Below are 57,671 nucleotides of genomic sequence, written 5' to 3' on the forward strand. Positions count from 1 at the left end.
TCTCATGCCTTATTAAAAATTGTTAAATGCAAAATAATATTTTTAAAAAAGCTATGAAACCTTACATCTGGCACAAAAACCTATTGCTTTAAATTTTTGATAAATAATGGCAAACTTCCTTTGCTGCAATATTCAATATACACTTAAAATCCAGGTAAAATGAATAAATACTACTCGCTGCTTCTGCTTCTTATGGCTTTTCTGCCCGGCCACATATTGGCCCAAACCAATTATAATGACGTGGCCGTGATCGTAAACTCCAACAGCACAGTTTCTCTTGCTATCGGAGAATATTTCAGCCAGGAAAGAAATATTCCTGAGAAGAACATTATTAAGATAAATGTTCCTGAAAAAGAGCAAATTTCTTCTGCGGAGTTTGATGATCTTCGTCAGCAGGTGGAGGATTATATCACTGCAAATAACCTCCTGGGCGATCTGAATTATCTTGTAACTACTAAAGGTGTCCCGCTGGGTATTGCCAGGGACTCGTCTGCAAACTGGGGCGGTGTTCCTTTCGGCTACCACAGGGCATCAGTAGAGAGCGAATTAGCTTTGATTCTCGGCCCTTACGCTCCCTATATCGGAGACTCCCTGGCCATCCAAAATCCATATTTTCAGAAGAATGAGCATTTTACACGCAACAAATTTGGTGTATTCCTCGTAACGCGCCTGGATGGGTACACGCAGCAGGACGTTTTTAGGCTTGTAGATAATGGAGGCCCCAGCCAGGCCGTGAACCGCGATTCGGCAACCTTTGTACTTGATCAGGCGCCAAAGTGGAATACGGCAGGCCAATCCTACCAGCAGTTGAACCAGCGACTTGGCCAGGTGGCAACTGTATTGAAAGCGAATAATTGGGAAACCTTGCTGAATGACGATACCGTTTTCGTAACCGGACAGAGAAATGTGCTTGGATATGCAAGCTGGGGAAGCAATGATCAGGATGCCCATGCAGTAACTACCTGGGCCAGGCCCGGGAATATCTGGGCAAAAGGCTCTATAGCAGAAACCTATGTTTCTACCAGCGGGCGCAGCTTTGAGAGCAGCAATACGATCGGCTGGCAATCCCGCATTGCTGATCTGGTGGAAGAGGGCGTGAGTGCCGTGAAAGGTTATGTATATGAACCCTTTTCATTCGCGCTGGCCGATGTTTCTGTGCTCTTCAGCCGGTATACTGATGAAGATGCAGATGAGCCATACAATATGGCAGAATCTTTCGGAATGGCTTCTGCAGTACTCTCCTGGATGGATGTGGTGATAGGCGATCCGAAAACTTCCCTACAGTTGAAAGAACCTTCCGCTGTCGCAAAGAGCGGGGCAGGACCAAGCTTTCGGATTTACCCGAATCCGGCAGTTAACGAGGTAAATATTATTTACCCGGCCTCTCAGCCAATACATGTAATGGTTCAGGATCTTATGGGAAGGCGCGTTCTGCAAAGGTGGATAGACGGAGGTGAAGATTATTTGACTCTTGACGTTTCAGGCCTCAGTGCCGGAACTTATTTAGTAACTTTAAATTTAGAAAATACCTCTCTTCGGCAGAAATTGGTTGTCAGGTAATACAGGTTTCCTGAATCACGTATTGGAAGGAAAAGAAAGTAAGGATTCAAAGGCTCTCAATTAACCAGGAGAGCCTTTGTTATTTTAGAGGTATTAAGATATTGTTCATAAAGGAACCATACCTATCTGCAAAATAAACTCCTGTCATCCGATGGCATCATGCCTGATACCATTATTTTCGCAGCGATTTCCAACAATTTAACAAATCAAAATGAAGTATTTTTTTCTCGCAATGCTAATGGCCTTTAGTAGCTTAAGCACTGCATCTTATGCCCAAAAGAAAAAGAAGGACAAAAAGAAAAAGGGAAAGACCGAGAAGGTTGAGCTACTGCAAATGCGAAACGAGGTTGACAGCCTGAGCTATGCACTGGGGGTGAACATCGGGGCGAATCTTGCGGAGCAGAAAATTGACAGCTTCAATTTCGATCTTTTTGCTGAAGCTTTTAAAGCGGCTTACCTTAAAGATTCATTGCGTTTGCCCAGCGCAGAAGCAGATATGTTTTTGCAGGCATATTTTATGGAAAAATCACCGGATCAAAACCAAACTCAAAATACAGAAAGCATGAATCAGAACACAGCAGAGGGGAAAAAATTTCTTAGTGAAAACAGGAAGAAAGAAGGAGTAACCGAAACATCCAGCGGACTTCAGTATGAGGTGCTCAAGGAAGGAACGGGGGCACAACCGGGTGCTACCGATCAGGTTACCGTGCATTATGAGGGAAGGTTGCTCAGCGGGAAGAAATTCGACAGTTCCTATGACCGCGGCCAGCCCGCTACCTTTGGACTAAACCAGGTAATCCCCGGATGGACTGAAGGTGTGCAATTGATGAAGGAAGGATCGAAATACCGTTTTTATATTCCACCCGGTCTGGCTTATGGCTCAAGGGGGGCCGGAGAATCCATTCCACCCAACAGCACCCTGATCTTTGATGTCGAACTTATTAAAGTGGGTAATTGATTTGTCATCATAAGGATGGCTAACGAGTGCTGTGCAGCAGGCTGTGACAGCTATATTTGCAGCGAATCAAATAAATTGTAAGAGTAATTATGAAAAAAATAGCAGTAATCGGTGCAGGAACAATGGGAAACGGGATTGCGCATGTCTTTGCATCCAATGGCTATGAGGTGATACTGAATGACCTGTACCAGGATTTTTTAAACAGGGCGCTCAGCACTATTACCAAAAATCTTGACCGGCAGGTGAGCAAGGAGCGCATTACGGAAGAAGATAAACAACGAACGCTGGCCAACATCAGCATCTCTACAGATTTGGCGGTTGCGATGAAAGATGCTGACCTTATTATAGAAGCAGCTACCGAAAACGAAAAGCTGAAGCTGGACATATTCAGGAAGCTCAATGAATTTGCGAGCCGCGACTCCATCCTGGCAACCAATACTTCCTCAATTTCCATAACAAAAATTGCAGCAGTGACTGACCGGCCTGAGAAGGTGGTAGGAATGCACTTTATGAATCCCGTACCGGTAATGAAACTGGTGGAGGTGATTAAAGGATATTCAACCAGCGATGAAACTGGCGACCGGGTTATGGAACTGGCGCGTGAACTGGGAAAAGTACCGGTAGAGGTAAATGACTATCCCGGTTTTGTAGCCAATCGCATCCTGATGCCGATGATCAATGAAGCTATTTACACGCTTTTTCAGGGTGTAGCTGGTGTAAAGGAAATTGATACGGTAATGAAGCTTGGAATGGCGCACCCGATGGGACCGCTTCAACTTGCTGACTTTATTGGCCTCGATGTCTGCCTCTCCATTCTCACGGTGCTGCAAAATGAGTTCGGCAACATGAAATTTGCGCCTTGCCCATTGCTGATTAAAATGGTAACAGCAGGACATCATGGCGTAAAATCCGGATCAGGATTTTATGACTATTCCCATGAAGGGAAAGACCTGGTCATCGCCAAGCAATTTCGCAAGCAAGTGCTTTTCCCCACAGGAGCATAAGCAGAATAAATAGTTAATTCGTAAAAAAGCCCTGGCCGGATATATCTGGCCGGGGTTTTTTTGTGAATCCGTTCATCTCCTAAATGAAGAGAAGCAAACCCGGATTCTGATGCCCACAGTGCTCGTATGGTTTTACCGGATATTCATCCGTTTTTCGGCTGATTTCGGCTTTAAAATGCTTATGATCAGAGCAATTAAAAGCTATATACCCTTTGGAAGGTATTCCATGTTATTTGCCCTACTTTTGCAGCCAATTTAGAAACAGTCTAAATAAGCATTATGAGTTCCGACCAGGAATTACTTGAAAAAGTTACAGGCAGTGAGTATAAGTACGGGTTCGTATCGAACATAGATCAGGATTTTGCTCCGAAAGGCTTGAATGAAGATATTGTACGGTTTATTTCTGCAAAAAAGGGAGAGCCGGAGTGGATGACGAATTGGCGGCTGAAAGCCTTTGGCCAATGGAAAAAAATGAAGGACCCGATGTGGGCCAAAGTCACTCATCCACCCATTGATTTTCAGGACCTGCATTATTACGCAGCTCCCAGCAAAAAGAAGAAGCTGAAGAGCCTGGATGAAGTGGACCCGGAGATCCTCGAAACGTTCAAAAAGCTTGGAATCCCGCTGGACGAGCAAAAAGCGCTGGCTGGTGTGGCTGTGGATGCTGTGCTGGACAGTGTGTCCATCGCGACAACATTTAAAGGCAAGCTTAAGGAAATGGGCGTGATATTCTGTTCCATGAGCGAGGCAGTTCGCGATTATCCTGAACTGGTGCGTAAATATCTTGGAACGGTAGTACCGGCCAATGATAATTTTTACGCCAGCCTCAATTCAGCAGTATTCAGCGATGGTTCTTTTGTATACGTTCCCAAAGGCGTTCGCTGCCCTATGGAATTGAGCACCTATTTCCGCATCAACGCCAGTAATACCGGGCAATTCGAACGGACCCTGATCATTGCGGATGAGGGTAGCTACGTCAGCTATCTTGAAGGTTGCACCGCTCCGATGCGCGATGAGAATCAGCTTCATGCAGCAGTGGTTGAGTTGATCGCGCACAAAGACGCGGAGATCAAATACAGTACGGTTCAAAACTGGTATCCGGGTAATAAGGAGGGCAAGGGTGGCATCTATAATTTTGTTACCAAGCGCGGAATCTGCATGGGAGATAACAGTAAGATAAGCTGGACACAAGTGGAAACGGGCAGCGCCATTACCTGGAAATATCCCAGCGTCATCCTGAAAGGCGATTATTCGGTTGGAGAGTTTTATTCTGTGGCATTGACCAATAACCACCAGCAGGCTGATACAGGAACCAAGATGACGCACGTGGGCAAGAATACCAAAAGCATCATCATATCGAAAGGCATATCTGCAGGCAGAAGCAGCAACAGTTATCGTGGATTGGTAAAGGTGCTTCCAAGAGCGGAAAATGCCCGCAATTTCAGCCAGTGCGACAGTATGCTTCTGGGCGATAAATGTGGGGCACATACTTTTCCTTATCTGGAGATTGCCAATAAATCAGCCCACATAGAGCACGAAGCAACCACCTCTAAAATTGGGGAGGACATCCTGTTTTACTGTAACCAGCGAGGAATTGATACCGAAGAGGCAGTAGCATTAATCGTAAATGGGTATTGCAAGGAGGTGATCAACCAGCTCCCGATGGAGTTTGCCGTTGAAGCACAAAAACTATTGGCTATCAGCCTGGAAGGTTCAGTAGGATAAAGATCTGATTTTGGTAGTTCTACAGAGATCAGCGTTTATGATCTGCAGAAGATGTCAAAGGTGCTGACCACGAATGGAAGCTTCTCCGGACTAAATACAACTTTAAAAGTTTGACAAAAAATTATTCAGGTTTTTAAAAAACGGAAAATTTAAGAATGATCAAAATAAAAAATCTACACGCTAAAGTTGAGGATAAAGAAATTCTCAAAGGCCTCGATCTGGAGATCAGGCCGGGCGAAATACATGCGGTAATGGGACCGAATGGTTCCGGCAAAAGCACGTTGGCTGCCGTGCTCGCGGGCAACGAGAATTTTGAAGTCACCCAGGGATCTGTGGAATTTGCAGGCAAAGACCTGCTGGAAATGAGCGCAGAAGAACGGGCACGTGAAGGAGTATTCCTTGCATTCCAATATCCTGTAGAAATTCCCGGTGTCAGCGTTACTAATTTCCTCAAAACGGCTGTAAACGCAGTGCGCAAGCATAAAGGACAAGAGCCGATGGATGCCATGCAATTCCTTAAAAGAATGAAGGAAAAAATGAAGCTGGTAGAAATGGATGAGAAAATGATGAAGCGCTCGCTGAATGAAGGCTTTTCAGGTGGCGAGAAAAAGCGCAATGAAATATTTCAGATGGCCATGCTGGAACCTGTTTTAGGGGTATTAGATGAAACAGATTCAGGACTGGATATAGATGCCCTGCGCGTGGTGGCCAATGGGGTAAACAAACTCAGAACAGAGAAGAATGCATTTTTAATTATCACCCATTATCAGCGATTGCTCAACTATATCACCCCGGATTTTGTGCATGTGCTTTTTGATGGGAAGATCGTGAAATCAGGCGGGAAAGAATTGGCACTGGAGCTTGAAGAGCATGGCTATGACTGGATCAGGAATGAAGTTGCAGCCTAAACGCAGAATGAGGACTTATGATAAATACTGAAGAAAAAACAGGACTGAAGGAGCGGTTGGTGGCCAGGTTTTATGACCTGGAAAAACAACTGAATGGCCAGGCACGCACACATATCCATAGTTTGCGGAGATCTGCACTAAAAAGATTTGAGGCCATTGGATTTCCAAACCCCCGGCAGGAAGAATGGAAATATACCAATCTGCGCACACTTCTGGAGCAGGATTTTCAGCCTGTTACTGCAGTACACGATGAGGATATTACCCTGGAGGATATCCGGGAATTTTTCATCCCTGAAGCGGATGCTGACCGGCTGGTATTCCTAAATGGTTGGTTTTCTCCAAAACTTTCGGTTATAAAAGATACAGCGCACGTTACCGTAAAACCTTTGTCAGATGCGGCAGAAGAGAATCCGGAGCGAATTGAGGAACACTTCAAAGCCGGATCTGAAGGGAATGAAGCTTTTATCCTCCTGAATACGGCCTATGCGATAGAAGGAGCCTACATCCATGTACCGGACGGAAAGAATATTGAAAAGCCGGTACATCTGCTATACATTAACAGCCATGAGGATGGTCCGGCACTTGCCCAGCCACGAACCATTATCAAGGTAGGCGGCAATAGCCAGGTAACCTTGGTAGAGAGCTTTCACTCTATTACACCGCAGCAGGCGTGTACCAATATTTTTACAGAATTTGATATGGCAGAGGGGGCTAACGTAGACTATTACAAGATACAGCACGAGAATGAAAGCTCCTATCATATCGGGACGACAAAAGTTCACCAGGAAAGAAACAGCACTTTTGCTTCTAACACCATCACCCTGGGGGGAAGGCTGACGCGAAACAATATTGATATTAAACTGAATGGCGAAGGATGCAATTCCAGGTTCTTTGGATTATTTATAACCAGAGATAAACAGCACGTAGATAATCACAGCCTAGTAACCCATGCGAGTCCGGGCTGTTTCAGCAATCAGTTGTATAAAGGTGTGTTGTTTGACAGGAGCGTTGGTGTTTTTGATGGGCGAATCATTGTGGAACCCGCTGCACAAAAAACAAATGCATTTCAGAGCAACAAGAATATTTTGATGAGTGATGCAGCCAGCATCAATTCCAAACCCCAGTTGGAGATCTATGCAGATGATGTAAAATGTTCACATGGAGCGACAATGGGCCAGCAGGATGAGGATGCGGTATTCTATCTGCAGACACGGGGAATTGATAGATTGCAGGCAAAGGCATTATTGAATCTGGCATTTGTGAATGATATTGTTGAACAGGTGAAAATTGCATCGTTGAAGGATCGAATTAATGAGTGGGTGCATGAAAGGCTCGATCAACCGAAATCTGAGCTATAAGAACTAACCCTCCAGGGTACTGAACTCCTGGAGGGTTTGGCATCTATAAGAGAAATTGAAAGGTCCTCATTAAGAATTAAAAAGCAAAAATGAAGGCGGTAGCAACTGAAGTCATTAATATCCAGGAGATTCGTAAAAATTTTCCAATACTGAGCCAACAGGTATATGGCAATCCGCTAGTTTATCTGGATAATGCGGCTACCTCTCAGAAGCCACAACAAGTACTGGAAGCCATTCGGAAATATTATTCGGAGTACAACAGTAACATTCATCGCGGTGTACATTATCTGAGTGAAAAAGCCACCAACGAGTATGAGAACGCCCGAAGCTATATCGCTGATTTTATCAATGCTAAGCCGCAGGAAATTAATTTTTTACGAGGAACGACTGAGGCTGTGAATCTGGTGGCCCAGGCCTGGGGTCGTGAAAATATAAAAGCCGGGGATGAGATCATTATCTCCACAATGGAGCATCATTCCAACATTGTTCCCTGGCAAATGCTCTGTGAACAGAAGCAGGCACACCTGAAAATTATTCCGGTAAATGATGCAGGGGAGTTGGATATGGAAGCATTCCATAAGCTGCTGAATGAGAGAACCCGGCTAGTGTCAGTTGTATATATTTCCAATGCCCTGGGAACGATCAATCCGGTAGAGGAAATAATAGAAGCAGCCCATGCTCTGGATGTGCCGGTGATGATTGATGGCGCTCAGGCTATTCCCCACATGGCGGTGGATGTGAAGAAACTGGATTGTGACTTTTTCGCATTTTCAGGCCATAAAGCTTATGGTCCTACAGGGATCGGAGTGCTGTATGGAAAGCAGGCCCTGCTTGAGAAAATGCAGCCGTATCAGGGTGGGGGAGAAATGATCCAATCCGTAACTTTTGAGAAAACCACCTACAACGAGTTACCCTATAAGTTTGAGGCAGGAACACCCAACATTTGTGGGGGAATTGCGATGGCGGAGGCGCTACGTTACATCAGGCAAATTGGATATGATAGCATTGGAACCCATGAGCAGGAATTGCTGGAATATGGACATCAGCGGCTCGGAGAGATCGAAGGAATGCGATTTATCGGAACTGCTGCCAGAAAGGCAGGCGCCATTTCATTTCTTGTGGATAAAATCCATCCTTATGATATTGGTGTTGTACTGGATAAACTGGGAATTGCGATCCGTACCGGCCACCATTGTACACAGCCTCTGATGAAGAGGTTTGACATAGCCGGTACTTGCCGGGCTTCATTCGCTATGTATAATACAAAGGAGGAGATTGATGCCCTGGTGGCAGGAGTGAAAAGGGCGGTTGAGATGTTGCGGTGAGAGAGGATCTCTGACTATTGCCGGAAAAATAAAAAAATTGAGGTAATGGATTTAGTTATTTTAAAATTAAATACTTCAAGATCAATATAATTCAATAAAAAATAAGTTAGGAATAAAAAAACAGAATGGCCGGCATTGCTCAAATACAAGAGGAGATCACAGAAGAGTTCCAGCTTTTTGATGAGCCAATGATGCAATATGAATACATCATTGACCTGGGAAAAAAGCTGCCGGAGTTTCCTGAAGCCTTTAAGAACGAAGCGCACGTGGTGAAAGGATGCCAGAGCACTGTCTGGCTTCGCAGCTATATGAACAATGACGAACGCATTTATTTTGAAGCAGATAGCAATTCGGTAATAACCAAAGGCATTATCGCCTTGCTTATCCGCGTGCTTTCAGGCCATCGGCCAGAGGAGGTTGTAGCGGCAGAACTTAATTTTGTGGATAAGATAAATTTGCGTTCGCATCTCAGCCAGCAGCGGTCAAACGGACTTAACGCCATGATTCGGCAGATGAAACTTGATGCCATGGCTCATTTAACTCAGAAAACACAGAAATGATGAAAGAAGAAAGACTAGAGGACAAGACAGCAGCAGAGGAGGTTTCTGTACGGGACCAGGTGATGGATGTGCTGAGAACCTGCTACGATCCTGAAATTCCGGTAGACGTTTACGAACTTGGGTTGATCTACGATATCCAGGTGAAGGAGAATAATCATGTACATGTACTGATGACGGTGACGGCTCCCAACTGCCCGGCCATTGAAACGCTCCCTGCGGAAATCAAAGACAAAATTGAGCGCATCCATGATGTAAGCGAGTGCGATATTGAAATCACTTTTGATCCTCCCTGGGACAAAGACATGATGAGCGATGTAGCAAGGCTTCAGCTCGGTTTCATGTAATTTTTTTAAGAATTGAGTTCTTGTTTAATTTAAACTTCAAATTTTAAAATTGTAGAAAATATGTATCCTGCAGAATTAGTTGAACCGATGAAATTGGACCTGACTTCTTCAGGTTTTGAGGACCTTACCTCAGCAGAAGAAGTGGATAATGTGCTTGAAGAACAAGAGGGAACCGTGTTGCTGGTGGTAAATTCAGTGTGCGGCTGTGCTGCCGGAAATGCACGTCCCGGTGTTAAAATGTCTCTGTCTCAGAGCGATAAAAAGCCTGAGCGGCTCGTTACCGTTTTTGCGGGAGTGGATACTGAGGCCACCCAGAAGGCGCGCGAATTTCTTTTGCCTTACCCGCCATCCAGTCCCAGCATTGCGCTTTTCAGAAATGGTAAGTTGGTACACATGCTGGAACGCCACCAGATAGAAGGCCGTCCTGCTGCGCTTATCGCACAAAACCTTGCGCATGCCTACGAATCCTATTGCTGACGTGCATTTGCATTAATTTAAAGAGCCGGCTCCGATCCTTCGCTGCCGGCTTTTTTGTGCGGTAATTTTCCGCACAGAAGATGATTTGGCCATTGATGTCTTTTTCTCAGTAACCTTTTTAGCCTAAATGTCGTCTGCTAAGGAATCAGGTCGTTCAACCTCAAATGTTAAATACAGGTACAGAACGCCAATTATGAAAGGTAAAAGATAAATTTGACCTACGATAAAATCAGACAGCCATGAACAATTTTGCAAATTCAGGGAAAAGAACCGGTGCGAACCTGGATTCTTCCGGGACAAACGAAAAGTCAGCTTGCTACAATTCCGAAGGCAATGTTAGGCAAAGCCAGATGCGCATGGTGGCGGTATTCCTACTGGGGGTGGTTGCTGCCACATTCTTCCTATCCGGGACATGGGAGGATGAGAAGCGCAAAGGCATTGTCGCGGCTGTTGCTCAAAGCGATCTCAGACCGGAAACTTCGGCTGACTATCATATTTACAGGATGAGCTATATTGCGAATAACGCTGGTGATCAGCAATATGCATGGGATCAGCATCCTGAATCGAAGGAGTATAAGAATCATTATAAGCGCGTTGACTCATTATATAAAGATCTGATGGCAGAGATAACTGCGAATGGTGCAGACGAGCAGATTATTGACGAGTTAATTTTAAATTACAAGATAAAAATTAAGATTCTGGAAGCTCTGAAGAAACAGCTTGAAATACAGGGGGGGTCGCAGGAGCAAAAGCCTGAAGCTTCCAAAGGAGTTTGAATCTAAAGTCAAAAGTTGATCACTGCATTACATAATTTTATATTTAAAGCTTAGAAATTGATACGTGGAAATCGGTAGCAGATGAGAAGAAACGAGCTGCCTTGAAGATTATTCGATCACATCATATTAAGTTTTTATACAGGCGCGACAGGTTCAGGCATCAACCTGAATAGAAAGTTGTGAACAAGAGGCAGATTTTTTATCGGATAGCCGTTATTAAAATAGAATTTTGCAAAGAATTATTTGTCTGTTTTAATTGCATCGAATGAGAACCTGCCTGATCTTACTGTTCAACCTGACCGTTTTTTTAAATGTACATAGCTCACCTCCGGATTCGTTGGGCCTGAAGGTGGTCAATGGCAAAGAGTATATTATACATGAGGTGCAGGCTGCGGAGGGTTATTTTGCCATAAGCAGAATCTATAATGTGCCTGTTGCTGCTATTCGCGATGCGAATCCTGATCTGGGTGAAGTCATTCCTTTGGGCGCAATAGTTTTTGTGCCGGTTATGAAGAATCAGGAAAAAAGCGAAGCGAAAGAATTGCTGCCAATAGGCGCGATAGAGCATGTCGTTGCAGAAGAGGAAACGCTGTACAGCATTTCCCGTAATTATAAGGTAGCAGTGGAGCAACTGAAAAGCTGGAATGCACTTTCTTCAGATACGATTCACCTTGGCCAGCGCCTGTACCTCTTTCCTGAAGAAGGACGAATTTTGGTACCAATAGCAATGGATTCAGCCGATACAGCTATACCTTCCATTCCCAGAGCACCTCTGATAGTGAAAGGAGATAATGATTACGAAGAGGTTCACGGTGCTATTCAATCGGCTGCTAGAGAAGAGAAGGAATTTCAGGGTCATTATTGGACCCGTGTGGAGGAAAATGCAATAGCCGGATGGATAGATGATGGCAGCCTGATCAGCAATAAATTCCTTGCACTGCATGCCTCAGCTCCGGCAGGTACGGTACTGCAGGTTACGAATCTCATGAATGGCCGTTCTGCGTTTGTGAAGGTAGTTGGCGGCTTGCCCAATTCGGAAGTAAATACCCGCGTAAAGCTCACTAAGTCCCTTATAAAAAAGCTTGGAGTTATTGATGAATATTTCCGCGTGGAAATAGAATATGGAATTGAAAAATAGAAATTTAGAGTTTAATGGATGATGCCCAGATGATCATGCAACCATAGCTATAGATGTTGGACTCACAACTATTCATCTTTTTAAATTCAATCAGACAGATTGGTGAAGCCACAGTAAGAAATGCTTCACAACCACTTGATGGTCTTTTGTTTCTGTTATTTTTGGTATTGGCAGCACTTTTCGCAATTGTCCGGGTCACAAGCCCCGACCTCATTTCGGGACTGCTGCGCGGAGTAAGCAGCGCACGACATTCGATGATGCTGCTTAATGATGGACGGCTGGGTTTGAGGTTCAGCACCGTTGCGCTGGATATTATTTACGTATCCTGCGTAGCGCTCCTGCTTTTCCGGTTGGTAGGTAACCAGTCTTTTGAAAGGTTGATCTGGCTTTTTCTCCTGGTGGTGGTATTCTACCTGTCAAGGATTATCCTGATTATATTTTTCCGGATTATATTTTTTCCCTCTGAAACCACGAACATTCATCTTCATGAAATTTTGTTGTTTAACAAGAGCCTTGGTTTGGCTTTGCTGCCGTTGTTGGCCGCTTCATATTTTACCCTTTTCGGGGAGGCGGAACTACTGGCTATTGCCTCAGTTCTTGTTGTAATTGTATTCATTTACAGGTTGATAAGGATTTTCTCCCTGATGCGGACACACTATACTTATGGGAACTTGTACTTCTTTTTCTATCTTTGCACCGTAGAAATCACCCCGTATTTAGTTGTATTTAAAGGATTTCTGCAACCTAACTTGATAAGTGCTGAAATTATATGAGGGTAAAGAGCATTTTAATTTCTCAACCTGAACCAAACGGTTCTCAATCACCATATTTCGATCTCGCAGACAAGTACAAAGTGAAAATCGATTTTCGACCATTCATCTATGTAGAGTCAGTACCTGCCAGAGAGTTCAGAAAGGAGAAAGTGTCCGTTGTAGGCCATACCGGGGTTGTTATGACCAGTAAAACTGCGATCGAAAATTTTTTCAGGATCTGCGAAGAAACCAGGCATGAAGTATCTGCGGATCTAAAATATTTTTGCATATCAGAGGCGATTGCCCTTTACCTTCAGAAGTTTATTACGTACCGCAAGAGAAAGGTTTTCTTTCCAAAATCCAAGGATAAAGATCTTCTGGATATTTTGTTGAAACACAAAGCAGAAAGATTTCTTTTTCCCCGGTCAAATATCTGTTCCAATGAGATTCCCGAATTTCTGAGAAAAAACAAGTTCAAATTCTCGGAAGCGGTGCTCTATAAAACCATATCAAGCGATCTTTCTGATTTAACCGATGTGAATTATGATGTGATCGCTTTTTTCAGTCCCTCAGGAATCAAGTCGTTGTTTGAAAATTTTCCTGATTTTAAACAGAACTCTACCCGCATAGCGGCATTTGGACCCTCAACTTGTCAAGCAGTGAAGAATGCAGGGCTCAGTCTCAACATAGAAGCACCCACGCTTGAAGCACCCTCGATGAAAATGGCGCTGGAGCAGTACATACGAAATGTTAATAAGTAGCGTTTCTGATCTTAAAGAGACACCTGATGTATGAGAAATCATACTTTTTAATTGGCATCTCTTGTTTTATTAGTGGGTTTTTCATTTATTTGACCCTTCCAAAACTCAAGCACAACATAGAATGAAGAAGACCTACCCCTTTCTTCTGATCTTGCTTTTCTTTAGTATTGAAACCGCAGCTCAGCAAGATCCATATTTTACTCACTACATGTTCAACAAGCTCGTCTATAACCCTGCGTATGCCGGGGCAAAAGACGCAATATGTGCCAATCTGGTCTATCACAACCAATGGACGTCTTTGACAGGGCCGGATGATGAAACTGCCCCCGTTACGCAATCCTTTAATATTCACAGTCCCCTAACTATTCTTAAAGATCACAAGATCGGATTAGGCCTTGATATTTATAATGATGGTCATGTTTTTGAGCGATCATTGAGCCTGATGTTCGCAGCTAATTATCAATATGATTTGGATATCGGAACCATAAGTGGAGGATTCAATGCAGGACTTTTCCAGAAATCCCTGGATGGTGAGTTCAGACCAATTACAGCTAATGATCCTCTAGTTCCGGCATCAGGAATAAGTGATCTTGTACCGGATGTGGGACTGGGCGTTTATTTGCGGAATGAGGATTATTATGTAGGCTTATCGGCACTACATTTGTTGCAAAGCAAATTTCAATGGACAACCATTGCAGGTGCGGATTACAGATTAATCAGGAGTTTTTATCTTTCCGGAGGTTATAATTTTCGCACCGGAGGACGTTTGGATATTCAGCCAAATATCTTGTTAAAACGTCAGGGTAGTTTACAGGCTGATATTAATGTCAACCTTCTTTTGGATCAGAGGTACTGGGGCGGATTAAACTACAGGTCTTCTGATGCAATTTCATTGCTATTAGGAATGTACATTAATGATAATTTACGGGCAGGATATTCTTACGACATCACAACATCTGAACTTATTCAGTTTGCCGGGACCCATGAAATATTCGTCAATTATTGCTTCAAGCTCAAGTTTGTTGAGGTTACTGAAAAGCGGTTTGACTCCCGACATTTGTAAGAAAGTATAGATATTGGCAATAATGACATTTGGTAAAGCGTTTCCTTTGCTATGTCAAAACTACTCAGGGTAAAACTTAAGATTGATATTATTTTTACGTGAAGAAGGAAGAAAATTTGGAGCTTATGATGAATAGGTGGATCACAACTTTATTACTTGGAATCGGTGTGGCATTCTTTACAGGATGCGGACTGAATGGCGGAAGTGGAGATTTAACAGGTGTTCAGGGCAGAAGTCCCTGGTTCCATCCACAACCTTATGGTACCGTCTATATTCCTACCGGATCTTTTCATATGGGGCTGAGCGATCAGGACATCATGTCAACGATCACTGCACGTCAAAAGCAGGTTACGGTTCAGGCCTTTTATATGGACGATACCGAAATCAGCAATAATGAATACCGTCAATTTGTGTATTATGTACGGGATTCAATCGCAGCTAAAACGATGGGTGGCGAATACCTTATCAATGAAGGCGAGGAAAATGAAAGGATTGACTGGAGAGAAACCAATAGAATTGATTATTCCGATCCTGACATTGCCGATATGTTGTATGACATGTTTTATCAGGGAAATGACCGTGTTATCAAAACGAATCTTTTTGATACCAGAAAACTCATTTTCTCATGGACCTGGTTTGATATTCAGGAGGCGGCAAAAAGGAAGTATTTGGAAAACCCAAGACCGCGTAATGAATTTCAGATCGAGGAAGAAATTCCAGTCTATCCTGATACTTTAGCATTCGTAAGGGATTTTACTTATTCTTTTAATGAACCAATGGCGCAGGCGTATTTTTGGCATCCTGCCTATGACAATTATCCTGTTGTCGGGGTTTCCTGGAAACAAGCCAATGCATTCAATGCCTGGCGGACCGCATATCTTAACTCCTACTATGAAGGCGGTGGTGAACCGATTGTAAACCCTTTCCGTCTTCCCACAGAAGCCGAATGGGAATATGCTGCAAGAGGCAATCGCGAACTGAGCCAGTATCCATGGGGTGGGCCGTATGTAAGAAATAGTAAAGGATGTTTCCTTGCGAACTTCAAACCCTTGAGGGGCAATTATATTGAGGATGGAGGGCTTTATCCGGTCAAGGTGCTGTCCTATTTTCCGAATGACTATGGCCTTTACTGCATGGCAGGAAATGTATCAGAATGGACATCAAGTGCATACGATGAATCCATCTATTCTACAATAGACGATTTGAATCCTGATTTTCGCTATGATGCTGAAGATACTGATCCTGATGCATTGAAACGCAAGGTGATTCGTGGCGGTTCATGGAAAGATATAGCATTTTATATTCAGGTAGGATCGCGTTCCCACGAATTTCAGGATACTGCGAAGTCCTACGTAGGCTTTAGAAGCGTAATGACCTATATGGGGCGCTCTAATAAAGACAAATAGTTTCACCTGATTCTCCAGGGGGACAACAATTTTTTACTTTACCTAATCGTTTTCTAATTCATTAACAACTAAAACTAGCTAACAAATGGCAAAAGCAGGTAATTTTTTTAACAGTAAGGCCTTCAAAATTGCAATGGCCCGAATTTATGGTATTGGTGCAGGTGTGGTAATCCTTGGCGCGATGTTCAAGATTCTTCACCTTCCATTTGCCGGTTTGATGTTGGGAGTTGGTCTTACTACCGAAGCCCTTATATTTTTCATTTCTGCGTTTGAACCCGTTCGTGAAGATCCGGACTGGACTTTGGTTTACCCGGAACTTGCTGGAATGGACGCGAGAAAAGAAGCTAAGGACGCCAAAGGAAAGTCACTCACTTCTGAACTGGATAAAATGCTTGATGAAGCGAGAATTGAGCAGGATACAATTAACAAGTTGGGAGATGGGCTAAAATCACTCTCGGAAAATGTATCCAGGATGTCTAATGTGAGTGATGCGGCATTAGCAACAGATACGTATACTCAGCGAGTAAATGAAGCTGCGGATAGTATCCAGAAAGTAAATTCATCTTATAGTCGTGCGATTGAGGCGATTAATAGTTTAGGTGATACAGGTGATGCCTCTAAAGAGTACAACAGTCAGGTTACTGCAGTAACTCAAAAGCTAGCACAACTGAATCAAGTGTATGAAATGGAGCTTCAGGAGTCAAATAAACATATCCAGGCAATGGGTAATTTCTATGGCAGCCTTGGTAAAACAATTGAAAATCTTTCTGATTCAGAAGATACTGCATCACACCTGAAGACGGAGATCCATAAGTTGAATAAGAATCTTTCGAGCCTGAATGCGGTATATGGCAATATGTTATCAGCCATGGCGCCTCCCAGGTCGGAATAATCTTTTCTTACCCACAATTATTCTTTAATTTTTTACAACCAATAATAGAGGAAAACTATGGCAGTAGGAAAAGTGCCGCCATTACGGCAGCAAATGATTAATATGATGTACCTTGTACTCACGGCTCTTTTGGCCATGAATGTTTCGGCCGAGGTATTAAGAGCTTTCAATCTTGTAAATAATGGTCTGGAAAGAACCACCAGCACTTATGAAAGCAAGAATGCTGATATTTATCAGGCCTTTGAGCAACAACTTAAGGATGACCCGGAAAGGGTGCAGCCTATAAAGGAAAAGGCTGAAAAGGTCAGAGAATATAGCAATGAGCTATACACATACATTGAAAAGATTAAGCAAGACATGATCAAAGAAGGTGGTGGTCGGGATCCGGAAAATGAAAACCGGATTGAAGATGAAAAGAACCTGGATATAGCAACGCGTGAACTTGCTGAAGGATCGCTTGGAAAGGAACTGAAACAGAAGGTTCTGGAGACACGGCAAAAATATTTTTCTGTGGTACCTCAGACGGAAGTTACCATTCCTTTGGATGCTGTAGATCCTAAGATTCCAGGAGAAAAGGAAACCTGGCAAGGTGAAATGTTTAGAGATGTTCCTCTGACTGCAGCAATCACAATGCTTGCAAAGCTTCAAAATGACGTGAGAAATGCCGAAGGAGAATTGATCAATTATTTGTTCAAAAGCATAAAAGGTGATATTATCAATTTTGATGTGGTTCAGCCTATGGTAAGAACCTCTTCAAATTTTGTAATGCTTGGTGAGGAATTTACTGCAGATATACAAATGGGTGCGTATAGCAGTACCCAGGAATTCAAAGTCGAGGTGAATGGAGAGCCGGTAGAAGTATCAGGCGGAAGCGCTAAATATATAGCGAAGCCCAGTTCAGAGGGTATTAAGACCATCCAAGGTACGATCACTTATAAAGGAGCGAAAGGTGAGGAGAAAGTAGATACTTTTGAAACTACTATTCAGGTATTTAAAGGTAGTGCTACAATTTCAGCTGATGCCATGAATGTGCTGTATATCGGATTGGAGAACCCTATCTCTATTTCTGTTCCTGGTTTCCCCCCTGACAAGATCAGGGCGAGTATGTCCAGAGGTACACTAAGTGGATCGAATGGTAGATACATCGCTAAGGTAACGGGCGGAAGAAGTAAGGAAGATCGGACGACAACAATTTCTGCATCTGTTCAAACCGGGGACGGGAGGAGCATGACCATGGGTTCTGCAACATACAGAATTCGTCCGGTTCCTGCACCTACTGCATACTTTGGAAATAAAGCCAGTGGAGCCATTACCAAAGCAGAACTTGGTGCTCAGCAAGGTATTATTTCCCATTTGGGAGAAGGCTTCGCGTTTGAAGGATTAAACTTTAGAGTTCAGCGGTTTACTTTGATTTATCAGCCGCGTAATGGAGACATGTTAATGGATAAGTCTAACGACTGGCGCATTACTTCACGCATGAAAACCTTTTTTGGACAAGCACGGCCGGGTGATCAGATCATCGTTACAGATATCTATGCCGCAGCAGCCGGAGTTGGTGAAAAAAGGCTGGATAACGGAATCGTTTTACAGGTTAGATAAGAAGAACATATTATGAGGAACTACATTTTAAAGGTATTCTGCATTTTGATGCTAACTGGGTTGGTATCAACAGATGGCTATGCGCAAATTGACTACTTTGACTTTACCTATAAAAAGAAAGCGGTAAAGGAAAGAAGAGCTATTCCATTCCGATATGTTCGGGAGGCAGATGCTGTATGGTCCAAGCGTATTGAGCGTATTATTGATACGCGGGAAAAGAAGAATTTGCCTTTAAAGTGGCCGAAGAATCCCTTGAACAAGATTGTTTATTCTGCTGCAACGGATGGAAGTCTGACAGCATATCGCAATGACTCATTGTCTTCTATTTTTACTCCTGAAGAAGTTCTGGAAAGAGGAGGCTCCGAGTCGGTAGTGCAGATATATCCAGACCCCGATGATCCATACTATTACATAGATTCGATTGTATATAATCCTTACCAGCCTGAAAAAATTATAAAGTTCAGGATGATGGAAGATTGGATCTTTGACAAACAAAGTGGATTGTTTTTCTCTCGCATTATTGGTATAGCGCCAATATTTAAACCTGAGATCGAAGGTGCAGAACTGCCTGAGCAGCCTTTATTCTGGTTGAAATGGGATGAGCTTCGGGACTATCTTGTGAATTATGAGATATTCAATCGTCATAATGATGCTGCCCGTTTAACTTATTATGATTTTTTTGAGATGAGGCTTTTCAGCAGCTATATAGTACGTGAGCCGAATGAATTCGATTATTCTATTAAGGATTTTGAAGAGTTCAAGAACGACCCGTTTGCGGCCTTACTTGAATCTGAAAAAATTAAAAGTGAGTTGTTCCAGTGGGAACACGACCTCTGGCAGTATTAATATAGCGTAAGCTTAGAGAGTATAGGTTTAAAGGCTCCACGAAGTATATTCGTGGAGCCTTTAATATTTTATGCGGACTTCATACTTTATATTATTTACCGGGCTCAGCTTGTGCATCGCATCAAGTCTCTACTCTTGGGGCTTTTGGGCTCATAAAAAGGCAAATCAGGTAGCTGTGTTTACCTTGCCTTACGAAATGTTGCCATTCTATAAAAGTTGGGTGAACTATGTTTCAGAGCACGCAGTAGATGCTGATAAGAGACGTTTCGTTAGTGAATCAGAAGCTCCCCGGCATTACATTGATCTTGATCATTACGGCACATTTCCTTTCGATTCATTTCCGCATAAATATGATAGTGCGGTGGCTAAATATTCAGCCGATACACTGAATGCCTATGGCATTGTGCCATGGATCATTCATTGGAGTTATTACAGCCTCGTAAAAGCTTTCAAGGAAAATGATCAGAAGCGCATCTTACGAATCTCTGCTGACCTTGGGCATTATGTTGCAGATGCTCATGTGCCTTTGCACACCACGGAAAACTATAATGGCCAATTGACCGGACAGGTTGGAATACATGGCTTGTGGGAATCAAGACTACCAGAATTATTTGGAGATAACTATGATTATTTTGCAGGCAAAGCCAGATATATAGAAGATCCACTTGAAGCAGCGTGGGGGGCAGTGCTGGAAAGCCATCGGGCTTTAGATTCTGTACTGGGATTTGAAAGGCAGTTAAATGAGGAATTCCCACCGGATCAGAAATATTCTTTTGAGCAAAGAGGTGCGCGGATAATCAAAGTGTATTCGAGAGAATATAGTGAAGCGTACCACAAGAGGTTGGATGGAATGGTAGAGCGAAGGCTGAGAAAGGCAATCGTGGCTATTGGCAGCTATTGGTACACGGCCTGGGTAGATGCAGGACAACCGGATCTCAATGAACTTAGTAATCCGGATTATGAGCCAGAAGTGGATCCGAAATTTGAGGAGGATTCCTTACATGATCATGATGGCCGTTGGCTTGGCCGCCCGGAATAGCCACGCTATTGTTGAATAAGAAGGTCATTCTTTTTTCTCATTTTGAATTTTTACACATATACGCAAGCCTTTTCAAAACTCTGTTTATCAATTTCGGCATAGAATTTTGACTTCCATTTTTAATTCAGAATTAGCCTGTTTATGTATATATTGAAAATATCCGCCCTTTTTATTTTTTTTAGTCTCATTTTGATCGGATGCGATGGCAACAAAGTGTACAGAGATCTGGACAGTGAAGAACTTCCTGCATCAGCAGTTGTTAACAAGGAAACTCAGGAGAATACTTACTCAATCAAAAATTATGACATGAAGGATACCGTTGTAAAATCGGAAGATGAATGGAAGAAAGTGCTGACACCTGAGCAATACAAGATTACACGACAGGGCGGAACCGAGCCTCCTTTTAAAAATGAATATTGGGATAATCACGAAAAAGGTCTCTATAAATGTGTAGCCTGTGGTTTGCCCCTTTTTGATTCTGAGGCCAAATTTGAATCTGGAACGGGCTGGCCAAGCTTCTTTAAACCTGTTGAACAGGAAAACGTGCAGGTTAAAAAGGACTATAACTTGGGCATGGTGAGAGAAGAAGTGAGATGTAACCGTTGTGGCTCTCATCTGGGACATGTATTTGAGGACGGACCAAAGCCTACTGGCTTGCGCTATTGTCTGAACTCTGCTGCACTGGATTTCGAGAAAAAATAGCTGGAGTAATTCAATGAAATGATAAAGGGAGGCTGATCGCAGTGTCCCTTTTTTAATGCCTTTTTAGTTCTCAGATTGGTGCTGGATATGGCTTAGCACGCGCAGGTGGATTTTATGAATAATATAATCGCTCCAAAGGTGCCAATAGAATTGAGGGCGGATGCGATATGTATACCAGGTTGTTCCAGTCAACAGCGTACGGTTGGCCGAGACTTTAGTCAGCGTAAATTGGCCACGGCTGGATTGAAAATGTCCGTTCAGGTGTGGCGGATGTATTGCCAGGAAACTTAGTTCCTGCATTGGAGCGGGTTGTTCTGTCACATCAAAGGCCAGTACTTCATTGACTTTCCAGGTGGTTATGGGCTCGACAAAACTGCCGGTGGTAAAGTTGCAATAGCGGATCGCTCCATCACCTTCTCCTTCTATTCTGGCATTCAGGGGATATGCAATTCCTGCCCTGAATAGCCATTCATCAGGTTTTCCTATCTCAGGAAATTCAATGACGTTTTCCCAAACCTCCTCTGTTGTCGCATCAATCAATACATGCGAAGTCACGGCATATTCCGGATAGGGAAGTGGGTGTGTATTCTCCACTACCATTGTAGCTGGTATTATTAGCCAAATAGGCAAGATCATAAGTAACTTCCGGCTATGTCTCCATTGCTGCAACCAAAAGCCACTGATGCTGCCAAGCCAGCACAGAAAAATAAGAAGAGGGGAAGCCATAACCAGGCATATCAACCCTTCAATGGCAAAGATGAATAGAACAAAACCCGCCATACCAATCGTGAGAAACCCAATGCTCACACATTCCTTCATGGATCTTTGCTGTGGCCAACTGTACACCACAACGGAAATAAAGCCGGAAACAAAGGGAAGAACTATAAAAAGTGCAAAACCATAGTCACCAAAGCCATAAATAGCGATAAGTGAAAATAGGATAGTAGTCGCCAAGCCGGTGAATACGGCCAGGGTTTTAATCGTGTTGACGCGAAAGGAAGCTATCATCTCAGTGTAATTTTTTTCCTGTGATAATGAAATAGCCGAAATTTTTGCGGGCAAGTCCCATCAATGGGCTGAGCAAACAAGCTTCTAAATGCTGAAGGGTGGTGGGTCCAGGAAGTTTACCTTTTAGCAGGTTTTTTATAAGAAACCAGATGACCAATGCAGGAGCATGAAGTACGCTCGGAGCAATGTTCAGGGAGATTTCTTTTATGCAGATATCAGTCAGGTCATATTTTCTCAGCAGCTTTTCAAAGCGGTTAATTTGAGCCATGCCAGGAACAGCCCAGTGATCACAGATCTTATTGTAGGCCTTATACAACAATGGATGAAACTGGGCTTCGGGAGTCTTGAGAAATGCATCAGCAATGGCAAATCGGCCGTCCGGCTTTAGCAACCGGCTCATTTCCTGAATAAAGCATTCTTTATTTGGCGAAGAATCATGGCAGGCACTCTCAATGGCGTAAGTCGCATCTGCATACCCATTCGGGAAAGGGGTGGCCGTATAATCTGCTCGCTGCAGCGTTACAGCTTCACTAAGGCCTTGTTTATTAATGAGCTCACGACCTTTTTGCACCTGCCAGTCTACCAGCGTAATTCCGTGAAAGTTATTTCCGGGAAAGGACTTCGCACCTGTCCTTGCAGTAGCACCCAGCCCACAACCCAGGTCCAGGATGCACAAACCTGTGGCTCCCTGTAGTCCCAGGGTTTGAAGCACTTCCATATTCATTTGCTCAAGCATTTTTCTTCTGTCCAGAGGGTTCATACCCGGCTTGTAATATCCGAAATGCATGTTGAAATCCCGACTCCACGTGCGGTAATCCATTCCGGCTTCATTGTAATGGCGAAGCAACTTTGCCCGGTTTGAAGGCGCTGTCTTCCTCGGTTTCCTTCCTAAAATAATTGTTTCCATTTTTTTATTTTTAGTATTGAACTTTCAGAATAAATTGAAAATACTTGGCAAAATTTTTACTTAAAAATATTCAGGAAAGAACCCAGGAACCAGTGTTCATCAGCCTTTATCATTTTCTCCAAGGCATTGTCTGCTTTTCCTGCGAACTGCTCAAGTGTCTTTGTCATTTTCTTGAATTCACGGCTTTTCGCGCTGTCTTCTACCGGAACCTGGTGTAATTCTTCCAGCACCTTCAGCATCGGGCCCAGTTCCCGTTTGCGTCTCTCCCTGATAATCTGTTTGCTGATGGTCCAGATGTCCTTTTCTGAGGCGAAATATTCTTTACGCTCTCCGGTTTTCATTTTCTTATATACGATGCCCCAATCTATGAGCATACGTATATTCATGTTGGCATTTCCCCTTGAGATATTCAGTTCAGCCATTATTTCTTCGGTGCTGAGCGGTTCAGGCGAGATCAGCAGCAAGGCGTGTATCGAAGCCATCGTGCGGTTTATACCCCAACTTGATCCCAGTGTGCCCCAGGCCTCTATAAACTTTTCTTTGCCTTCTTCGTAATTCATGTTGCAAATATAAATATTTATCTGAAGTTTCAGTAAGTATTGAAAGATTATTTGCTGAACATTGCGATTCACTTCTGGTCACGTGCTCAACGGTCGCCCGGAAGAGAAGTGAGGGAGGATGATTAAACCCAGCCACGAACAGATTTGGAGTCTGGGTATCAAGCATGTGTTATATTTTCCCACTCTTGGAAGCCCAAGACATTGGCCCATCTGATATTGAAGAAAAAATTTTACTTTTAACCATTGAAATAATACGCTTCATATTATGCCAACCCTGCAAACAATGCTAAACTTGCGATACAATTTTAATCCTGACAAAATATGATTCGAATACTCATCGCTGACGACCATCAAATGTTTCTGGACGGTATAAAATCTCTGCTTAAAAATGAACCTGACATCAAAATCATCGGAGAAGCACTGACTGGAGGAGAAGTAATGGCCTTTCTGCTGAAACAGCAACCGGATATTATCCTTATGGACATGCGAATGCCCGTAATGAATGGCCTTGAAACGACTATCGCCATCAAGAAAAAATATCCTCACTGCAAGGTTGTGATGCTTACCATGGACATTGACGGGGATGTGATTTCCGCGATTCTGGATGCCGGGGCCGAGGGATACATTCTGAAAAATACCGGTAAGGAGGAACTGGAGACCGCAATCAGAAGGGTGGCTGACGGCAGTACTTTCTATAGCAATGAGGTAACAGAAAAGCTTATTGCCAGCTATAAAAACAAACTCAAGGATAAGGAAGTAAAGCCTGAAGAAGTGGAGCTTACCTCCCGCGAAAAGGAAGTATTGGAACTGATAGCCAAGGAATTTACCACCTCCGAAATAGCCGCAAAACTTTACCTGAGCGCACACACAGTGGAAACATACCGGAAAAATCTCCTCAATAAGCTAGACGTAAGAAATATTGCCGGCCTGGTGAAATATGCAATAAAGAATGGATTCGAGTGATGTTTTAATTCAAAAAATTTAAGAGGTTCGTTATTGTTTTAATGTTTCTTAATTAAATAATAAAAATAAATTTAACGGCTAAAAATTTCTCCTTATTTTTCATCACAAAGAAGACCTCAAAATGCAAATTCACCGTTTTCAGCCATAGTGTTTCCCTTGTTACCGTTATCTTTTGATCGTTCTGATAAGTAAGTTTGTATAAATTAATTCACCATAGTGAGATGAGAATTTCTATACATCGGGCTGCTATTCTTCTGTTGATCCCTTTGCTGGCCGGCTGCGTGAAAGATGATCTCTCGCTGGACAAAATCAAGGAACCTGCCTGGGAGCCGGAGCTTGCTGTTCCGCTTTTTCATGCATCTCTTTCTCTTCAGGACTTGCTGGATAAGGCAGACCAAACCGGAATGGTGCAAGTAGGCAACGATAGATTTTGTACAATCGTTTTTAAAGGTAAGCTACTCACATTTTCCACAGAAGATTTTCTCAATTTCCCTGATCACCTTCATCAGGAAATATATTCTCTCGGACAGTCCGATATTGAGTTTTTGACGCTTAATAATGAACTCGATGTTGCGTATCCATTGGCTTTTCCATTTATATCCGATAATGATAAAAGATTGGATTCCGTACGATTGAGGTCAGGCAAAATCAAAATCAGGATCACATCAGGATTCCGGCACAATGCCGAACTGAATACAACTTTCGAGAATATATTTTTCAATGGCGACCCTCTTCAGATCAATTCTAAATTAGAATATAATAACGCTTTACCTGTGCTATGGGAAGAACAATTCGACCTGCAGGATGCCGTGATAACGCTGGACCAGCTTCTGGCAACTGATGAAATAAAAGCGGAAGTAGCTATGCACTTGAAGAATTCCGGGAATAGCGCCACCATTCATGATCAGATGAAAGTGGAGGTATTTCTTACAGACCTGGATTTTGAAGCCGCCTACGGGTATCTTGGAAATCACGAATTCCGGGGAGGTGCCGATACTATTTTTCTCGAAATATTTAAGAAAACTCCGGGAATCGGCCGGTTCAGCCTCGTAGACCCGGAACTGGAATTGGTGCTGAATAATTCCTTCGGCCTTCCTTTGGACATTCAGTTTCTCGATCTAAGGGCTTTAATGATCAATAACCAAACTCATAGCATTACCGGGCCGGGCGTTTCTACTCCTATATACATAAAAAGCCCATTATTAAGTGAGGCCGGACAGCAGATAGAAACGCGTTTAATATTTAATAAACATAACTCTAATTTATTTAACATAGTAGAAAAATTTCCTAAAGAAATAGTGAACGACTTAAGAGTTGTGACGAATCCGCAGGGCCAGACAAACAGCAATTTTGTGCTGCGATCAAGCGGGATAAATATGGAAGTAAACCTGCGGCTGCCGTTGTATGGCCGGGCCAGCGACTTTATCCTGAATGATACAATTCGACTGGAAATTACGGATGTGGCTGAAATTAAAAACATAGCGTTTCGCACACGTGTAAAGAATGGCTTCCCGGTCGGGTTCAATCTGCAGATGTATTTTGTAGATGAAGACGGTGATATCCTAGACAGCCTGCTGGATTCTGAGCATTTTGCCCCGGCTGCCCCCACGAATGCTGCTTCGGGAAAGGTTACTGTGCCGGCTATCAACGTAATAGATACAGAATTTGATGAGCACCGCCTGCACCGGTTGCCAGAAACGCGCATGATCCTCGTGAAGGTTACAGCTTCTACGATTAACGAGGGCTCAAAGGATATCAGGATCTATTCTGAATATGATTTTGGTGTGGAACTGAGCGCCTCAGCAGGCCTCAAACTGAAATTATAGAAGCGAATGAAACGCCTTTATTTTCTGCTTCTTCTCTGTCCGGTTCTTTCGCAGGCGCAGTCTCACCTTACGCTTTATAACCTGCCGCTTGTGCCACAGCGGCTAGCCGTTAATCCTGCATTTTCAGAGCACTATAACTTCTATGCAGGAATTCCCGGCATTTCAGCGGTGTCAGCTTCTGCCGGTAATACCGGATTCTCCCTTTCAAAGCTGCTGAAAAGAACAGACGATGATTCGCTGGAACTAACTATGGATGCGTGGCTTGAAAATGCAAGAAAAAAGACGAACATTTCCGCCCGTACTCATATCAGTATTCTCAATACAGGGTTTAAAACCAAAATTGGATTTTTTGATTTTTTTATTAATGAACGCGCAAATTTTAATTTTATAGTTCCGGTAGATTATTTTGATCTGGCCTGGAATGGTATTTCAAAAACGGGAGAACATTTTGATCTGGGTGCGGCTCTTTATCTCAATCATTACAGGGAATATGGAGCCGGATATACCTATAAGTTCAAAGACCTCTTCCGTGCCGGTATCCGGGTGAAGTATCTGTATGGCCTGGAGAATATCCATACAAAGCGATCAGATATATCGCTGTCTTCTTCAGATGAAATGTATCACTTAACCGGCAAAAGTGATTTCAGCATCAAAAGTTCAGGTATCCGTTCTATAGCCAATCTTGATCCTTCTGAAAAAGGGGCCGTGAAAGATTATTTATTTAAAAAACATAACAGAGGAGCGGCCTTTGATTTCGGGTTTTATTATAATTTAAAAAAATGGACCTTCAGTGCCAGCATTCTTGATTTGGGTGGAATCCGGTGGAAAGACGATACGCATCATTTTAGTAGCCGGAATACTGAGGAATTCACCTTTCGCGGAATGGATATAGGCCAGGTGCTTAAGGATTCCTTAACGCTGGAGGAAGCTGGCGACAGACTGCTTGATTCTGTGGTTTCCTATTTTGATATAGACAGCACCAAAGGCAGTTATACCTCGAATTTACCTTTGCAGCATTATGGCGGTATTAATTATCATTTCACCAATCGCACGGAAGCGGGTTTGCTGTTATACGGGTATTGGCTGAATGGCAAACTTTATTCGTCTGCAACCATTGCAGGCACAACCCGCATCAAGCGGTGGTTTTCTGTTACAGCCAATTATACAATGGGTTATCAGGGATTTAATGTTTTCGGTGCGGGTTTCTCTTTGAGGGTCTGGAAGCTGCAATGGTATGTAGCCTGCGACAATGCACTGGGAATTTTCGATCCGGAAGGGACCCGGTATGTTCAGTTGCAAACCGGTCTGAATATGCCGCTAAGTATTGAGAAAACTCCGAAGAAGGAGTGAGGGCGGCCAGAGATTCCGGATTCGGGATTCTGCGTTGTGGCGGGTATTTTCCTGCTGGCATTTTTTGTTTTTGAGAATAAAAATGTTGTTCAGTTTCCGATCCTTATTTTCAGCATGTCCTGTTCAAAATTCTGCTAACTTGCGCCCCGATTTTTCACACCGTTTAAAGCAAAAAAAATGATTATTGGTGTTCCTCAAGAGATTAAAATAAACGAAAACCGCGTGGGATGCACGCCTTCTTCAGCCGCTGAGTTGATTGCCCGCGGCCATGAGGTGTATGTGCAACATGGAGCAGGCGAAGGAAGTGGGTTTCAGGATGAAGTCTATGAATCCATTGGCGCAAGAATACTTCCTACGATAGAGGATGTATACAAAAAGGCGGAGATGATCATTAAAGTAAAAGAGCCGATCGCGCCTGAATATGATCTGATCCGGGAAGATCAGTTGGTTTTCACGTATTTCCATTTTGCCAGCAGCGAAGAACTTACCCATGCGATGATCAAGTCAAAGGCGGTTTGCCTGGCTTATGAGACTGTTGAGAAACTCAATGGATCTTTGCCATTGCTGGTTCCGATGAGCGAGGTGGCCGGACGTATGGCAGTGCAGCAAGGTGCCAAATATCTTGAGAAACCAATGGGCGGCAAAGGCATATTGCTGGGAGGCGTACCCGGAACAAAATCAGCAAAAGTGCTGATACTTGGAGGCGGGATCGTAGGCTATCAGGCAGCAAAAATGGCTGCTGGACTTCTTGCCAGCGTTACTATAATGGATGTGAATCTTGACAGACTTCGGTACCTCACGGATGTGATGCCTGCCAACGTCAGCACGCAATTTTCCAATCATTTCAATATTCTGGAGGCGATCCGCGAATCCGACCTTGTAATTGGAGCGGTGCTGATTCCGGGAGCAAAGGCTCCCAATCTCATTACACGAGATATGCTGAAGGAAATGATGCCGGGAACCGTAATGGTGGATGTGGCAGTGGATCAGGGAGGTTGTTTCGAAACCACTAAGGCCACCACGCATAAGGATCCTATTTATACGATAGATGGTATTGTCCATTATTGTGTGGCCAACATGCCGGGAGCAGTGCCTTATACCTCTACTATTGCACTGAATAATGCAACCTTGCCGTATGCTATTCAGCTTGCGAACAAGGGCTGGAAAGCTGCAGCAGCAGAAAGCCGCGAGCTGAAGCTGGGCCTGAACGTGGTGAGAGGAGACGTGGTGTACAAGGCAGTTGCGGAGGCTTTCGGCCTGGATTACCGTCCTGTGGAAGAGGTGATCTGAAAACCGGTTCTGACATCAGGAAATATTTTCCGCTGAAAATGGGAATTGGGAACATCATCAAACATGAGTTTTTAGCTTTTTTGAGGAAAGGCGTTTGGCAGAAACAGTTGCTGATCAATATAGTGATTGGTCTGTCATTGATTTATCTGGGCATAAGCCTGCTCCTGATGGGATTATTCCTGCCGGATATTTTGAGCAAAGGTTTTCCTGGTCATGATCCTCTACACCTTGTAAACCGGGTCTTCCTCTATTATCTGCTGGTTGATTTCCTGTTCCGGTTCTTTTTCCAGGGCTTGCCGGTACTGCATGTAGTGCCATATCTGCACTTGCCCATCAGGAAATCCAGGTTGGTGAATTACGTCCTGGCCAAATCTTTTTTATCGCCATTCAATATTCTTCCGCTGTTTATCATTTTGCCGTTTGGCTTACGCGCAGCCGCGGATGTTTATTCTGCGGGAACTGCTTTGGCCTGGTGTGTTTCAATAATATCACTTATACTGGCCATAAACTTCCTGCTGATGTACGTTAAGCGAAACCTGAGCGGGAAAATCCTGGTAACGGTGGGGCTGATGTTGCTTATCACGGTATTGATGGCAGCCGAGATCATGGGTTGGCTGGAAGCCGGTGTCCTGGCCGGGATGGCGTTGGATGCAGTACTCCGCTTTCCCTTGCTGAGCCTGGCTTTTTTGGCTTTACCCCTGTTGCTTTACGCAGTCAACTACCGCTACCTGCGCAACAATCTTTATCCGGAAGAAACTGGCATAGGTGCCGCTCAGGTAGCCGGAAAAGAAAGACTCGGATTCCTGAACAGGTATGGTGTAACTGGGCAGCTTATAGCGGTAGAACTCAAATTGCTGTGGCGACATAAGCGCCCGAGGACAGCACTCATCGTTTCACTGCTGTTCCTTTTGTATCCGTTTCTACTTTTTATGAATAAAGAAATTGGAGAATTCAATTTCCTGTATCTTCTTATCGGGCTTTTTACCACCGGTATGTTTATCTTAAATTATGGTCAATACCTGATAAGCTGGGAAGGAAATCATTTCGATTCAATTATGGCGCAGAACATACCGCTGGCGGCATATTTCCGGGCTAAGCTCTACCTGTTTATTGGAATCGCCACGATATGCCTTTTCCTTTCTTTGCCATTCATATTTTTAGACTGGAGAATTGTGGCTGCCAATGCAGCGATGTATTGTTTCAATATCGGTTTCAGTACTTTTAATGTGATGACCTTCGCCATGTTTGGTGTCAGGAAAATAGATATCAGCAAGAATTCAGTATTTAACTATCAGGGAGCCGGGATTGCCCAATGGCTGCTTGCCATCCCGATTATGATCTTGCCTTTCATCATTTTCCTGCCATTTATGCTGCTATTCGATTTCATTACGGGACTTATTGCACTTGCCGTAATTTCATTGCTAAACTTGTCCCTGTCAACGTTTTGGCTAAGGATGCTTACAAGGCAACTCAAAATGCGGAAATACAGTATGAGTGAAATTTTCAGACAGGATAATTGAAAAGACAGGATGGAAAAGACTGAAATGATCATTTTTAAAAACCTGCTCAAGCAATATGGGGATACAAGAGCAGTAGATGTGGAAGAGCTGATGATCCCGGCTGGCCAGGCGATGGGTTTGGTAGGCAACAATGGCGCAGGCAAAACCACTCTTTTCCGGATGTTGCTGGATTTGGTGCGGCCCACCCAAGGAGATGTATCCAGCAAAGGTGAAAATGTCCGCCATTCTGAAAGCTGGAAACATTACACAGGATCTTATCTTGATGAGCATTTCCTGATTGACTTTTTGACGGCTGAGGAATATTTCAGTTTTATCGCTAAGATCAATGGCCTGACGGAAGGCGACCTGCAGCAGTTTTATGCGCGCTTCGATGAGATATTTAATGAGGAAATTCTCGGCAAGCGAAAATACATCCGCGACCTCTCCCAGGGTAACCAGAAGAAGGTAGGCATTGCTGCTGCCATTATGCCCAATCCTGAAGTGCTTGTGCTTGACGAACCCTTCGCAAATCTTGATCCCTCAACCCAGATCCGGCTGAAGAAACTGCTCCGGCAATTGCAGGAAGAAAACCGGATGACGATGCTCATTTCCAGTCACGACCTTATCCATGTTACTGAAGTTTGCGAGAGAATAGTGGTTTTAGAGCGAGGTCGGATAGTGAAGGATATTTATACAAGTGAAAGCACCCTGCAAGACCTGGAAGCTTATTTTGGTGCATAGATAGCAAACCGGCACAAGCTCTCAGAGGTGTAAGAAAATTGGGAGAATCAGCCCCTGCCCGGCATATTAATTCTTCTCACATTTCTCAGATACCGTTCGATTCCTCAGAACCTATTTTCATTTTTGAATGCTATCCGGCCAGTTAATTTTAACTGTCCACCCCAACTATTATTTAAACCATAGTAGAAATGATTTTGTGCTTTTTAGATTGTTTGGTTGGTCACGTATGCCAGATTGTGAATAATTCCAAATACTATTTTTTTCATTGAATGTTTTTTAAAATGAAAGTTTAATTGATTTCTTGAAGATGTAAGAATTGGCTGATTATGGGGATAAAAACGGCAGGGTGGCGCTCTATTTTTACCGCGTCATAAATGATCACTATGGCGGTAGATATGACCCAAACCTGCAAGAACAAACCTTCAATTTTAGCATGATAAGCAAGTTCAGAGAGATCTTTTTCCCCAGGTATACTGCGAACCAGCGCAGGCAAATAAACAGCATTCTGCTGATCACCAACTTTCAGCGGATGCATATTACCGCATTGTCCTCCCTCGTTGTGGTGGTGCTCTTTGGATTGCTTCCTGAGATATTGTTTCAGTATTTAGGGCTTGGGAAATTCCAGGCACCCATCAGGCATCTGTTCAATTATTATCTGGCAATGTCTGTTCTCCTTTGTATTTATATAGGATTATATCACCTGCTCAAGCCTCGCACTCCTTCAGGATTCAGAGCATATCATGCAGTGCTGGTGATTTCGTTTATGTTCCTTTTCATATATATGTCTATTTTCCTCTCGCTGGCCGATCAATATATCACGGGCGCTCTTACGCTGTATACTATGGGTTCAATTTTTCTTGCCCTCTTATTTTATTTTCCGCCTGCTATCAACGCTGTATTGTTCGTTTCCGGCCTCATCTTTTTTATGCTTACACTGCCTGCCTACCAGTCGGATCCGCTGATCATTTACCGCCATTATATTACAGCGTTTGAACTCTGCATAGGGGCATTGCTGGCTTCGGTATTTATTTATTCGTTTAAATGCAGGCAGATTGCTCAAATCATGCGAATTCAGAATCAGCATAAAGAAATTAAACGAAGTAACTACCTGCTGAAAAAGAATGCTGAAAAACTGAAGAAGATGGATGAGGAGAAGAACGAACTGATGGGAATAATGGCCCATGACCTCAAAAATCCGGTCAGTGGCATTCAGGGCATCACGGAGTTAATTGAGCTTGATCCTGAAATGGACAAAAACCAGATGAAGGACCTGCTTGGATTCCTCAAGAACTACAGTGACCGGATGAACGCGATCATTGTAAACCTGCTGAATATTAATGCCATTGATTCCGGAAAAGTAAAGATGCAGCGCAAAGAGGTAAATGTATGCTGGCTCGTGAGAGATACTGTTGCGGCTTATACACTGATAGCGTCAAAAAAGGAGATCTCTCTTGAAGTGCTTTCAGGGGAGGAAAATGCTATGGTTTATGGGGATCCTGATGCCATTTATCAAATTATGGATAACCTGATATCAAATGCCATTAAATTCTCTCCATTAAAAAAGAAAATCCGGATTCAGATAAAAAGCCATAAATCAAGTGTTTCCATTAGCGTTCAGGATGAAGGTCCGGGCTTGACGGAAGAGGATAAGAAAAAGCTCTTTGGCCGCTACGCAAAACTCACTGCAAGGCCCACTATGAACGAGCACTCCACCGGCCTGGGATTATCTATTGTTCACAAACTCGTGAGCGCAATGAATGGTAAAGTGAGTTGTAAAAGCGAACCGGGTATGGGGGCTACTTTTATAATTTCCCTTCCATCTCTATCTTCCAAAACAGAATATAGAAAGAACGGTAAGGCTGTATACCCTGGGGTTCCTGCATAATTTTTTATAATCATTTCCTGAACTCAGTTAAGTCAGGGTTGTTCTGTTTTAAAATTTAATAACCAAAAAAACAATGGAAGAAAAGAACAGCTCATTCAAAAATGAATTTCAGGTAAAAGGTGAAGACCTCCTGAAGCGAGTGAAAGAAATCATAGAAGAGGGAAATGTTCGCAGAATCATAATTAAAAACAGCGAAGGGAAAGTATTCATGGAAATTCCGCTGTCGGTAGGCGTTGTCGGGGCCTTGCTGGTGCCGGTGCTGGCTGCAGTGGGAGCGTTGGCCGCCCTTGTCAGCAATTTCACCATTCAGGTTGTCCGGAAAGAGGAAGAATAATTTCCCGCAATGCTGAAGCGTGTACTTTTGCAAAAAGCATTTCAAAATGAGCGACCACCGTACACTTATTTTAAATTCATTACAGGTAGAGCAGAAAATAAACCGGATGACCTATCAGGTTTATGAACAAAATTTTGAGGAGAAAGAACTGGTACTGGCCGGCATTGGAAACAGGGGAATGCAACTGGCCGAAATGGTGGGCGCTAAACTCACCGCAATTGCTCATTTCCCTGTTTCGCTGCTGCATATAAATTTAAATAAGAACAACCCGCTTGATGAGGAAATAAAAGTAACGCCTGTTGATATTAATTTGCAGGACAAGGCGGTAATAGTAGTGGATGATGTGCTTTATACAGGAAAAACATTAACCTACAGTTTGCTGCCGTTTCTCCAAAAGCGCGTGAGGAAGTTGCAGGTTCTTGTGCTCGTCAACCGTGCGCATACCAGCTTTCCCGTCTCGCCTGATTTTACCGGAATTTCGCTCGCTACTACCCTGCAGGAGCATATTGATGTGGAACTGGCTTCAGGAGAAATGGGTGTGTATCTGAGCTAAAGCCTTAAAATAGCTCTCAGGTTTAATCGAATTGCAAAGGCATGGGACGCGGACCATGTGCATCAATCGTCATATAAGTCTGAAAGATGGTTCGGTCAGATCGAACATCATAAGTGAATTCACTGCTGGCTGCCGGACGGTCTGGAGCCTGCGTTATGAGTTTCACTTTTTGTTCCCCTGCCGGCAAATAGAGCCTTGTGTAGAAAATACTGTGGGGAAGAGTTTGCCAGTTTCGAGTATCCGCCTGTTCTGAGATCGCATTAATGGCGCCTACTACCGCACCCGCCTCCTCGTTTTGTTCACGGATGGAATATTCGGCAGCTTTCTTCAGTGCCAGGCGAAGCAGGCCCTTGCCCATTTCCAGCAGCATCCGGTCCTGTAGCGTTTTCTGAGCTACTGCATTCACGTTTTCGGCAAGTTCCAGAGGTTTATCCTGCCCATTGTATTCCAGCTTTGCGCTGGTATAAACCAGCGGACGCTCCAGATAGCGCGGAAATGCCACCCTTACAAATTCAACCTTTTCCAATCCTTTATCTTCCGTTTTCCGGTCACTCATGTCATAGCCGAAAGAGAGATTGTAAGCCTGGTTGCGGAAAAACAGCATTCCGCCTTCTCCCCGCACCAGTGCGAAAGTTATCCCCCATTCGTCCTTTACGGGAGCCAGGCCGTCATGCCACAGGAATATTAATTCGCCCGAATTGGCCGGAACCGGTTTATATTTAATACCAAACTCCCGTTCATATCGCTGGGCGTCTTCCGTAAATCCTGTACGATAGGCTGCCCGGACTAAATCCTGTTTCAATTGTTCGGGTGCTCCCGTTCCAAACATGCTTTTATAATCTTCCTGATAAATATTATAGGAATTCCTGTAGGCAATAAAAGCATTATTGTGGTCATTATTGGCTTCGTAAATAATGCCCATTAAATTATGAATAAATGCGTCTCGTTTAAACCGTTTTTCCGATTTGTATTTATCCCCCAGTGTCGTCAGCCTGTTGTTCATCCGCCTTGTCTCCACCAGAGCAGCGTCAAAGTCATTCAGCTTAAGATAGTTAAGCGCCTTGATATAATTAAGATAAAGCAACTCGAAATCCTCACCAGGGTATGGAAGTATCTTAGGATTTGTAATAAATGAGGCAGCCTCAGCTAGATAATTTTTTCTGATATCATCCGCTATTAAAATGGCTTTTTCGAGGCTTTCATTGCTTGCAGGATATTCTCCGCGAAGATGCTGAACCATGCCCAGGTTCATAAAGTGGAGCAGGCGACTGTTTTTTCGTGCAGCTTTTTCATCAGATGCCAGCAGGTTTTCAGCCCTCTCCAGTTTTCCTTCTTCAAACAGCCGGTTAAACTTCCGATTCTTTTGATAATAAGTACTGCAAGAGCTGAAGCTGATAAATATAAGGACAAATACTGCACAAACAGGCCATCGTCTCAGCATTGACTGGCTTTTAAAATTTAAACTAAATAAATAGAACTGAGCACCGGGTTTTCAGCGAATCAGTTAACAATCGCTTTCTTGATCTTTTTTTCTCCAATCCATACTTTCTCGTTGGTTTCAAGATCGGTAAGCTCAAGGTTAACCTGGTAAAAGAAGGTGCGCTCTTTCCCGGCCTGATCAGAGATTTTGCTAATGTTTCCGTTCAAAATATAGTCTGCACCTTTTTCACGGCCCCAGCTTTTTGCTGTTTCGGGGGAAGAATATTTTTGTTGGTCGGCCCGCTCTTCGCGAAGTTGCTCCCGGAATTCGCCTCCCTGCACAATGCTGATCATGTTGCTGTTAATAAATTCCCTCTCCATATTCTTGATGAAAACTTCGGAATCAATGTGCTCGTCAGTTTTATTATTTACCAACCCAATAATAATAACCGGAGGGCGGTCATTCTTTGCGATAAAATTGGTTCTCCAGGGCCGGTTAATGGCATCGTTGGTCATTTCTTCAGCCACGAGGCGGGCATCAGTATCGTTCCAGCGACCGCTCAGGTCAGTTTGGGAATTAGGGTCAATACGGTCCACTTTGCGTTGGGCACAGCCGCCAAGCACGAGGGCGAACATCAGAAGGTGAGCAGTAAATATTTTTTTGATCATGGCCATAATAAATTTTGTTTAAGGTTGGCGTGTTCTCAAAAGAGATGCCAATGCCGCAGGCCCTTGAAAGCAGCGGTATTGTAACCAAACACTCTCCTTTCATTCGATTAAATTTAGCTACTTTTGGCAGGTAAGCTCCCGGAGTAATTTTGACTTTCTGGGAAATTTGAGATTGGTGCAATTGGGTTTAGGGATTTGGCGGGTGTGATTCTGAATTGGTTGAATTGAAACGAATAATAAAAGGGCTTTCTATATTAGAATTTGGCAACAAAGGGAAATTGTAAAAAAAGGAATGGATAGGACAATTGATATTGAAAACGAAACCCATGATTTAAATGAATGGATTTTAAAAAGTATCCAGCTATTTGAAAGAACACCATACTTAGATAATCTATTGGAAGTTTACCCATTGGAATCAGCAGTACCTGTACATTTAGATCCACACCTGAAGAGAAGAATTATCTCGGCACATCAGGGAAGAAGAACGAATGAATTGATCAGTATTCTCCAGGGTGAAACAAAATTTCCTTATGATGAACCATTAGCCTATTTGATAAAAGAAGTTCAGAACTGCCTAGGAAGCAATCCTAAGCAAATGCATAGAATTGCCAACACTCTTTACGCAATGACTGCTGATGAATTATTGGTACATCTTGAATCTGCCCCAAAATTAAATACCCAAATGGGACCTATGTTCACTACCTGGTTACGTAATAATTTTGAGTTATTAAATATGGAAGATTTTCAAGAATCTATGGAGGGTATATTCATTCTGAGTTCATCTGAAGAAGAGGGAAGAATTTTTATTAATAATGTTTTAAATCAAAATTTGGGAAAACGACCAGATTTGGTTGCGAAGGTAAATCAAACCTATATAATTGGAGAAGCTAAATGGATTGGACGTTCGGGAGGTAACCAAAATAATCAGGTAAGGGATGTTTTAAATTTTTGTCGCGACCAACGTGGTGCAGTAATAAGAGTTGGTATAATAGATGGTTTTCCCTGGGCAACTCGCAAAATCAACAACTCCATAATCAATGACAAAGTAAATGTGCTGGTACAGGAATTTCCTTACGATATAGTAAGTGCCTTGCTTCTGAAAGATTATCTGACCACGTTCTTAAAACCTAATCTTTAGAAACATATTCAAAGTAATTGCATTTTATTTTTCGGTTCTTAAATATTTTACGGACAACTTCGAGCGAGTGAGTGGAGTTATCAATTCCAATCCATTGTCTGTTAAGCTTATTTGCAGATTTAAGGGTGCTTCCGGAGCCACAAAAGCAATCCAAAACAATTGAATTCTCATTTGACGAATTTAAAATTATCCTGTCCAGCATGGATTCATTTTTCTGTGTAGGATAATCAACATAAGATAACCCCTTGTCTTTAAACTCCCATACATCCTGAACTTTAAAACCTTTGTGCTCATCTGCCAAAACTATTTTTCTAGGATTTCCATTGCCTGACCATTCGATTAAGCCCTGTTTATTTAATTCTGAAAGCACTTTCCTGCTGTATCTCCAGTGCCTTCCTTTTGGTGGCATTAATCCTTTCCATTCCAGCCCGGTATCGCCATCCACGGTTTTTCCCGGGGCATGAATCGGGTTTGTGGTATAATATCCTAATTCCGGATGTTTCTTTGGGAATAGTTCCTTCCTTTTTTCTTCTGACATAGGCTCCTTAATTTCATTCCAGATTTGCCTGTCCCTGTTTTTAGCATAATACAGGATCATGTCAGAATAATTGCCATAGGCATTTCGTGCAAAATTTTTAGGATTGCATTTAATTCTGGTTATATCATTTATATAGTTTTTAAACCCAAAGACTTCATCCATAATAATTTTTACATAGTGTCCGATTTTCTTGTCAATATGCAAATAAATACTCCCCTGATCAGAAAGCAGTTCACGAAGTAAAAAGAGCCTTTTTCTGATAAATTCCAGGAATTCGCTATTAATCAACTTATCTGAATAGGCAGAATCATCATCAATGGAATTAAAATCAAGACCGGTTCCAAACGGTGGGTCAATATAAATTAAGTCAATTCTGCCCTTGTGGGTTTCCAGAAGCTTTTTAAGAACAAACAGATTATCTCCAAAAATGTATCGGTTTTCTTTTTCATTGTGGTTTTGTTCTATTAACTTAAATTCTCCGTGGCTAATGGAATAAAGTATTTCAAATTCATCAGTTTTATCGCCATAGTCCAAAGAACAGTTTTTCGTTCTTTTAAGATAACTTACCTGCGGCTCTTCTACAGTGGAGTTGTTGCTAAGAAAGTTTTCAAAGTCATGCACTGTTATTCTGTAGCTTTTATTTATCCTGACTGCATTTAAGTGCTTGTTTTTAATGTACTTGGAAACTGTTTGACGGGTTACTTTCAGGTTTTGCGCTACTTCGTCCACTGTTAGAAAGCCTGACTTGTTCATATCCTCTGATTTGACGCAAAGTAACGCGTATTAACATAAAATAGCAAGTGACAATAGAAGGTAGTACGCAATTGCGTTTAGCATTCAATATTCCTCTTCTTAACTATTCATAATAGCTTTGGTAACGAATTACTGCTGACTGAAGATCTATGGCTGATCAAAAAAAATCGTCTCATCCGGAATTTACTTCTACTGATCCCACCGGGCTGAAGCTGGGTAAACCAAAGGAAAGTGCTGCTGGGGTCGCAGGGGTGGGCGCTGCCCTGTCGCATTTGCTGAAGTATATGGACCCTGTACGGGCGGCAAAAGTGATGCTTGAACTAAACCAAAAGGGCGGAATTGACTGCCCCGGCTGTGCATGGCCGGATCCGCAGGAGAAGCGCTCGCGGGTGGCGGAGTATTGCGAAAATGGCGCAAAGGCCATTGCAGAGGAAGCCACAACCCGGAAGCTTGATCCTGAGTTTTTCGCGAACCATTCTGTAGCAGAGATGGCGGCTCAATCCGATTTTTGGATCGGGAAGCGCGGACGCATTATGCAGCCCATGCTTCTGGAAGCGGGCGAAACGCACTACAAACCGGTGGAATGGAATACTGCATTCCGTATCATCGCTGATGAGTTGCTAAGCCTGGATTCACCGGATGATGCAGCTTTTTACACTTCTGGCCGCACGTCCAACGAAGCGGCATTTCTCTACCAGCTTTTTGTGCGGATGTTCGGCACCAACAATCTGCCCGATTGCAGCAACATGTGCCACGAAAGCAGCGGTGTGGCCCTCACTGATACGCTGGGCATCGGCAAAGGCTCGGTGAAGCTGGAAGATCTTTATGAAGCTGAAGTCATCCTGGTTATTGGCCAGAATCCCGGAACGAACCATCCACGGATGCTCAGCGCGCTGAAGACGGCAAAGCAAAACGGAGCGAAGATCATCACCGTGAATCCATTGCCGGAAACGGGATTGATCGCATTCCGCGATCCGCAAAAAATGCTTGACCTCATTGGCAAGGCAACGCCCCTCACCGATCTTTTCCTGCAAGTGAAGATCAATGGTGATGTGGCCCTGCTGAAAGCCATAATGAAATTGCTCTGGGATGAAGAACAGAAGCATCAGGGGACGGTATTCGACCTTCATTTTATAGAGCAGCAAACCGATGGTTACCGGGATTTTATCGAATCGCTGCAAAATGTGGATGTGGAGGAAATGGCGGAGCAATGCGGGGTTTCGCTGGATAAAATTAAGGAAGCTGCAGCGTTGCTGATGCACAGGAAGAAGATCATTGCCTGCTGGGCCATGGGATTGACGCAACATAAAAATGGCGTGGAAAACATACAGGAGGTGGTAAACCTGCTGCTGCTGAAAGGCAGCCTGGGAAAACCCGGAGCCGGCACTTGCCCGGTACGCGGCCACAGCAATGTACAGGGCGACCGCACGATGGGAATTTGGGAAAAGCCGTCATCAGCCTTCCTGGACCGGCTGCAGGAGGTTTTCGGATTTGAGCCGCCACGGGCTCACGGACTGGACGTAGTAAACGCCATTAAACGGATGGCACAGAAACCGGGAATGGTATTTTTTGCAATGGGCGGAAATTTTCTTTCGGCTTCTCCTGATACAGCACTAACGGCTAAAGCGCTGCAAAACTGCAAACTCACGGCCCATGTGAGCACCAAGCTGAACCGGTCTCACCTGGTTACCGGCAAGCGTGCACTGATTCTGCCGGCCCTGGCTCGTTCGGATCAGGACATGCAAAATGGCACGCCTCAGCTCATCAGCGTGGAGAATTCTATGGGCATTGTGCATTCCTCGGCTGGCCGGGTAAAACCGCTTTCACCACACTTGCTGAGCGAACCGGCTATTGTGGCGGGGCTTGCCAAAGCTACATTGCCTCCCAATCCAAAAGCAGACTGGGATGCGTTTATTGAAAGCTATGATAATATCCGTGAGAAGATTGAGGCGGTGATCCCGGGATTTGAAAATTATAATGAGCGGGTCCGGCAGCCCAATGGTTTTTATTTGCCGAACTGTATACGTGATGGCCATTTTAATACGCTGAGCGGGAAGGCCAACTTTACGGTAAATCCGGTGCCCGACAACCGCCTTGAGCCTGGCGAATACATGCTCACCACTGTTCGGACCCACGACCAGTTCAATACCACCATCTATGGCCTGAACGATCGCTACAGGGGAATTTATAATGAGCGCAGGGTGCTGATGATGAACCCTGAGGATATGGCAGCAGCCGGATTGGAAAAGAAGGATGTCGTGGATCTGATCAGCCATTTTAACGGCACTGAGCGCGTTGCTCCGGCATTTATTATTGTTCCCTATAACATCCCGCGAGGCTGCACCGCCACATATTTCCCGGAGGCCAATGTGCTGGTTCCTGTAGATTCGGTTGCAGCAAAGAGCAATACACCAACCTCTAAGATGATAAAGGTGCGGTTGCGGCCTGCCTCCTTGTAGAGACGCAATTAATTGCGTCTCTACTACAAATGCACCTCCAACTGCAGGCGAACCATGATTCCATCCTCTACGAAATCGGGGCTGTCAAATTCTTTTTCGGTGGTATAGATCACGTCAGTCTGTACCTTCAGCTTGTGCCCGACAATATACCTGGAGACGCCCAGGGTGTATTGTTGATGGTCGGCCTTCTCAGTAATTTCATCGGTATTGGTAGTGGTGTATCGTCCGGCTACTTCCCAGTTATTTTTGAAAAGGTAGCCGGCCTGGATATTCAGTCCGGTGCCGGTGAGGTAAGAAATGGAATTTCCTGCAGTATCTGCTACAAGCGGGCTTTTATCGGATTGCTTGTTAACATATTCGGCCATGACAGATATGCCGCGGTATTTAAACATCATATCAATAAAAACTGTGGACAGCGATCGCAATTCATCCTCTGAAATGATCACGCGTGGTTCCAGGACATATTCTCCCAATTGTCCTCCGGTTCGGGGAGCGTGGTCGTTGTAATCGTAACTTGCTGCTACAGAAAGTTTGGGCTGTTGTTCCCGTGCGAGGTCACTGCTCACGTAATCGCCCTTGCCGGCAAACGATCCAAAAGGCAGGACTTCCACGCGACCGGTATATCCAAAACCGCCAATATTTCCTGCGGTAACGTTCCGGCCTTCTCCCTGCGAAACGGCCGCAATTTCCCTGATGATCACTTTGCCTATTTTAAAATGGTGGCGCAACTGAAAACCCATGTCCCGGTCAATATTGTAAAGGCTGTTCAACATACTGCGTTCTACGAACTGAAGATCGGCAGAAGAAATGACGCGTTCTCGATTTCCGGGAAGCTTGGTTTGCCCTGCCCAAAGCACGAAGTTCCCGGCAAAATTCCATTGTGCAACCGCATCAAGAATGAGAAAAGGCGCATTCCGTGAATACCGGCTGGCCCCGGCAATATCCGAGTTCGTCATTCCGATCTCTAATTTATATTTCAGCCGGGGGGAATAAGCGAAGCCATCAAACTTGAGCCGTGAGCGTCTTACCAGCCAGGAAGTGTGGCTCTCAGAAAAGTCCAATCCGCCTTCACCTGCCGGAACCTCATAAACAAAGAGATTTTGAAACCGGAAGCCCGCGTTGATGAGAAAGGAAGAATCCTTAGCCATTACTGAAAGGCCCTGACCAAACCGGCTATTCACCAGGTTTTGTGACCAGCCTTGCGTTGTTCCCGCTATTAGAAACAGGGCAACAGAGAGGAGAATTGCAAAAGAATACGGTGCGTTTTTCATGTTAAATCATGGTAAAAAATGGTGGGGCAAATGTGAAGAAATACTGCCGATGTCTCTTAATTTTCCACCGGAAGATATTCACAAGGACCAGGGATTATTTCCTTCCGTTTTATGACATGGCGGAAATGACTTTTTTATTATTTGACATCAACCTCCAATTTTTTTGTAACATTCAAGGGATCGCTCAGTCATCTCATTAAATATTAAAAATTTACTACGATGAAAAGATTTCATGTAAACCTGGGAGTGAAGAATATTGATGAGTCAACCGCATTTTATACCGCCTTATTTGGCGCATCGCCCACCGTTAAGAAAGATGACTATGCCAAGTGGATGTTAGACGATCCTCGAATTAACTTTGCCATTCATTTAAAGCACTACGATTTTGGTGTTGAACACCTGGGTCTGCAGGTAGATGCCCTGGAAGAACTGGATGAAGTATATGCGGGAATGGAGAATGCAAAAGGAAAAGTAGACCACGAGGGGGAGACGGTATGTTGTTATGCCAAGTCAGAAAAGTCCTGGATCAAAGATCCGCAGGGAGTGGAGTGGGAGGCCTTTTACACCTTTGGAGAGAGCACCGTGTATGGAAAAGAAAAAGAAACGAAAGCCGATGGAGACGAAAATAAAGAAGGTGTGCGAGCCTGTTGCGCCAGCGTTCTTGCTGTATGAGGAGGCGCTGAAAGGCTTCCTTTTAAATAAAACCAAAGATGCAGACCTGGCCGGAGAAATTCTCCGGCAGGTGCTGCTGAAGGTTTATAACAATTGTGAGAAGCTGGCCGAAGTGCAGAACGTAAAAGCGTGGCTTTTCCAGATCACACGAAACGCGCTGTATGACTATTATAAAGAACAGCAAAAAACCACGGATATTGAGGCCATGCATGAGGAGGACGAGCCGGAAATGGATGCTCCTGAAGAGGAGATTAAGGAATGCATAAAGCCGCTAATGCGGTTGCTGCCGGATAAATATTACCAGCCCCTGAAAATGTATGATCTGGAAGGCATTCCTCAAAAGGAAATCGCTGAAAAGCTTGGACTTTCCCACGGGGCCGTGCGGGTGCAAATAAAGCGCGGCCGTGAAAAGCTTCGTGAACTCTTCCTGGAATGTTGCGATTTGGAAATGGACAGCCGGGGAAGGGTAGTGGCGATGGAGGTAAAGGATAGCTGCAAGCCTCTGAAGGGGAAATGTTAGTTTCAGGTTATCAAACTGCCACGGATTCTTTATTATACTTGTTGCGATATTCGAGCGGTGAAAGGCCGGTGATCTTTCTGAATACCGTTCTGAACGCTTTGGGGTCAGAATAGCCTACCTCATACATGATTTCATTGATGTTCTTGCGGCTGGATTCGAATTCCTTTTTGGCCGCTTCCATTTTCACCCGCTGAATATATTCAGAAAGCGTGTTGCTGGTGGCTTTCTTGAATCTGCGTTCCAGGCTTCTGCGGCCCAGTGCCAGTATTTCGGTCAGCCGGTCTACCGTAATCTTGTCCTGATAATTTTTCTCTATGAACTCCTGGGCTTTTTTCACTTCCTCATCCTCATGCGCTTTTTGGCCTTGGAATATGATGAAGGGTGACTGGCTATGACGGTCAATATCTATCATAAATGATTTTGCAATGAGAATGGCGATTTCTCTTCCAGCGTGTTTCTCAATGAGGTAAAGCAGAAGATTCAGATAAGAATAAGCGCCACCGCTGGTATATATTCCATCTTCCTCCGTCATGATCCTGTCATCCACCAGGTTCACCTCCGGAAACATCATTCTGAAGGTATTGGCTTCTGCCCAATGCGTTGCGCATTGCCTGCCATTTACTAAACCGGTTGAAGCCAGGAAAAACGCCCCGATGCAAAAGCTGGCTACTTCCGCTCCTTTTTTATATTGTTCTATGATCCAGGGAATAAAGGCCCGGTTATCCTCGATGGCTTTCTGCTTGTCTCCATGAATTGCCGGAATGATGATCAGGTTGGTTTTCCGTACTTCATCAAATAATACGTCCGGGTTTACGGTAAACAGGCCTGTGGACTGCCTCGCCTCCCGGGCAAGTCCTACAAGTTGTACCTTGAAAAGAGGAGCATTCCCTGCATGGCTCATGAATTCATTGACATGAGAAAAGATCTGGTGCGTGCCCTCGATATTTACGAGGCTGGTATGCCCGTTCGGAATCAGAATAGATATATGTTTCATAATGACAAATCTACAGGATGAATTTGTCGTGATCAACCTCTGAAATTGCCGTAATAACACCCTTCTGGTCTGCTTGTCTCCAGGCTATATTTGTTGAGCAGAAGCAAGGGATATGAGGAGAAAGCAAGCAAAATACTTTTATAGCCATTAATTTTACAATTAATCATAAATCAAAAAAAACCATGTTAGACAAATCAACAGCATTCAGCAGTTTTTCAGTGGATGACCTTAAAAAAGCAAGGGAGTTCTATGAAAAAAAATTAGGCCTGGAAGTAACGAGCAATGAGATGGGACTTCTGGAAATTGGCCTGAAAGGAAATAATATAATGGTCTATCCCAAGCCGAATCACATTCCGGCTACTTACACCATTCTGAATTTTATGGTGGAAAATATTGACAAAGCGGTGGATGAACTGGCCGGCAAAGGAATCGTGTTTGAGCAATATGAGGGCGAAATAAAGACGGATGAAAAGGGCATTTCGAGGGAAGGCGGGCCACCGATGATTGCCTGGTTTAAAGATCCTGCAGGGAACATTCTCTCAGTGATATCCGAAGAATAATATAGGTTGGGTTCATGGTAGAAGTGTTCAGAACCAACGTCATTTTTCAGCATCAGGCAAAATTTCTTGAGGATCAAATCAGGCAGCAGTTTGCGGATTACTCATCGAATTTTGATCTTGAAGATTGTGATAAAATACTTCGGGTAGAATGTAAAACCGGGACAATAGCGCCTGAACCGATTCAACGGTTATTCAAGGATTCAGGATTTTATGCCGAAGTGTTGCCGGATGGGGCAAACAGTGGACACGGTGCAATTATTCAGAAGAAGAAATAATCAGACGATTGGATTAAGGGAATCCAAGAAGATCATCACGGCCCAGGCCATCCTGCATCTGGTCTTTTTTATAGAGACTGCAGTTGATCTCTACGGGGAGGTCTTCTTCCGGGCGGTCAAATTCCGTTTTGGTCATTTTAAGTATGGGATCGGCATTTACCTTATTGATGAACAGCGCCCAAATGGGAAGCGCCATATTCGCCCCCTGGCCTAGTGCAGTGCTGCGAAAGTGAACTGCACGGTCTTCAGCTCCCACCCATACTCCGGCAGTCAGCTCTGGCACCACTCCGATAAACCATCCGTCAGAGTTATTTTGCGTTGTGCCGGTTTTGCCTGCAATTTCCTGCCTCATATTGTACTTGCTGCCACGAAGCCGCAGTCCTGTACCATATTGCGTTACGCCCTTCAGCAATTCCAGCATCACGTAATTATATCCCTCGTCTAAAACCTCTACGATGCGCGGCTGAAAGCTGGCAATCTCATTTCCGTTCTTATCCGAGATATGGGTGAGGTAGTTGGGCTGCACCCAGGAACCTTTATTTCCAAACGTGTTGTATGCACCTACCATTTCAAATACCGAAATATCAGGCGTCCCCAGGGCAATAGAAGGGTAAGGTGGAATTTCACTCTCAATGCCCATGTAGTGCGCAAATTTGGCTACCTGTTCCGGTCCTACTCTTTTCATTACCCAGGCAGTAATGGTATTTACTGATTTTGCCAATCCGGCTTTCAATGAATACATTCCGCCATATTCGCCATCCGAATTTTTCGGGCTCCAATTCTTAAAATCTTCAAACGTTACGCGCTGGTTAGGCACCTCCATGCATGGAGAATATTTATTGACGACAATTCCTGCGGTATACACAAAGGGCTTAAAGGTGGAACCTACCTGGCGCTTCGCCTGGATGTTGACGTGGTCGTACTGAAAATATTTGTAATCAATACCGCCTACCCATGCTTTGATCTGGCCTGTGGGTTGGTCCATTGCCATCATTCCGGGATGGAAGAACATCTTATGATACTTCACTGAGTCCAGGGGAGACATCGTGGTGTCAATTTCTCCGCGCCAGCTAAAGACCTTCATTTCCACCGGTTTGCTGAAAATTTCCTTAATGTCATCCATGGTATATTCGGGATTGGCATTTTTTAGCTGCCAATAGCGATCGGAGCGCCTGATGCCATCTGTGAGAATTTTTTCCTCATCAGCTTTTGAAATTGGAATATCTTCCCATTTGCTGTAAAACTGGCCCTGCAGAACGGGCAGATGTTCCTTCACCGCTTCTTCGGCATATTGCTGCATTCTGCTGTCAATCGTGGTGTAAATCTGCAAGCCATCCCGGTACAGATCAAAACCGCGTTCACGCGCCCATTTGCCGAGTTCACCGCGCAGGTGTTCGCGGAAATAAGTTGCGAGGCCCCTGCTGTGGCTTTCTACCTGGTAGTTAAGTTCTATGGTTGTTTTCTTTAGCGAATCATATTCTTCCTGGGTGATGTAGCCGTATTTATTCATCTGCTTCATCACCACATTTCTGCGCAACCGGGAGTTTTCAGGATTGCTCACGGGCGAATAGTATGTTGTAGCCTTCAGCACTCCGACAAGAATAGCCGCTTCAGGAACGGTCAGGGAATCAGGCGCTTTATTAAAGAAAGTCTTTGCTGCCGAGCGAATACCGTAAGTGTTGCTTCCAAAGTCCACGGTATTAAAATACATCGTTATAATCTCTTCCTTGGTATAGCGTCTCTCGAGTTCAGTAGCAATCACCCATTCCTTCAGCTTTTGCTTTATCCGCCCTATCATGCTTCGCGGTTTTTCATGGAATAAATTCTTGGCAAGCTGTTGCGTAATTGTGCTCCCACCTCCGGCATTTTGCTGTAAAACCACGGTTTTAAAAAATACACGGGCCAGCCCTCTGAAATCAATACCAGAGTGGCTCTTAAACCTTGCATCTTCAGTGGCCACGAGAGCATTTTCAAGGTTTTCACCCAAGCGGTCATAATCAATCGGTGTCCGGTTTTCCTTGTAATATTTTCCGAGAATTTTTCCGTCAGAGGAGAATACGATGGAGGCTTCCGGAGTTTGCGGGTTCTCAAGCTCCTGAGGGTCTGGCAGAGGGCCAAACACTCCCCAGCTAATTGCAAAGTATAACAGGACTATGCTTAACAGACCTCCAGTTAAAATTATCCAAAAGCCGAGAATGGATCGGCTATAATTGGTTTTGGCATTGCCCGGTTTTTTTTTGGAAGCGGTCATTTTAAATTAGAGTTTAAACTGGTTCCGGAAGAATTTTAAATAAGAATTAAGATCCTTAGTTTTTATCACTTCTTTGAAATTTGCTTCAGAAATGATGAAGTCTTCCGGGGAATTTATTTTTAAGGACTTTCTGAATTCAGCATCATTGGTTACCCCGGTAAAGTATTTTTCTGCCTTATCCCGGTTGCTGAATTGTTTTACCAGCAACACCTGTGTTTCACGATCCAGTAAAAAGGAATTTACCTGGAGGCTGGCGATCTTGAAATACTTGGAGTTATAGTCAGAAAAGCGGCTCTTGATATTTTCGATATTTCCCCCTTCAATCGGGAAGGATACCATATAATAAAAATTTCCTTTGTTGTTATCGGCATATACGCCAGGATCCGTTTCTCCCTCAGAGCCAATCGCAGATACGGAGGCAGAAGCTGTATCGCCTTGTGCCTTCAGGTAGCGGATCACGTTCTGCGCATGATCGCTCACCCGGTCGTTTTGATACTGGTCTACAATTCCCTGAAGATTGCTGATGAACTCTTCCTCATCCTGCGATTTGCCCTTGCACAATACCTCCAGATAGTCGTACTTAGGTTTCAGGTAGTTCAGGGAATACTTGGCATTGGCGGCCATCGCCATCTTATTCAACTGGTCACAATCGCCAAGCTTATATACATCGTACGCCCGCTGGTAGTCGGCTTCCAGTTCTTCATCTTTATTGGAAGATCCGAATTCCCTCATAAAAGCATCAGGGTTTTCCAGCAGCATCGCATATTGGCTTTCAGGAAATTTATCAATGATTATCTTTTTGTATTTATTGGCATTTTGCTCATCACCGGTTTCTACATAGAGCTTATATAGATTATAGTATACATCTAATGCATATCTGTTTTCGGGATAGCGTTCCAATAAGTCATTATAAACCAATATCGCCTGCTCGTAATCCTTTAGCTGCTCGAAATAAATATTTCCTACGGTAAATAAAGATTCAGTAATGCGATTGTCAGAGGCATTCATCTGCACCGGGTTCAGGGGAATATCCAGATAATATTGCTGTTGTTCCTTCGGGATGTTTTCCAGTATTTCGGCATCTACGCCTTCCCGGGATGCCAGATCTTCTGTAGCCTCCACGGTGTCTTCCTCTTCTTCAATGGTAGTCATGGTTGCGGCTTTTTTACTCCTGCGCCAGTTGTCCTCCAACGGCCGGGGACCCCACTTCCGCTGAAACTCGTTATAGCCCACCGCCATTGCACTGGGATTGTACAACGGAAACCCTGATGAGCCGGCCTCTGAACCCTGCAAAGGATTAATAGGATCATCAAACTCCGGTATCCCAGAGGAACGATAATCTGATTCTTCCTCGCCCAGGGCTTCCAGTCTCTCTTTTTCAAGCTTCCTTGCCTGGATGAGGCTGTCAATGTATTCAGATAAATCCTCCTCAGAAAGCCCGGCCAGATGTTGCAGGCTGTCTTCTCTTTCCACGACTAATAAATTTGTTACCAATTCATCCAATACTTCTTTTTTGAGCTTTACCTGCTCATGATCGGGATATTCCTCGGTAATGGTAAGGCTTGCACTGTCATAATATGCTTTGGCAAAACGAAATTCTTTATCCTTAAAATAAATATCCGCCAGCGTGAGGTAGCTGAGCGTTTTCTGATTTTGGTTATCGGTACTGGCCCGGGCGCTCTGGCTGTAAAAGCCAATAGCTTCCTCTTTGTTGCCCTGCCTCATGGCGAGATTTCCCAGTTCAAAATAGATCTGATCCAGGAACTGGATGTTCTTGTCATCCTTCAACATTTTTAACAGAAGCTTTTTTACCTGATTGGCTTCAGCGATACTTTTTACATCTACAGAGCGGGCCAGGTTTACACGGGCATTAAATGCGATTTCATAAGGTGGATTTTTGCGGATAATTTCACGGTATAGCAGGTTGGCCGAATCAGTTTTTCCTGCATTTTCAAGCAACTGGGCAAGGATGAACTTGTACCGCAATTTAGGTTGCTTCTTCTTCACTTTGGGGATAGCATCCTGCAGCGGCTTAATGGCACTGTTATAATTTCCAATATCAATATTAATGGCCGCCATCGTCAGATCCCTTTCCATCTTCACATCCTCCGGATACCTTTTTTCGCTTCGCACCAGAGAGAGGATTGCCTGTGCCTCCTCCGGCTGGTCGAGTTCCATATAACTTTTGGCAATCCACAACGTAGAGCGGTAGGCCAATTCAGTTCTTTTGTATTTAGAGACGACATATTGAAAGATCTCAATCCCTGCGTAATAATCTTGTTTAAGAAAATAGGATTTGCCGATAAGAAAATAGCTGTTATCCAGGTAGTTGCTCAGCGGTCTTTTATCAATTACCGATGATGCCTTTGTGATGACAAGATCCAGATTAGAGGCAGCAGCCTTAGCGTCCTCCTCTTTTCCATATTTATATACCGGTAAAATGCGGCTGAAATCATCTTCCTGATTCTGGTTTAGATTTTGTTCAGTCGCGGAATATAACTGCCGGGCGTTAAAATAGCCATTGAATTTGGCATTTACATTCTGCCATGCCTTATCCACTTTGGAGCCTTTCAGTGCAGCACAGCCGCTAAGCGAAAGTAAGGAGGCAGCAATAAGAAGCAGAATTGCTCTTCTGAAGAAATTAAGGATCAAGATTAGAAGGTGCTTAAGATTTGATGTATAACTAAGAGGGGTCAAAAATATTTCAATTTTAAGAGAAAATTCACTTGCTGCGTCCTGCTAAGCGTGGCGACCTCATGAAGAAGAATAGTTCTAAATACTTCAAAAAACTTACCAACAGGTATAGGATCGTCATCCTCAACGAGAAGACGTTTGAAGAGAAAACAGCCTTTGCGCTGACACCTCTCAATACACTGACCCTTTTTAGCATTACTTTCCTCATCTTCTTTTTTATGGTATATGGGCTCATTGCTTACACGCCCCTCCGGGAATATATACCCGGATATTCTCAGTTCAGGAATACTGAGGAGTTTGCCGAACTGATCATGAAAGCCGATTCTATGGAGAATCAGCTTTATACCACGGAAATTTACCTGGCCAATCTTAAGCGTATTATCACGGGCACTATTGGCGAAACTGCGGAAGATTCCGCTGAATTAGCAAAGCCCATAACCAAAGTAAGGAGCGAATATTTTAAAACTTCCCGTGAAGATTCATTGCTGAGAGACGAGATAGAGAATGCTGATAACTACAGCCTTAGCTATTCCAGCCAGGCTTCATCCAAAGAAAAAGCCTCCAATATTCTGTTCTATCCTCCCGTGAAAGGATTCATTTCTGACCGCTTTAACGCTGCCACCCGCCATTATGCTGTAGACATTGTGGCAGAACCTAAACTTGGAATTAAGGCTACTATGGATGGAACTGTGATATTTGCTGATTGGTCAGTGAATACCGGACACGTAATTGTACTTCAACACGCAAATAATCTCATCTCGGTCTATAAACACAATTCAGAGTTATTTAAAAAAGTAGGTAACTTCGTCCGTGCAGGTGAGGTAATTGCAATTATCGGGGAATCAGGGGAGCTAACCACAGGGCCCCATCTCCATTTTGAACTGTGGCAGAACGGTCATCCAATGGACCCTGAGAAGCACATTGTTTTTTAAAGAACTGAAAGTTAAAAATAGAAAAAAGGATGTTTGGAAAAGAGAAAAACGGAATAGGAAAAAGAACCTCAGATGCTATCGGCAAGATTAACCTGATCGGAAGTGGAACCAGCATAGAGGGTGAGGTTAAGACGGACAGCGATATCCGGATAGATGGAACAGTAAAAGGAAATATTCATTCGCAGGCAAAAGTGGTGATTGGCGAGAATGGCAATATACATGGCGACATCCATTGCCAGGAAGCAGATATCCACGGCAACATTTCAGGCAATATCTTCGCAGCCCAGCTTCTGCACCTGAAAGCTCCCGCCAAAGTAAGAGGTGACATGCATACCAAGAAGTTGGTGGTAGAAGCCGGAGCAGAATTTAATGGCCAAAGTCACATGGGAGATGTTTCAGCAGATATACATGCCGCGCGCAGTGAAAAAGGAAGAGAAAACGGACAAAGACCAACAAGAACGACAGCCGAAAAAGTCGCTGTCTCCTAGTGATTTCGGCCGCTACCTAGGCCTCGGTACGCAAATTATGGCTACCGTTCTTTTTGGGGTGCTAGCAGGTCTCGGACTGGACCATCTGGCAGGAACCGAAAAGCCTATCTTCACAATTATAGTTTCAAGTGTCGCCATCATCGCTGCTATTTATCAGCTTATTAAACCATTTATTTAACTCATGTTTGCTTCCATGATGAAGAGGTTCTTCCTCTATATTTTCATCTTCTCCATATTAGTTTATGCCGTAGGATACTTTGCCGTACTGAAGTTTGGGAACCCGGTGCTTGCCGAAGCTGATCTATTCAACTTCACTTTTTTCCTGCTGGTTACAGTCATCAGCTATCCGCTGCTTGCCCATTCTTTGGTGAGCAATCCCAAGTCATTTAATAATCTACTTTTCGGAGGTATTGCCCTAAAGATGGTGCTGAGCCTCGTTTTCATACTTTTATTCATCAGCAGATTTGAAGATAGCAAGATAACTTTCGTCCTCAGCTTCTTTGCCTCCTACATTTTATTTACAGGCTTTGAGGTTTATCTATTATTGCTAAATTTGCGGCAAATTTCAGAAGCCCATAAAAATGCAGAAAAGCCTGATGCTGTTGGTTAAGCAGCACATTTTACCTCTCACACTCCTGCTCTTTTCAGTCTTTTCTTCCCCTGTTTTAGCACAACATGATCCTGATCCCATTCAAAAAGGTGAACAAGGACGTAGTCATGATGAGCACCTGCCGGAGGGAGATATTGTTAAAGAAGAATATGATGCAGCCGCAACCACCATGCATCACCTCGGTGATTCTTACTCATTTGATCTGTGGAAGCAGGACGGCCATTACGTAGGGTTTCAGTTCCCACGCATCTTCTTTGACCAGAAGACCAATCAACTGCGTTTTTTTCTTACCACCACAAGGGCTAAGGAAGCCGGATATATTGATCCCCACGATTTCCACGGCCTCCATAGATACACTAAAGATGTAAAGCATGGTTTCCTGATGACGCCATCTGCACATGGCGAACTACAGGAACTTGAGGAGCAGGTTGAAGCCGGAACGCTCGCGGGAGAAGAAGCTGAACTGCAATTGGATAATCTCATCAGGGAATATGGTCCCTGGGATTTTTCCATTACCAAGAATGTTTTCTTTATGCTCATCACCGCATTGTTGATGCTGTTGATATTCGGCTCTATGGGCAAGAGATATAAAAGTAATCCTAACCGCGCTCCCAAAGGGGTATCCTCATTTTTTGAACCCATCGTTGTTTTTATCCGCGATGATATTGGCAAGAATTACATTCCCCATCAATATGAGCGGTTTATGCCGCTCCTGTGTACGATGTTCTTCTTCATCTGGTTTCTCAACATGTTTGGTCTGGTACCTTTTGGCGCCAACGTTACCGGAAATATTTCCGTTACCCTGGCGCTTGCGCTCATTACCCTCGTTATTACCAATATTAATGGGACAAAAACTTATTGGGGCCACATCTTCTGGTTTCCGGGAGTGCCCCTTCCTGTTAAATTTCTGATGATGATCGTGGAGGTAATTGGGATTTTTACAAAGCCCTTTGCCTTGATGGTTCGTCTGTTTGCCAATATTACAGCCGGCCACGTTATCATTTTGTCGCTGATCGGCCTCATTTTCATACTTGGAGAAATGGGTGCTAACCCTGCTGCAGGATGGGGAGTGTCAATACTTTCTACAGTATTTGTGCTCTTTATTGATCTACTTGAACTTTTTGTGGCGCTGCTCCAGGCTTATGTATTCACACTTCTTTCCGCAGTATTTATCGGACAGGCACTGGAAGATCATACGCATCATGAAGAGGCCGCACATTAATTTGTTTTTTCATTTTTTCTAAATAAATCGTAATCATGACTTTACTCACCATTTTGCTGCAGGCAGGCGAAGCCGTTGGCTGGGCAGGCTTAGGAGCCGGCCTCGGTGCCGGTATTGCTGCTTTGGGTGCAGGTTTAGGGATTGGTCGCATCGGTGGGCAGGCTGTTGAAGCTATTGCCCGCCAACCGGAAGCTTCTAATGAGATCCGGGGTGCAATGATCCTTTCCGCTGCCCTAATTGAAGGTGTAGCCCTTTTTGGAGAAGTTATCTGCGTTTTGATGGCGCTCCAGGTTGGGTAATCAAACCAGTCCGGGTTTCTTAGCGATTGGCAAAAGGAACCCGGACACTTTTACCGTGAACTTAAATTTTGATTAAAATCATATTTTAAAAAAAAATAATGAACACATTACTGCTGAGTGCTTTGATTACCCCTGATGTCGGGTTGGCATTCTGGACTGTTTTTATTTTTATCATTCTTCTGATTTTACTCAGGAAGGTAGCATGGAAGCCCATTGTTACCGGTCTGAAAAACAGGGAGCACTCCATTAATGAAGCGCTGGAATCGGCTAAGAAAGCACGTGAAGAGATGAGCCAGTTGCAGAGCCAGAATGAGGAACTGCTGCAGGAGGCCCGCCAGGAACGCGATGCCATGCTGAGAGAAGCCCGCGACATAAAGGAAAAGATCGTAGCGGAATCCAAAACGGCTGCTCAGGAAGAAGGACGGAAGATCATTGCAAAAGCCCGCGAAGAGATTGAACGGGAAAAAGAAAAAGCCTTCCGTGAAGTGAAGGACCAGGTAGCTATGATAGCAGTGGATGCAGCAGAAAAGATTCTGCGCCAGCACCTTAGCAATCCAGAACAGCAGCAGCAACTCATTCGCGATTACATCAAGGAAACGAAGCTCAATTAAGCAACTACCATGTCTCAGCACAGGATCAGTCAACGATACGCGAAGGCGCTACTGGAATTTTCGCTCGAAAAAAATGAGCTCGAAGAAATAAGGACGGATGTTCAGGATTTCCTGAAACTGACACGGGAAAACCGGGACTTCAGGTTACTGCTCGAAAGTCCGGTGATAGATCAGGATAAAAAGAAGCAGATCCTCAACAGGATATTGGAAGGTAAAATAAATAATATCCTCCTGCGCTTCATTCATCAGGTTTTGACAAAGAAAAGGGAAGAATTGCTGGCCGGTATTTTCAATCAATTCCTTGTGCTTTATAATGAACGAATGGGAATAGCCAAGGCCACGCTTTTTACGGCAGTGCCCATTGATGAAAAGCTGCACAAACAGATCTCAGAAATGTTGCAGCAAGGCACTAACAGGCGATTTGAACTGGATGCACAAGTTCAGGAAGACATGATAGGTGGATTCATTTTGCGCTATGATGATAAGCTGGTAGACAGCAGCATAAAAACAAGGCTAAAAGAATTAAAGCTTCATTTGGCCAACTAATCCAATTTTTATTTTAAGAAAACAAGATTTAAAGAAATCAAAATAATGAACGTAAGACCAGACGAAGTTTCGGATATTTTAAGGCAGGAACTGTCGGAGTTCAAGTCAGAGGCCGAACTGCAGGAAGTAGGAACTGTGTTGCAGGTAGGCGATGGCATTGCCCGCATCTACGGGCTCAATTCAGTGCGTGCAGGTGAACTTATTGAATTTGACAAAGGATTAATGGGCATTGTTCTCAACCTTGAGGAAGACAATGTGGGTGCAGTACTCCTTGGTAGTTCAGATCTTGTTCAGGAGGGCGATACTGTAAAAAGAACCAATCGAATAGCTTCCATCCAGGTGGGAGATGGGATGTTGGGCCGCGTGGTGAATCCACTCGGTGAACCCATTGACGGCAAAGGGCCGCTTGAAGGTGAAAAATATGAAATGCCGATAGAGCGAAAAGCACCGGGTGTAATATTTCGTCAGCCGGTAAATGAGCCGCTGCAAACCGGGATTAAGGCCATAGATGCAATGATCCCCATTGGCAGAGGCCAGCGTGAACTTATTATTGGTGACAGGCAGACTGGCAAAACCACCATCGCCATTGATACTATTATTAATCAAAAAGAATTTTACGACCGGGGAGAACCTGTTTACTGCGTATACGTGGCCTGCGGACAAAAAGCATCTACAGTTGCGGGTATTGTTAAAATCCTGGAAGACAAAGGTGCTTTGGCCTATACAGTGATAGTAACGGCAACTGCTTCAGACCCTGCGCCTTTGCAGTTTTACGCACCATTGGCGGGCGCTTGTATCGGAGAATTTTTCCGTGATCGCGGGTTGCCTGCATTGATTGTGTATGATGATCTCTCAAAACAGGCCGTTGCATATCGTGAAGTTTCCCTGCTTTTGCGCAGACCTCCGGGACGCGAGGCATATCCGGGAGATGTTTTTTATCTCCACAGCCGCCTCCTGGAGCGCGCCTGTAAGGTCATCAATTCTGATGAACTTGTTCAAAACATGAACGACCTGCCCGAAAGCATCCGGCCTCTGGTAAAAGGCGGTGGTTCCCTCACGGCATTACCGATTATCGAAACGCAGGCCGGAGACGTTTCGGCCTATATTCCAACAAACGTGATCTCCATTACAGATGGTCAGATCTTTCTCGAATCTGACCTCTTTAACTCCGGAGTACGGCCGGCTATTAATGTGGGTATTTCAGTATCCCGCGTAGGGGGAAATGCTCAGATCAAAGGCATGAAGAAAATTGCCGGGACGCTGAAACTTGATCAGGCTCAGTACCGTGAACTTGAGGCATTTTCCAAATTTGGCTCTGACCTGGATCCTACTACCAAGAGAGTGCTGGACAAAGGATCCAAAAACGTGGAGATCCTGAAACAGAAGCAATTTAATCCTATGTCTGTTGAAAAGCAGATCGCGATTATTTATTTAGGTACACAGGGCTTGCTGGCAAACATTCCGGTGGAGAGAGTAAAGGAATTTGAAAAGGAATATTTGGAACTGCTTGAATTGAAACAACAAGATGTTTTGAATGAGCTTCGCAAGGGAGTGCTGAATGATGATATCACAAATGCACTGAAAGCTGTTGCAAAAGATATTGAACCGAAATATAAGATCAAGGAAGAGCCTGTAAAAGCTAAGGCATAAATATGCTTTAACTGGTATTAGAACATAAAAATGGGAAACTTAAAGGAAGTACGGAATCGCATCACATCTGTAAAAAGTACGCAGCAGATTACTAAGGCGATGAAAATGGTCTCTGCTGCGAAACTGCGGAGGGCACAGCAAAAGGTGCTGAAGATGCGGCCTTATGATCTGAAGCTTTCAAGTGTGCTGCAAAACCTGGCTGCACAGATAGGAGAGGAGTACGATCATCCCTTGTTTAAAAAGCGGGAACCCAATCGTGTGCTCCTGGTAGCCATAACGGCTGACCGCGGGCTGGCAGGCTCTTTCAATTCAAATGTGATCAAAGAGACCATGCGCCTCGTCCGTAATGATTACAATTCACAGTTCAATGCCGGAAATCTCAGCATTTATTCCGTAGGCAAAAAGGGCCGGGACAATTTCCTGAAATATAAATATCCTTTGGCAGGTGAGAATAATCATATATTTAATGATCTCACAACCGAGGAAGCGCACCGCGTGGCCAGCGAGATCACTCAAAAATTCAGTCACAATGAGTTTGATCGCATAGTCCTTATTTTTAATCAGTTCCGCAATGCTGCTGTTTATAACACACAAGTAATACAGTTGCTGCCAATACCTGAGGCGGCACCTGAAGAAGTGGCGGAGAAGGAGCAGGGCAGGCGTGTGAATTACATCTTTGAACCTTCTATGGAGGGAATTATGGATAAGTTAATCCCGCTGGCATTGCAAACCACGATTCACCGGGCGCTGCTCGATTCAAATGCAGCCGAACATGGAGCACGAATGACAGCAATGGACAAAGCCACGGAGAATGCCGAAGACCTGATCAAGGATCTTCGGCTCAAGTACAACAAGGAGCGCCAGGCCACCATCACTAAAGAACTCCTCGACATTGTAGGCGGTGCAAGGGCTTTGGAAGAAGGATAAAAGCTTTATTAATTATCCAGATATGCAAAAGGCCTCATACCGCAGTGTGGGGCCTTTTTTTATA

General features: G+C 44.0%; 55 protein-coding genes. 45 read left to right on the forward strand and 10 right to left on the reverse strand.

The window, feature by feature from the left end:
• Positions 1–159 precede the first annotated feature (159 nt).
• The 21 genes from WD077_15850 to msrB all read left to right on the forward strand — a co-directional run bounded on the left by WD077_15850 (position 160) and on the right by msrB (position 21,193).
• Positions 160–1,560, forward strand: coding sequence for a TIGR03790 family protein (locus WD077_15850; protein ID MEX0968706.1), 1,401 nt, complete (start codon positions 160–162; stop codon positions 1,558–1,560).
• A 334-nt stretch (positions 1,561–1,894) separates the two neighbouring features.
• Positions 1,895–2,518, forward strand: coding sequence for an FKBP-type peptidyl-prolyl cis-trans isomerase (locus WD077_15855; protein MEX0968707.1), 624 nt, complete (start codon positions 1,895–1,897; stop codon positions 2,516–2,518).
• 89 nt (positions 2,519–2,607) lie between these two features.
• A complete protein-coding gene (locus WD077_15860) occupies positions 2,608–3,522 on the forward strand; it encodes a 3-hydroxybutyryl-CoA dehydrogenase (GenBank protein MEX0968708.1) in 915 nt (304 codons plus the stop codon).
• Between the two features lie 279 nt (positions 3,523–3,801).
• Positions 3,802–5,247: a Fe-S cluster assembly protein SufB gene (gene sufB / locus WD077_15865; GenBank protein ID MEX0968709.1), complete on the forward strand. Its 1,446-nt coding sequence runs from the start codon at positions 3,802–3,804 to the stop codon at positions 5,245–5,247.
• A 155-nt stretch (positions 5,248–5,402) separates the two neighbouring features.
• Positions 5,403–6,155: a Fe-S cluster assembly ATPase SufC gene (sufC, locus tag WD077_15870; GenBank protein ID MEX0968710.1), complete on the forward strand. Its 753-nt coding sequence runs from the start codon at positions 5,403–5,405 to the stop codon at positions 6,153–6,155.
• A 17-nt stretch (positions 6,156–6,172) separates the two neighbouring features.
• Positions 6,173–7,513, forward strand: coding sequence for a Fe-S cluster assembly protein SufD (gene sufD, locus WD077_15875; protein MEX0968711.1), 1,341 nt, complete (start codon positions 6,173–6,175; stop codon positions 7,511–7,513).
• A gap of 89 nt (positions 7,514–7,602) precedes the next feature.
• On the forward strand, positions 7,603–8,838 hold the full coding sequence (locus WD077_15880; protein MEX0968712.1) for a cysteine desulfurase: 1,236 nt from the start codon (positions 7,603–7,605) through the stop codon (positions 8,836–8,838).
• A gap of 125 nt (positions 8,839–8,963) precedes the next feature.
• On the forward strand, positions 8,964–9,398 hold the full coding sequence (locus WD077_15885) for a SufE family protein (GenBank protein MEX0968713.1): 435 nt from the start codon (positions 8,964–8,966) through the stop codon (positions 9,396–9,398).
• Positions 9,395–9,742, forward strand: coding sequence for an iron-sulfur cluster assembly protein (locus WD077_15890; GenBank protein MEX0968714.1), 348 nt, complete (start codon positions 9,395–9,397; stop codon positions 9,740–9,742). Before WD077_15885 ends, WD077_15890 begins: the two co-directional genes overlap by 4 nt.
• Before the next feature lie 60 nt (positions 9,743–9,802).
• Positions 9,803–10,219: a BrxA/BrxB family bacilliredoxin gene (locus WD077_15895; protein ID MEX0968715.1), complete on the forward strand. Its 417-nt coding sequence runs from the start codon at positions 9,803–9,805 to the stop codon at positions 10,217–10,219.
• A gap of 239 nt (positions 10,220–10,458) precedes the next feature.
• Entirely contained in the window at positions 10,459–10,995 is a 537-nt protein-coding gene (locus tag WD077_15900; protein ID MEX0968716.1) for a hypothetical protein, read from the forward strand.
• Positions 10,996–11,260: 265 nt separating this feature from the next.
• Positions 11,261–12,133: a LysM peptidoglycan-binding domain-containing protein gene (locus tag WD077_15905; GenBank protein MEX0968717.1), complete on the forward strand. Its 873-nt coding sequence runs from the start codon at positions 11,261–11,263 to the stop codon at positions 12,131–12,133.
• Between the two features lie 53 nt (positions 12,134–12,186).
• The gene (locus WD077_15910) at positions 12,187–12,906 is read left to right on the forward strand and encodes a DUF4271 domain-containing protein (protein ID MEX0968718.1); all 720 of its coding nucleotides are present in this window, start codon (positions 12,187–12,189) and stop codon (positions 12,904–12,906) included.
• Positions 12,903–13,646 (forward strand): uroporphyrinogen-III synthase, encoded by a 744-nt coding sequence (locus tag WD077_15915; protein MEX0968719.1) that lies wholly within the window; start codon positions 12,903–12,905, stop codon positions 13,644–13,646. The genes WD077_15910 and WD077_15915 overlap by 4 nt, the downstream gene beginning before the upstream one ends.
• A gap of 121 nt (positions 13,647–13,767) precedes the next feature.
• The gene (locus WD077_15920; protein MEX0968720.1) at positions 13,768–14,709 is read left to right on the forward strand and encodes a type IX secretion system membrane protein PorP/SprF; all 942 of its coding nucleotides are present in this window, start codon (positions 13,768–13,770) and stop codon (positions 14,707–14,709) included.
• A 125-nt stretch (positions 14,710–14,834) separates the two neighbouring features.
• Positions 14,835–16,115: an SUMF1/EgtB/PvdO family nonheme iron enzyme gene (locus WD077_15925; protein ID MEX0968721.1), complete on the forward strand. Its 1,281-nt coding sequence runs from the start codon at positions 14,835–14,837 to the stop codon at positions 16,113–16,115.
• A gap of 85 nt (positions 16,116–16,200) precedes the next feature.
• The gene (gene gldL, locus WD077_15930; GenBank protein ID MEX0968722.1) at positions 16,201–17,007 is read left to right on the forward strand and encodes a gliding motility protein GldL; all 807 of its coding nucleotides are present in this window, start codon (positions 16,201–16,203) and stop codon (positions 17,005–17,007) included.
• Positions 17,008–17,064: 57 nt separating this feature from the next.
• A complete protein-coding gene (gene gldM / locus WD077_15935) occupies positions 17,065–18,606 on the forward strand; it encodes a gliding motility protein GldM (GenBank protein MEX0968723.1) in 1,542 nt (513 codons plus the stop codon).
• A 12-nt stretch (positions 18,607–18,618) separates the two neighbouring features.
• On the forward strand, positions 18,619–19,452 hold the full coding sequence (gene gldN, locus WD077_15940) for a gliding motility protein GldN (GenBank protein MEX0968724.1): 834 nt from the start codon (positions 18,619–18,621) through the stop codon (positions 19,450–19,452).
• Positions 19,453–19,522: 70 nt separating this feature from the next.
• On the forward strand, positions 19,523–20,491 hold the full coding sequence (locus WD077_15945) for a zinc dependent phospholipase C family protein (GenBank protein ID MEX0968725.1): 969 nt from the start codon (positions 19,523–19,525) through the stop codon (positions 20,489–20,491).
• A gap of 141 nt (positions 20,492–20,632) precedes the next feature.
• Complete coding sequence (gene msrB, locus WD077_15950) at positions 20,633–21,193, forward strand: peptide-methionine (R)-S-oxide reductase MsrB (protein MEX0968726.1); 561 nt, start codon at positions 20,633–20,635, stop codon at positions 21,191–21,193.
• Between the two features lie 63 nt (positions 21,194–21,256).
• Here msrB and WD077_15955 read toward each other — a convergent pair whose 3' ends face one another.
• From WD077_15955 to WD077_15965, 3 genes are read right to left on the reverse strand one after another with little or no spacing between them, the layout of a single operon-like run.
• On the reverse strand, positions 21,257–22,201 hold the full coding sequence (locus tag WD077_15955; GenBank protein ID MEX0968727.1) for a hypothetical protein: 945 nt from the start codon (positions 22,199–22,201) through the stop codon (positions 21,257–21,259).
• A gap of 1 nt (position 22,202) precedes the next feature.
• On the reverse strand, positions 22,203–23,108 hold the full coding sequence (locus WD077_15960; protein MEX0968728.1) for a methyltransferase domain-containing protein: 906 nt from the start codon (positions 23,106–23,108) through the stop codon (positions 22,203–22,205).
• Positions 23,109–23,164: 56 nt separating this feature from the next.
• Positions 23,165–23,668 (reverse strand): transcriptional regulator, encoded by a 504-nt coding sequence (locus WD077_15965; GenBank protein MEX0968729.1) that lies wholly within the window; start codon positions 23,666–23,668, stop codon positions 23,165–23,167.
• Between the two features lie 321 nt (positions 23,669–23,989).
• Here WD077_15965 and WD077_15970 point away from each other — a divergent pair, with 321 nt between their 5' ends.
• From WD077_15970 to WD077_16010, 9 genes are all read left to right on the forward strand, one after another.
• Positions 23,990–24,631, forward strand: a complete 642-nt coding sequence (locus WD077_15970) for a response regulator transcription factor (GenBank protein MEX0968730.1) — start codon at positions 23,990–23,992, stop codon at positions 24,629–24,631.
• 221 nt (positions 24,632–24,852) lie between these two features.
• Positions 24,853–26,457 carry a hypothetical protein gene (locus tag WD077_15975; protein MEX0968731.1) on the forward strand — a complete coding sequence of 535 codons (1,605 nt, stop codon included), beginning with the start codon at positions 24,853–24,855 and terminating at the stop codon, positions 26,455–26,457.
• Between the two features lie 6 nt (positions 26,458–26,463).
• The gene (locus WD077_15980; GenBank protein MEX0968732.1) at positions 26,464–27,807 is read left to right on the forward strand and encodes a DUF5723 family protein; all 1,344 of its coding nucleotides are present in this window, start codon (positions 26,464–26,466) and stop codon (positions 27,805–27,807) included.
• A 177-nt stretch (positions 27,808–27,984) separates the two neighbouring features.
• Positions 27,985–29,097, forward strand: coding sequence for an alanine dehydrogenase (gene ald, locus WD077_15985; protein ID MEX0968733.1), 1,113 nt, complete (start codon positions 27,985–27,987; stop codon positions 29,095–29,097).
• A 38-nt stretch (positions 29,098–29,135) separates the two neighbouring features.
• The gene (locus tag WD077_15990; GenBank protein ID MEX0968734.1) at positions 29,136–30,617 is read left to right on the forward strand and encodes a DUF5687 family protein; all 1,482 of its coding nucleotides are present in this window, start codon (positions 29,136–29,138) and stop codon (positions 30,615–30,617) included.
• Positions 30,618–30,626: 9 nt separating this feature from the next.
• Positions 30,627–31,337 carry an ABC transporter ATP-binding protein gene (locus tag WD077_15995; GenBank protein MEX0968735.1) on the forward strand — a complete coding sequence of 237 codons (711 nt, stop codon included), beginning with the start codon at positions 30,627–30,629 and terminating at the stop codon, positions 31,335–31,337.
• 316 nt (positions 31,338–31,653) lie between these two features.
• Positions 31,654–33,222 carry a HAMP domain-containing sensor histidine kinase gene (locus WD077_16000; protein MEX0968736.1) on the forward strand — a complete coding sequence of 523 codons (1,569 nt, stop codon included), beginning with the start codon at positions 31,654–31,656 and terminating at the stop codon, positions 33,220–33,222.
• Between the two features lie 73 nt (positions 33,223–33,295).
• A complete protein-coding gene (locus tag WD077_16005; protein MEX0968737.1) occupies positions 33,296–33,556 on the forward strand; it encodes a DUF4342 domain-containing protein in 261 nt (86 codons plus the stop codon).
• Positions 33,557–33,602: 46 nt separating this feature from the next.
• Positions 33,603–34,109, forward strand: coding sequence for a phosphoribosyltransferase family protein (locus tag WD077_16010; GenBank protein MEX0968738.1), 507 nt, complete (start codon positions 33,603–33,605; stop codon positions 34,107–34,109).
• A gap of 22 nt (positions 34,110–34,131) precedes the next feature.
• Here the strand turns inward: WD077_16010 and WD077_16015 are convergent, their stop codons facing one another.
• Both WD077_16015 and WD077_16020 read right to left on the reverse strand, forming a co-directional pair.
• Complete coding sequence (locus tag WD077_16015; GenBank protein ID MEX0968739.1) at positions 34,132–35,550, reverse strand: hypothetical protein; 1,419 nt, start codon at positions 35,548–35,550, stop codon at positions 34,132–34,134.
• 59 nt (positions 35,551–35,609) lie between these two features.
• On the reverse strand, positions 35,610–36,203 hold the full coding sequence (locus WD077_16020; protein MEX0968740.1) for a penicillin-binding protein activator LpoB: 594 nt from the start codon (positions 36,201–36,203) through the stop codon (positions 35,610–35,612).
• A gap of 286 nt (positions 36,204–36,489) precedes the next feature.
• Between WD077_16020 and WD077_16025 the strand changes: the two genes are divergently transcribed.
• Positions 36,490–37,335: a hypothetical protein gene (locus WD077_16025; GenBank protein MEX0968741.1), complete on the forward strand. Its 846-nt coding sequence runs from the start codon at positions 36,490–36,492 to the stop codon at positions 37,333–37,335.
• On the opposite strand, the gene WD077_16030 is transcribed toward WD077_16025, so the two are convergent.
• Positions 37,325–38,626: a DNA methyltransferase gene (locus WD077_16030; protein MEX0968742.1), complete on the reverse strand. Its 1,302-nt coding sequence runs from the start codon at positions 38,624–38,626 to the stop codon at positions 37,325–37,327. The genes WD077_16025 and WD077_16030 overlap by 11 nt on opposite strands.
• 149 nt (positions 38,627–38,775) lie before the next feature.
• Between WD077_16030 and WD077_16035 the strand changes: the two genes are divergently transcribed.
• Positions 38,776–41,085 (forward strand): FdhF/YdeP family oxidoreductase, encoded by a 2,310-nt coding sequence (locus WD077_16035; GenBank protein MEX0968743.1) that lies wholly within the window; start codon positions 38,776–38,778, stop codon positions 41,083–41,085.
• A gap of 23 nt (positions 41,086–41,108) precedes the next feature.
• Here WD077_16035 and WD077_16040 read toward each other — a convergent pair whose 3' ends face one another.
• Positions 41,109–42,356 carry a porin gene (locus WD077_16040; GenBank protein MEX0968744.1) on the reverse strand — a complete coding sequence of 416 codons (1,248 nt, stop codon included), beginning with the start codon at positions 42,354–42,356 and terminating at the stop codon, positions 41,109–41,111.
• A 219-nt stretch (positions 42,357–42,575) separates the two neighbouring features.
• Between WD077_16040 and WD077_16045 the strand changes: the two genes are divergently transcribed.
• Positions 42,576–43,028, forward strand: coding sequence for an ArsI/CadI family heavy metal resistance metalloenzyme (locus tag WD077_16045; GenBank protein MEX0968745.1), 453 nt, complete (start codon positions 42,576–42,578; stop codon positions 43,026–43,028).
• Positions 42,970–43,548 carry a sigma-70 family RNA polymerase sigma factor gene (locus WD077_16050; protein MEX0968746.1) on the forward strand — a complete coding sequence of 193 codons (579 nt, stop codon included), beginning with the start codon at positions 42,970–42,972 and terminating at the stop codon, positions 43,546–43,548. Before WD077_16045 ends, WD077_16050 begins: the two co-directional genes overlap by 59 nt.
• Positions 43,549–43,558: 10 nt before the next feature.
• On the opposite strand, the gene WD077_16055 is transcribed toward WD077_16050, so the two are convergent.
• Entirely contained in the window at positions 43,559–44,542 is a 984-nt protein-coding gene (locus WD077_16055) for a helix-turn-helix domain-containing protein (GenBank protein MEX0968747.1), read from the reverse strand.
• A gap of 182 nt (positions 44,543–44,724) precedes the next feature.
• Between WD077_16055 and WD077_16060 the strand changes: the two genes are divergently transcribed.
• Both WD077_16060 and WD077_16065 read left to right on the forward strand, forming a co-directional pair.
• Positions 44,725–45,102 carry a VOC family protein gene (locus tag WD077_16060; GenBank protein MEX0968748.1) on the forward strand — a complete coding sequence of 126 codons (378 nt, stop codon included), beginning with the start codon at positions 44,725–44,727 and terminating at the stop codon, positions 45,100–45,102.
• A 14-nt stretch (positions 45,103–45,116) separates the two neighbouring features.
• Positions 45,117–45,377, forward strand: coding sequence for a hypothetical protein (locus WD077_16065; protein ID MEX0968749.1), 261 nt, complete (start codon positions 45,117–45,119; stop codon positions 45,375–45,377).
• A gap of 13 nt (positions 45,378–45,390) precedes the next feature.
• Here the strand turns inward: WD077_16065 and WD077_16070 are convergent, their stop codons facing one another.
• Together WD077_16070 and WD077_16075 are read right to left on the reverse strand one after the other, a co-directional pair.
• A complete protein-coding gene (locus tag WD077_16070) occupies positions 45,391–47,628 on the reverse strand; it encodes a transglycosylase domain-containing protein (GenBank protein ID MEX0968750.1) in 2,238 nt (745 codons plus the stop codon).
• A 6-nt stretch (positions 47,629–47,634) separates the two neighbouring features.
• Entirely contained in the window at positions 47,635–50,280 is a 2,646-nt protein-coding gene (locus tag WD077_16075) for a tetratricopeptide repeat protein (protein ID MEX0968751.1), read from the reverse strand.
• A 104-nt stretch (positions 50,281–50,384) separates the two neighbouring features.
• Here WD077_16075 and WD077_16080 point away from each other — a divergent pair, with 104 nt between their 5' ends.
• From WD077_16080 to atpG, 9 genes are all read left to right on the forward strand, one after another.
• Positions 50,385–51,254: a M23 family metallopeptidase gene (locus WD077_16080; GenBank protein MEX0968752.1), complete on the forward strand. Its 870-nt coding sequence runs from the start codon at positions 50,385–50,387 to the stop codon at positions 51,252–51,254.
• Positions 51,255–51,283: 29 nt separating this feature from the next.
• Positions 51,284–51,742 carry a polymer-forming cytoskeletal protein gene (locus WD077_16085; GenBank protein ID MEX0968753.1) on the forward strand — a complete coding sequence of 153 codons (459 nt, stop codon included), beginning with the start codon at positions 51,284–51,286 and terminating at the stop codon, positions 51,740–51,742.
• A gap of 193 nt (positions 51,743–51,935) precedes the next feature.
• Positions 51,936–52,352: a hypothetical protein gene (locus WD077_16090; protein MEX0968754.1), complete on the forward strand. Its 417-nt coding sequence runs from the start codon at positions 51,936–51,938 to the stop codon at positions 52,350–52,352.
• Complete coding sequence (gene atpB, locus WD077_16095) at positions 52,324–53,574, forward strand: F0F1 ATP synthase subunit A (GenBank protein MEX0968755.1); 1,251 nt, start codon at positions 52,324–52,326, stop codon at positions 53,572–53,574. Before WD077_16090 ends, atpB begins: the two co-directional genes overlap by 29 nt.
• A gap of 35 nt (positions 53,575–53,609) precedes the next feature.
• Positions 53,610–53,873 (forward strand): ATP synthase F0 subunit C, encoded by a 264-nt coding sequence (gene atpE, locus WD077_16100; protein MEX0968756.1) that lies wholly within the window; start codon positions 53,610–53,612, stop codon positions 53,871–53,873.
• 98 nt (positions 53,874–53,971) lie between these two features.
• On the forward strand, positions 53,972–54,484 hold the full coding sequence (locus WD077_16105) for a F0F1 ATP synthase subunit B (protein MEX0968757.1): 513 nt from the start codon (positions 53,972–53,974) through the stop codon (positions 54,482–54,484).
• Between the two features lie 9 nt (positions 54,485–54,493).
• Complete coding sequence (gene atpH / locus WD077_16110) at positions 54,494–55,030, forward strand: ATP synthase F1 subunit delta (protein ID MEX0968758.1); 537 nt, start codon at positions 54,494–54,496, stop codon at positions 55,028–55,030.
• A gap of 42 nt (positions 55,031–55,072) precedes the next feature.
• Positions 55,073–56,680 (forward strand): F0F1 ATP synthase subunit alpha, encoded by a 1,608-nt coding sequence (atpA, locus tag WD077_16115; GenBank protein MEX0968759.1) that lies wholly within the window; start codon positions 55,073–55,075, stop codon positions 56,678–56,680.
• 30 nt (positions 56,681–56,710) lie between these two features.
• Positions 56,711–57,607 carry an ATP synthase F1 subunit gamma gene (atpG, locus tag WD077_16120; GenBank protein MEX0968760.1) on the forward strand — a complete coding sequence of 299 codons (897 nt, stop codon included), beginning with the start codon at positions 56,711–56,713 and terminating at the stop codon, positions 57,605–57,607.
• Positions 57,608–57,671 lie beyond the last annotated feature (64 nt).

The organism is Bacteroidia bacterium (assembly GCA_040880525.1).
In the GTDB taxonomy this organism is placed as follows: Bacteria; Bacteroidota; Bacteroidia; order CAILMK01; family JBBDIG01; genus JBBDIG01.

Coding starts and splice junctions, on each gene's coding strand:
- WD077_15850 (MEX0968706.1), top strand. CDS start 160: ATGAATAAATACTACTCGCTGCTTCTGCTTCTTATGGCTTTTCTGCCC.
- WD077_15855 (MEX0968707.1), top strand. CDS start 1,895: ATGCGAAACGAGGTTGACAGCCTGAGCTATGCACTGGGGGTGAACATC.
- WD077_15860 (MEX0968708.1), top strand. CDS start 2,608: ATGAAAAAAATAGCAGTAATCGGTGCAGGAACAATGGGAAACGGGATT.
- sufB (MEX0968709.1), top strand. CDS start 3,802: ATGAGTTCCGACCAGGAATTACTTGAAAAAGTTACAGGCAGTGAGTAT.
- sufC (MEX0968710.1), top strand. CDS start 5,403: ATGATCAAAATAAAAAATCTACACGCTAAAGTTGAGGATAAAGAAATT.
- sufD (MEX0968711.1), top strand. CDS start 6,173: ATGATAAATACTGAAGAAAAAACAGGACTGAAGGAGCGGTTGGTGGCC.
- WD077_15880 (MEX0968712.1), top strand. CDS start 7,603: ATGAAGGCGGTAGCAACTGAAGTCATTAATATCCAGGAGATTCGTAAA.
- WD077_15885 (MEX0968713.1), top strand. CDS start 8,964: ATGGCCGGCATTGCTCAAATACAAGAGGAGATCACAGAAGAGTTCCAG.
- WD077_15890 (MEX0968714.1), top strand. CDS start 9,395: ATGATGAAAGAAGAAAGACTAGAGGACAAGACAGCAGCAGAGGAGGTT.
- WD077_15895 (MEX0968715.1), top strand. CDS start 9,803: ATGTATCCTGCAGAATTAGTTGAACCGATGAAATTGGACCTGACTTCT.
- WD077_15900 (MEX0968716.1), top strand. CDS start 10,459: ATGAACAATTTTGCAAATTCAGGGAAAAGAACCGGTGCGAACCTGGAT.
- WD077_15905 (MEX0968717.1), top strand. CDS start 11,261: ATGAGAACCTGCCTGATCTTACTGTTCAACCTGACCGTTTTTTTAAAT.
- WD077_15910 (MEX0968718.1), top strand. CDS start 12,187: ATGTTGGACTCACAACTATTCATCTTTTTAAATTCAATCAGACAGATT.
- WD077_15915 (MEX0968719.1), top strand. CDS start 12,903: ATGAGGGTAAAGAGCATTTTAATTTCTCAACCTGAACCAAACGGTTCT.
- WD077_15920 (MEX0968720.1), top strand. CDS start 13,768: ATGAAGAAGACCTACCCCTTTCTTCTGATCTTGCTTTTCTTTAGTATT.
- WD077_15925 (MEX0968721.1), top strand. CDS start 14,835: ATGATGAATAGGTGGATCACAACTTTATTACTTGGAATCGGTGTGGCA.
- gldL (MEX0968722.1), top strand. CDS start 16,201: ATGGCAAAAGCAGGTAATTTTTTTAACAGTAAGGCCTTCAAAATTGCA.
- gldM (MEX0968723.1), top strand. CDS start 17,065: ATGGCAGTAGGAAAAGTGCCGCCATTACGGCAGCAAATGATTAATATG.
- gldN (MEX0968724.1), top strand. CDS start 18,619: ATGAGGAACTACATTTTAAAGGTATTCTGCATTTTGATGCTAACTGGG.
- WD077_15945 (MEX0968725.1), top strand. CDS start 19,523: ATGCGGACTTCATACTTTATATTATTTACCGGGCTCAGCTTGTGCATC.
- msrB (MEX0968726.1), top strand. CDS start 20,633: ATGTATATATTGAAAATATCCGCCCTTTTTATTTTTTTTAGTCTCATT.
- WD077_15955 (MEX0968727.1), bottom strand. CDS start 22,201: ATGATAGCTTCCTTTCGCGTCAACACGATTAAAACCCTGGCCGTATTC.
- WD077_15960 (MEX0968728.1), bottom strand. CDS start 23,108: ATGGAAACAATTATTTTAGGAAGGAAACCGAGGAAGACAGCGCCTTCA.
- WD077_15965 (MEX0968729.1), bottom strand. CDS start 23,668: ATGAATTACGAAGAAGGCAAAGAAAAGTTTATAGAGGCCTGGGGCACA.
- WD077_15970 (MEX0968730.1), top strand. CDS start 23,990: ATGATTCGAATACTCATCGCTGACGACCATCAAATGTTTCTGGACGGT.
- WD077_15975 (MEX0968731.1), top strand. CDS start 24,853: ATGAGAATTTCTATACATCGGGCTGCTATTCTTCTGTTGATCCCTTTG.
- WD077_15980 (MEX0968732.1), top strand. CDS start 26,464: ATGAAACGCCTTTATTTTCTGCTTCTTCTCTGTCCGGTTCTTTCGCAG.
- ald (MEX0968733.1), top strand. CDS start 27,985: ATGATTATTGGTGTTCCTCAAGAGATTAAAATAAACGAAAACCGCGTG.
- WD077_15990 (MEX0968734.1), top strand. CDS start 29,136: ATGGGAATTGGGAACATCATCAAACATGAGTTTTTAGCTTTTTTGAGG.
- WD077_15995 (MEX0968735.1), top strand. CDS start 30,627: ATGGAAAAGACTGAAATGATCATTTTTAAAAACCTGCTCAAGCAATAT.
- WD077_16005 (MEX0968737.1), top strand. CDS start 33,296: ATGGAAGAAAAGAACAGCTCATTCAAAAATGAATTTCAGGTAAAAGGT.
- WD077_16010 (MEX0968738.1), top strand. CDS start 33,603: ATGAGCGACCACCGTACACTTATTTTAAATTCATTACAGGTAGAGCAG.
- WD077_16015 (MEX0968739.1), bottom strand. CDS start 35,550: ATGCTGAGACGATGGCCTGTTTGTGCAGTATTTGTCCTTATATTTATC.
- WD077_16020 (MEX0968740.1), bottom strand. CDS start 36,203: ATGGCCATGATCAAAAAAATATTTACTGCTCACCTTCTGATGTTCGCC.
- WD077_16025 (MEX0968741.1), top strand. CDS start 36,490: ATGGATAGGACAATTGATATTGAAAACGAAACCCATGATTTAAATGAA.
- WD077_16030 (MEX0968742.1), bottom strand. CDS start 38,626: ATGAACAAGTCAGGCTTTCTAACAGTGGACGAAGTAGCGCAAAACCTG.
- WD077_16035 (MEX0968743.1), top strand. CDS start 38,776: ATGGCTGATCAAAAAAAATCGTCTCATCCGGAATTTACTTCTACTGAT.
- WD077_16040 (MEX0968744.1), bottom strand. CDS start 42,356: ATGAAAAACGCACCGTATTCTTTTGCAATTCTCCTCTCTGTTGCCCTG.
- WD077_16045 (MEX0968745.1), top strand. CDS start 42,576: ATGAAAAGATTTCATGTAAACCTGGGAGTGAAGAATATTGATGAGTCA.
- WD077_16050 (MEX0968746.1), top strand. CDS start 42,970: ATGGAGACGAAAATAAAGAAGGTGTGCGAGCCTGTTGCGCCAGCGTTC.
- WD077_16055 (MEX0968747.1), bottom strand. CDS start 44,542: ATGAAACATATATCTATTCTGATTCCGAACGGGCATACCAGCCTCGTA.
- WD077_16060 (MEX0968748.1), top strand. CDS start 44,725: ATGTTAGACAAATCAACAGCATTCAGCAGTTTTTCAGTGGATGACCTT.
- WD077_16065 (MEX0968749.1), top strand. CDS start 45,117: ATGGTAGAAGTGTTCAGAACCAACGTCATTTTTCAGCATCAGGCAAAA.
- WD077_16070 (MEX0968750.1), bottom strand. CDS start 47,628: ATGACCGCTTCCAAAAAAAAACCGGGCAATGCCAAAACCAATTATAGC.
- WD077_16080 (MEX0968752.1), top strand. CDS start 50,385: ATGAAGAAGAATAGTTCTAAATACTTCAAAAAACTTACCAACAGGTAT.
- WD077_16085 (MEX0968753.1), top strand. CDS start 51,284: ATGTTTGGAAAAGAGAAAAACGGAATAGGAAAAAGAACCTCAGATGCT.
- WD077_16090 (MEX0968754.1), top strand. CDS start 51,936: ATGATGAAGAGGTTCTTCCTCTATATTTTCATCTTCTCCATATTAGTT.
- atpB (MEX0968755.1), top strand. CDS start 52,324: ATGCAGAAAAGCCTGATGCTGTTGGTTAAGCAGCACATTTTACCTCTC.
- atpE (MEX0968756.1), top strand. CDS start 53,610: ATGACTTTACTCACCATTTTGCTGCAGGCAGGCGAAGCCGTTGGCTGG.
- WD077_16105 (MEX0968757.1), top strand. CDS start 53,972: ATGAACACATTACTGCTGAGTGCTTTGATTACCCCTGATGTCGGGTTG.
- atpH (MEX0968758.1), top strand. CDS start 54,494: ATGTCTCAGCACAGGATCAGTCAACGATACGCGAAGGCGCTACTGGAA.
- atpG (MEX0968760.1), top strand. CDS start 56,711: ATGGGAAACTTAAAGGAAGTACGGAATCGCATCACATCTGTAAAAAGT.